51 protein-coding genes are annotated in these 56,820 nt (G+C 62.5%); 30 read left to right on the top strand and 21 right to left on the bottom strand.

Annotation, left to right across the window (positions count from 1 at the left end; all coding sequences use genetic code 11):
• Window positions 1–96 precede the first annotated feature (96 nt).
• The 5 genes from PWG15_RS30650 to PWG15_RS30630 are packed head-to-tail and all read left to right on the top strand — an operon-like array spanning window position 97 to window position 6,655.
• Complete coding sequence (locus PWG15_RS30650; protein WP_275025332.1) at window positions 97–2,208, top strand: TonB-dependent siderophore receptor; 2,112 nt, start codon at window positions 97–99, stop codon at window positions 2,206–2,208.
• 19 nt (window positions 2,209–2,227) lie between these two features.
• Entirely contained in the window at window positions 2,228–3,109 is an 882-nt protein-coding gene (locus PWG15_RS30645; protein WP_275025331.1) for an iron-siderophore ABC transporter substrate-binding protein, read from the top strand.
• Window positions 3,106–5,070 (top strand): Fe(3+)-hydroxamate ABC transporter permease FhuB, encoded by a 1,965-nt coding sequence (gene fhuB / locus PWG15_RS30640; protein WP_275025330.1) that lies wholly within the window; start codon window positions 3,106–3,108, stop codon window positions 5,068–5,070. Before PWG15_RS30645 ends, fhuB begins: the two co-directional genes overlap by 4 nt.
• Complete coding sequence (fhuF, locus tag PWG15_RS30635; RefSeq protein ID WP_275025329.1) at window positions 5,067–5,786, top strand: siderophore-iron reductase FhuF; 720 nt, start codon at window positions 5,067–5,069, stop codon at window positions 5,784–5,786. Before fhuB ends, fhuF begins: the two co-directional genes overlap by 4 nt.
• A 53-nt stretch (window positions 5,787–5,839) precedes the next feature.
• On the top strand, window positions 5,840–6,655 hold the full coding sequence (locus PWG15_RS30630; protein WP_275025328.1) for an ATP-binding cassette domain-containing protein: 816 nt from the start codon (window positions 5,840–5,842) through the stop codon (window positions 6,653–6,655).
• Between the two features lie 77 nt (window positions 6,656–6,732).
• Here PWG15_RS30630 and PWG15_RS30625 read toward each other — a convergent pair whose 3' ends face one another.
• On the bottom strand, window positions 6,733–8,316 hold the full coding sequence (locus PWG15_RS30625; protein WP_275025327.1) for a sulfatase-like hydrolase/transferase: 1,584 nt from the start codon (window positions 8,314–8,316) through the stop codon (window positions 6,733–6,735).
• A 407-nt stretch (window positions 8,317–8,723) separates the two neighbouring features.
• Between PWG15_RS30625 and PWG15_RS30620 the strand changes: the two genes are divergently transcribed.
• From PWG15_RS30620 to PWG15_RS30610, 3 genes are read left to right on the top strand one after another with little or no spacing between them, the layout of a single operon-like run.
• Window positions 8,724–9,794, top strand: a complete 1,071-nt coding sequence (locus tag PWG15_RS30620; RefSeq protein WP_275025326.1) for an HlyD family secretion protein — start codon at window positions 8,724–8,726, stop codon at window positions 9,792–9,794.
• Window positions 9,794–12,574, top strand: a complete 2,781-nt coding sequence (gene rbbA / locus PWG15_RS30615) for a ribosome-associated ATPase/putative transporter RbbA (protein ID WP_275025325.1) — start codon at window positions 9,794–9,796, stop codon at window positions 12,572–12,574. The genes PWG15_RS30620 and rbbA overlap by 1 nt, the downstream gene beginning before the upstream one ends.
• Before the next feature lie 2 nt (window positions 12,575–12,576).
• Window positions 12,577–13,689, top strand: coding sequence for an ABC transporter permease (locus PWG15_RS30610; protein WP_275025324.1), 1,113 nt, complete (start codon window positions 12,577–12,579; stop codon window positions 13,687–13,689).
• A gap of 183 nt (window positions 13,690–13,872) precedes the next feature.
• Here the strand turns inward: PWG15_RS30610 and PWG15_RS30605 are convergent, their stop codons facing one another.
• Together PWG15_RS30605 and PWG15_RS30600 are read right to left on the bottom strand one after the other, a co-directional pair.
• A complete protein-coding gene (locus PWG15_RS30605) occupies window positions 13,873–14,316 on the bottom strand; it encodes a hypothetical protein (protein ID WP_275025323.1) in 444 nt (147 codons plus the stop codon).
• A gap of 25 nt (window positions 14,317–14,341) precedes the next feature.
• On the bottom strand, window positions 14,342–14,731 hold the full coding sequence (locus tag PWG15_RS30600) for a hypothetical protein (protein ID WP_275025321.1): 390 nt from the start codon (window positions 14,729–14,731) through the stop codon (window positions 14,342–14,344).
• Window positions 14,732–14,840: 109 nt separating this feature from the next.
• Between PWG15_RS30600 and PWG15_RS30595 the strand changes: the two genes are divergently transcribed.
• The 3 genes from PWG15_RS30595 (at window position 14,841) to PWG15_RS30585 (ending at window position 17,517) form a co-directional block, all read left to right on the top strand.
• Window positions 14,841–15,635 carry a COG3904 family protein gene (locus PWG15_RS30595; RefSeq protein ID WP_275025319.1) on the top strand — a complete coding sequence of 265 codons (795 nt, stop codon included), beginning with the start codon at window positions 14,841–14,843 and terminating at the stop codon, window positions 15,633–15,635.
• 34 nt (window positions 15,636–15,669) lie between these two features.
• Entirely contained in the window at window positions 15,670–16,431 is a 762-nt protein-coding gene (locus PWG15_RS30590; RefSeq protein ID WP_275025317.1) for a hypothetical protein, read from the top strand.
• Between the two features lie 144 nt (window positions 16,432–16,575).
• Complete coding sequence (locus PWG15_RS30585; RefSeq protein ID WP_275025315.1) at window positions 16,576–17,517, top strand: MYG1 family protein; 942 nt, start codon at window positions 16,576–16,578, stop codon at window positions 17,515–17,517.
• Between the two features lie 106 nt (window positions 17,518–17,623).
• On the opposite strand, the gene PWG15_RS30580 is transcribed toward PWG15_RS30585, so the two are convergent.
• Window positions 17,624–18,532, bottom strand: a complete 909-nt coding sequence (locus PWG15_RS30580) for a LysR family transcriptional regulator (protein ID WP_275025313.1) — start codon at window positions 18,530–18,532, stop codon at window positions 17,624–17,626.
• A gap of 116 nt (window positions 18,533–18,648) precedes the next feature.
• Between PWG15_RS30580 and PWG15_RS30575 the strand changes: the two genes are divergently transcribed.
• Window positions 18,649–19,485 carry an oxidoreductase gene (locus PWG15_RS30575; protein WP_275025311.1) on the top strand — a complete coding sequence of 279 codons (837 nt, stop codon included), beginning with the start codon at window positions 18,649–18,651 and terminating at the stop codon, window positions 19,483–19,485.
• A gap of 98 nt (window positions 19,486–19,583) precedes the next feature.
• Here PWG15_RS30575 and PWG15_RS30570 read toward each other — a convergent pair whose 3' ends face one another.
• The gene (locus PWG15_RS30570; RefSeq protein ID WP_275025310.1) at window positions 19,584–20,852 is read right to left on the bottom strand and encodes an MFS transporter; all 1,269 of its coding nucleotides are present in this window, start codon (window positions 20,850–20,852) and stop codon (window positions 19,584–19,586) included.
• 107 nt (window positions 20,853–20,959) lie between these two features.
• Here PWG15_RS30570 and PWG15_RS30565 point away from each other — a divergent pair, with 107 nt between their 5' ends.
• Both PWG15_RS30565 and PWG15_RS30560 read left to right on the top strand, forming a co-directional pair.
• Window positions 20,960–21,409, top strand: a complete 450-nt coding sequence (locus PWG15_RS30565) for a winged helix-turn-helix transcriptional regulator (protein ID WP_275025309.1) — start codon at window positions 20,960–20,962, stop codon at window positions 21,407–21,409.
• A 110-nt stretch (window positions 21,410–21,519) separates the two neighbouring features.
• Window positions 21,520–22,704: a GGDEF domain-containing protein gene (locus PWG15_RS30560; RefSeq protein WP_275025307.1), complete on the top strand. Its 1,185-nt coding sequence runs from the start codon at window positions 21,520–21,522 to the stop codon at window positions 22,702–22,704.
• A gap of 17 nt (window positions 22,705–22,721) precedes the next feature.
• Here the strand turns inward: PWG15_RS30560 and PWG15_RS30555 are convergent, their stop codons facing one another.
• Window positions 22,722–24,137: an aldehyde dehydrogenase family protein gene (locus PWG15_RS30555; RefSeq protein ID WP_275025306.1), complete on the bottom strand. Its 1,416-nt coding sequence runs from the start codon at window positions 24,135–24,137 to the stop codon at window positions 22,722–22,724.
• Window positions 24,138–24,233: 96 nt separating this feature from the next.
• On the opposite strand from PWG15_RS30555, the gene PWG15_RS30550 reads away from it, so the two are divergent.
• The 10 genes from PWG15_RS30550 (at window position 24,234) to PWG15_RS30505 (ending at window position 37,020) form a co-directional block, all read left to right on the top strand.
• Entirely contained in the window at window positions 24,234–25,145 is a 912-nt protein-coding gene (locus PWG15_RS30550) for a LysR family transcriptional regulator (protein ID WP_275025305.1), read from the top strand.
• Window positions 25,146–25,541: 396 nt separating this feature from the next.
• Window positions 25,542–26,045, top strand: a complete 504-nt coding sequence (locus tag PWG15_RS30545; protein ID WP_275027270.1) for an RNA polymerase sigma factor — start codon at window positions 25,542–25,544, stop codon at window positions 26,043–26,045.
• Window positions 26,046–26,148: 103 nt separating this feature from the next.
• A complete protein-coding gene (locus tag PWG15_RS30540; protein WP_275025304.1) occupies window positions 26,149–27,150 on the top strand; it encodes a FecR family protein in 1,002 nt (333 codons plus the stop codon).
• A 120-nt stretch (window positions 27,151–27,270) separates the two neighbouring features.
• Window positions 27,271–29,580, top strand: coding sequence for a TonB-dependent receptor (locus PWG15_RS30535; protein WP_275025303.1), 2,310 nt, complete (start codon window positions 27,271–27,273; stop codon window positions 29,578–29,580).
• 113 nt (window positions 29,581–29,693) lie between these two features.
• Window positions 29,694–29,984, top strand: a complete 291-nt coding sequence (locus PWG15_RS30530) for a DUF2218 domain-containing protein (protein ID WP_275025302.1) — start codon at window positions 29,694–29,696, stop codon at window positions 29,982–29,984.
• Window positions 29,985–30,239: 255 nt separating this feature from the next.
• A complete protein-coding gene (locus PWG15_RS30525) occupies window positions 30,240–31,874 on the top strand; it encodes an IucA/IucC family protein (protein ID WP_275025300.1) in 1,635 nt (544 codons plus the stop codon).
• Window positions 31,858–33,594, top strand: a complete 1,737-nt coding sequence (locus tag PWG15_RS30520; protein ID WP_275025299.1) for an IucA/IucC family protein — start codon at window positions 31,858–31,860, stop codon at window positions 33,592–33,594. Before PWG15_RS30525 ends, PWG15_RS30520 begins: the two co-directional genes overlap by 17 nt.
• Window positions 33,591–34,871 carry an AMP-binding protein gene (locus PWG15_RS30515; protein WP_275025298.1) on the top strand — a complete coding sequence of 427 codons (1,281 nt, stop codon included), beginning with the start codon at window positions 33,591–33,593 and terminating at the stop codon, window positions 34,869–34,871. The genes PWG15_RS30520 and PWG15_RS30515 overlap by 4 nt, the downstream gene beginning before the upstream one ends.
• The gene (locus tag PWG15_RS30510) at window positions 34,868–36,178 is read left to right on the top strand and encodes a DUF6005 family protein (RefSeq protein WP_275025297.1); all 1,311 of its coding nucleotides are present in this window, start codon (window positions 34,868–34,870) and stop codon (window positions 36,176–36,178) included. The genes PWG15_RS30515 and PWG15_RS30510 overlap by 4 nt, the downstream gene beginning before the upstream one ends.
• Window positions 36,175–37,020, top strand: coding sequence for a sugar phosphate isomerase/epimerase family protein (locus PWG15_RS30505; RefSeq protein WP_275025296.1), 846 nt, complete (start codon window positions 36,175–36,177; stop codon window positions 37,018–37,020). The genes PWG15_RS30510 and PWG15_RS30505 overlap by 4 nt, the downstream gene beginning before the upstream one ends.
• A gap of 72 nt (window positions 37,021–37,092) precedes the next feature.
• Here PWG15_RS30505 and PWG15_RS30500 read toward each other — a convergent pair whose 3' ends face one another.
• From PWG15_RS30500 to PWG15_RS30490, 3 genes are all read right to left on the bottom strand, one after another.
• Window positions 37,093–37,848 carry an alpha/beta fold hydrolase gene (locus tag PWG15_RS30500; protein WP_275025295.1) on the bottom strand — a complete coding sequence of 252 codons (756 nt, stop codon included), beginning with the start codon at window positions 37,846–37,848 and terminating at the stop codon, window positions 37,093–37,095.
• A 235-nt stretch (window positions 37,849–38,083) separates the two neighbouring features.
• Window positions 38,084–38,254 carry a hypothetical protein gene (locus PWG15_RS30495; protein ID WP_275025294.1) on the bottom strand — a complete coding sequence of 57 codons (171 nt, stop codon included), beginning with the start codon at window positions 38,252–38,254 and terminating at the stop codon, window positions 38,084–38,086.
• A 50-nt stretch (window positions 38,255–38,304) separates the two neighbouring features.
• Window positions 38,305–39,324, bottom strand: coding sequence for a 1-aminocyclopropane-1-carboxylate deaminase (locus PWG15_RS30490; protein WP_275025293.1), 1,020 nt, complete (start codon window positions 39,322–39,324; stop codon window positions 38,305–38,307).
• A gap of 143 nt (window positions 39,325–39,467) precedes the next feature.
• Here PWG15_RS30490 and PWG15_RS30485 point away from each other — a divergent pair, with 143 nt between their 5' ends.
• Window positions 39,468–39,944 (top strand): Lrp/AsnC family transcriptional regulator, encoded by a 477-nt coding sequence (locus PWG15_RS30485; protein WP_275025292.1) that lies wholly within the window; start codon window positions 39,468–39,470, stop codon window positions 39,942–39,944.
• A gap of 93 nt (window positions 39,945–40,037) precedes the next feature.
• On the opposite strand, the gene PWG15_RS30480 is transcribed toward PWG15_RS30485, so the two are convergent.
• The gene (locus tag PWG15_RS30480) at window positions 40,038–41,873 is read right to left on the bottom strand and encodes an ABC transporter ATP-binding protein (protein ID WP_275025291.1); all 1,836 of its coding nucleotides are present in this window, start codon (window positions 41,871–41,873) and stop codon (window positions 40,038–40,040) included.
• A 48-nt stretch (window positions 41,874–41,921) separates the two neighbouring features.
• Window positions 41,922–43,121, bottom strand: a complete 1,200-nt coding sequence (locus PWG15_RS30475) for an aminotransferase class V-fold PLP-dependent enzyme (RefSeq protein ID WP_275025290.1) — start codon at window positions 43,119–43,121, stop codon at window positions 41,922–41,924.
• Window positions 43,122–43,407: 286 nt separating this feature from the next.
• Between PWG15_RS30475 and PWG15_RS30470 the strand changes: the two genes are divergently transcribed.
• Window positions 43,408–44,145, top strand: coding sequence for an IclR family transcriptional regulator (locus PWG15_RS30470; protein ID WP_275027269.1), 738 nt, complete (start codon window positions 43,408–43,410; stop codon window positions 44,143–44,145).
• A gap of 15 nt (window positions 44,146–44,160) precedes the next feature.
• Here PWG15_RS30470 and PWG15_RS30465 read toward each other — a convergent pair whose 3' ends face one another.
• The 5 genes from PWG15_RS30465 to PWG15_RS30445 form a co-directional block, all read right to left on the bottom strand.
• Window positions 44,161–44,676 (bottom strand): RidA family protein, encoded by a 516-nt coding sequence (locus tag PWG15_RS30465; RefSeq protein WP_425536788.1) that lies wholly within the window; start codon window positions 44,674–44,676, stop codon window positions 44,161–44,163.
• A 22-nt stretch (window positions 44,677–44,698) separates the two neighbouring features.
• Entirely contained in the window at window positions 44,699–45,910 is a 1,212-nt protein-coding gene (locus PWG15_RS30460) for an amidohydrolase/deacetylase family metallohydrolase (RefSeq protein ID WP_275025289.1), read from the bottom strand.
• Window positions 45,911–45,913: 3 nt separating this feature from the next.
• Window positions 45,914–46,783 (bottom strand): ABC transporter permease, encoded by an 870-nt coding sequence (locus tag PWG15_RS30455; RefSeq protein WP_275025287.1) that lies wholly within the window; start codon window positions 46,781–46,783, stop codon window positions 45,914–45,916.
• Window positions 46,783–47,724 carry an ABC transporter permease gene (locus PWG15_RS30450; RefSeq protein WP_275025286.1) on the bottom strand — a complete coding sequence of 314 codons (942 nt, stop codon included), beginning with the start codon at window positions 47,722–47,724 and terminating at the stop codon, window positions 46,783–46,785. The genes PWG15_RS30455 and PWG15_RS30450 overlap by 1 nt, the downstream gene beginning before the upstream one ends.
• Window positions 47,725–47,844: 120 nt before the next feature.
• Window positions 47,845–49,374, bottom strand: coding sequence for an ABC transporter substrate-binding protein (locus PWG15_RS30445; protein ID WP_275025285.1), 1,530 nt, complete (start codon window positions 49,372–49,374; stop codon window positions 47,845–47,847).
• A 269-nt stretch (window positions 49,375–49,643) separates the two neighbouring features.
• Between PWG15_RS30445 and PWG15_RS30440 the strand changes: the two genes are divergently transcribed.
• Window positions 49,644–50,342: an aspartate/glutamate racemase family protein gene (locus PWG15_RS30440; protein WP_275025284.1), complete on the top strand. Its 699-nt coding sequence runs from the start codon at window positions 49,644–49,646 to the stop codon at window positions 50,340–50,342.
• A 111-nt stretch (window positions 50,343–50,453) separates the two neighbouring features.
• Here the strand turns inward: PWG15_RS30440 and PWG15_RS30435 are convergent, their stop codons facing one another.
• Window positions 50,454–50,747, bottom strand: a complete 294-nt coding sequence (locus PWG15_RS30435; RefSeq protein WP_275025283.1) for a hypothetical protein — start codon at window positions 50,745–50,747, stop codon at window positions 50,454–50,456.
• 243 nt (window positions 50,748–50,990) lie between these two features.
• Entirely contained in the window at window positions 50,991–51,908 is a 918-nt protein-coding gene (locus PWG15_RS30430; protein WP_275025282.1) for a LysR substrate-binding domain-containing protein, read from the bottom strand.
• 146 nt (window positions 51,909–52,054) lie between these two features.
• Between PWG15_RS30430 and ycaC the strand changes: the two genes are divergently transcribed.
• Window positions 52,055–52,681, top strand: coding sequence for an isochorismate family cysteine hydrolase YcaC (gene ycaC / locus PWG15_RS30425; protein ID WP_275025281.1), 627 nt, complete (start codon window positions 52,055–52,057; stop codon window positions 52,679–52,681).
• 73 nt (window positions 52,682–52,754) lie between these two features.
• On the opposite strand, the gene PWG15_RS30420 is transcribed toward ycaC, so the two are convergent.
• Together PWG15_RS30420 and PWG15_RS30415 are read right to left on the bottom strand one after the other, a co-directional pair.
• Window positions 52,755–53,933 carry an MFS transporter gene (locus tag PWG15_RS30420; RefSeq protein ID WP_275025279.1) on the bottom strand — a complete coding sequence of 393 codons (1,179 nt, stop codon included), beginning with the start codon at window positions 53,931–53,933 and terminating at the stop codon, window positions 52,755–52,757.
• A 293-nt stretch (window positions 53,934–54,226) separates the two neighbouring features.
• A complete protein-coding gene (locus PWG15_RS30415) occupies window positions 54,227–54,652 on the bottom strand; it encodes a PTH2-like family protein (protein ID WP_275025278.1) in 426 nt (141 codons plus the stop codon).
• A gap of 122 nt (window positions 54,653–54,774) precedes the next feature.
• Here PWG15_RS30415 and PWG15_RS30410 point away from each other — a divergent pair, with 122 nt between their 5' ends.
• On the top strand, window positions 54,775–55,260 hold the full coding sequence (locus PWG15_RS30410; protein WP_275025277.1) for an Lrp/AsnC family transcriptional regulator: 486 nt from the start codon (window positions 54,775–54,777) through the stop codon (window positions 55,258–55,260).
• A 16-nt stretch (window positions 55,261–55,276) separates the two neighbouring features.
• Here the strand turns inward: PWG15_RS30410 and PWG15_RS30405 are convergent, their stop codons facing one another.
• A complete protein-coding gene (locus tag PWG15_RS30405) occupies window positions 55,277–56,182 on the bottom strand; it encodes a LysR family transcriptional regulator (protein WP_275025276.1) in 906 nt (301 codons plus the stop codon).
• Window positions 56,183–56,313: 131 nt separating this feature from the next.
• Here PWG15_RS30405 and PWG15_RS30400 point away from each other — a divergent pair, with 131 nt between their 5' ends.
• Window positions 56,314–56,793 (top strand): carboxymuconolactone decarboxylase family protein, encoded by a 480-nt coding sequence (locus PWG15_RS30400; protein ID WP_275025274.1) that lies wholly within the window; start codon window positions 56,314–56,316, stop codon window positions 56,791–56,793.
• Window positions 56,794–56,820 lie beyond the last annotated feature (27 nt).

Genomic DNA, 56,820 nt, shown 5'->3' with positions numbered 1-56,820 from the left:
TTATTGGAATGGCGGAAAATTTGGCTATAGAAAGATGACAAAATTACTCCAGATTGAGTGCGCAAACGCCGCGCGCACAGAGGCTTTCGTCATCCCATGTCACGCATTCATTGGCTGCTGTTAACGTCCGTCGCTTTCATCGGAGCCGCCGGTCAAAGTGCAGTGGCGCAGCAAACCGAGACCAAGCTCGAGGCGATCGTCGCGAAAGGTGACAGGGAGGCCGGCGGCCCGGTCGAGGGTTATGTGGCGAAATCGAGCCGCACCGCTTCGAAGTCGGGCGCGCCGCTGCTTGAGACGCAGCAGTCGGTGTCCGTCATCACCCATGACCAGATCGATGCGCAGGGCGCCCAGACCGTGGGGCAGGCGCTGAACTACACGCCCGGCGTTTTCGGACAGCCCTTCGGCGCCGATCCGCGTTTCGACACGCCGATCATCCGCGGTTTCGACGGTCGCCAGGTCCAGTTCCTGAACGGGCTCAGGATGATGCGCACCGCCGGCGCACCGGCCGTTGAAATCTACGGGCTGGAGAACATCGACGTTCTGCGCGGACCCGCTTCGGTGATGTATGGCCAGGGCAATCCGGGCGGCATCATCAACATGATCAGCAAGCGGCCGATCTTCGAGACTTTCGGCGAAGTCGGCGTCCAGGGCGGAAGCTTCGAGACCTTCGGCGGGTTCTTCGATTTTGGTGGTACTCTCGGTGAAGAAGCGGATCTTGCATACCGGCTGACCGGTCTTGGCAAGAACGCCGCTGCCCAGGTCGACGAACTGGACAACGATCGCTACTTCATCGCACCGGCGCTGACCTGGCAACCGGATGGCGATACGAAGCTGACGATCCTTGCGAGCGTCCAGCACGACAACCCCGGCACACCCTCCGGCCTGCCGCCGCAATATACGCTGAACGCCACCGACTTCCGCCTGCCGCGTGACTTCTATGTCGGCGACGAATCCTTCGATCGCTCCAGCCGTACGCTGACCAACCTCGGATATGAACTCGAACATCGCCTGAGCGAGAACTGGCTTTTCCGGCAGAACTTCCGCTACACCGACTTCGACTGGGACTACCAATCGCTTGGCATGTCGACGCTTGGTCTTGCCGCCGACGGGCGAACACTGCGCCGAAACGCGACCTTCCAGGACGAGGCGCTCAACACGGTCAACATCGACAACAATCTGCAGGGCGAGTTCTCGACCGGCGAAGTCGACCATACGCTGCTCTTTGGCCTCGATTATCGCTATTTCGACAACAACGTGCGGACCCGCTTCTTCCAGGCGACACCGCTCGACGTGCGTTCGCCAAGCCGTGGCGGACCGATCCGGCTGATTGCGCCGACGCTCGATACGACGGTCGACAGCGAACTTTCCCAGCTTGGTGTCTACGTGCAGGACGAACTGGCGCTCGGCGGCTGGCGGGCGACATTGGGCTTGAGGCAGGATTGGACCAGCAGTTCGGGCACCTCGCTCAATGGGCTGACACGCGTTTCTCGTCCGCTCGACCAGGACGATCACGAACTGACCGGCAGGGCCGGCCTCAGCTATATCTTCGACAATGGCATTGCGCCCTATGTCAGCTATTCGACGTCCTTCGAGCCGGTGATCGGCGCGGCTCCGGACGGCAGGCCTTTCGAGCCGACTTCGGGCGAGCAGGTCGAACTCGGCGTGAAATACGAACCGACGGACTGGAACGGCTTCTTCACGGCGGCCGTCTACGACCTCAAGCAGAAGAATGTGCTGCGCACGATCGCCGGCATTTCATCGCAGATCGGCGAGGTCAATGTCCGCGGCCTGGAACTCGAAGGCGTGGCGAGCATCACGCAAGGGCTCGATCTGCGGGCGGCCTATACCTATACCGATGCCCGCATCGCCGCGGGCGCCGACGACGGCAATCGCGTCGAAAACGTGCCGGAGCACATGGCAAGCCTCTGGGCGAATTACACCTTCCAGGAGGACACGGCGCTCGAAGGTCTCGGCGTCGGGGCGGGCGTGCGTTATGTCGGCCAGCGCTATGGCAACAGCGCCAACACCTTCGGCCTGGATTCGGTCGTACTCGCCGATTTCGCGCTTTCCTATAAGAAGAATGGTTACAAGGCCTCGCTCAACGTTCAAAATCTCTTCGACAAGGACTATGTCGCAAGCTGCAGCTCCTTCGGCTGCTACTACGGCGACGGCCGCACGTTCATGGGGAAGCTGACCTATAGCTGGTAGCGCATTGAGAGAGCGGGCATTGGGTCCTTTTGTCAGCCGCCGGGAACTGCTTCTCGGCGCGGTGCTTTTGCTCGCCGCGCCCGAGGTCAGGGCCAGCGTGCCCTTGCGCATTGCCGCGATCGACTGGGCGATGCTGGAGACGCTGGGCGCGCTCGGCCTTACCCCGGTCGCGGCGACGGAGCTCATCCAGTTTCGCAGCGATGCCGTCGAGCCCGACTTGCCCGCGGATGTCGTCGATCTCGGATTGCGCGGCTCGCCCAATTTCGAACTGCTTCACCTCCTGAGGCCCGATCTCATCCTGATTTCGCCCTTCTACGTGCGCCACGAGGCGGCGCTCGGCCGGATCGCGCCGCTTTTCTCCCTGCCGTTCTACGTGCGGGGAGAGCCGCCCTTCGAAAAGGCGCTCGCAGCGGTGAAGGCGCTCGGCGCGCGGCTCGGGCGCCCCGACAAGGCCGAAGCGCTGCTTAAGGAGATTGCGGGCGAGATCGAAGGTTTCAGGCAGACGATGGCTCCCTTCGCGAGCAGGTCCACCTATATCGTCAATATCGGCGACGCGCGGCATGTCCGCGTCTTTGGTTTCGACAGCATGTTCGGTGACATGCTCGCCCGGCTCGGCCTGCCGAATGCCTGGACGGATCGTTCGCGCTTCACCTTTGCGGCACCCGTCCCGATCGAAAACCTGGCGGCTGATCCCGATGCGCGCATCGTCATCGTTTCCGAGGTGCCGGTGGAGGCGCGCAGCGGCCTTCGAAACAGCATCATCTGGAATTCGCTGGAGCCGGTCCGCAAAGGGCGGGTCGTCCAGCTCGCCAACGTCAATCCCTATGGCGGTGTTACTGCGGGCCTGCGGTTTGCGCGCCTCCTTGCCGAGGCGATGCTTGCAGGGGATCAGCGCGGATGACGATGCGGGCATGGTCTTTCCTGTCGGCCAGCCTGTTCGCCGGCCTCATCTTCTTCGCGCTGGCCGCATCGAGCCAGGTCCCGTTTTCACAATGGGGAGACCTGTTGGCCCCTCCCGCAGAGCTCAGCCTCGACAAGATCATCCTGGTCTACAGCCTGTTCCCCAGGGCGGCGGTTGCGCTGGTGGCAGGCGCCGCGCTCGGTCTTTCCGGGGCGCTTCTCCAGCAATTGCTGCGCAATCCGCTTGCCGATCCATCGACCCTCGGGATTTCGGCGGGCGCCCAGCTCGCGATCGTCGCGGCGACACTCTATGTCCCTGAAATCGTCGATGGCCACCGAACCTTGGTCGCGCTCGCCGGCGCTGCCGGGGCAGCGGCGATCGTCTTTGCGCTCGGCTGGCGGCGGGCTTTCGAGCCGGTGACGATGGTGGTTTCCGGCCTGCTTGTGGGGGTGACAGCCGCAGCCTTGTCCGCAGCAATGACGCTTGCGCGCGGCGAATATCTGATGTCGCTGGTGACCTGGAACGGCGGCTCGCTCAGCCAGCAGGACTGGTCCGTGTTCCAGGGGCTTGGGCTGGCATTTGTCCTTCTTGGCGTGCTTTCCAGCCTGTTGATCCGCCCGCTGCTCGTTCTTGGCCTGGGCGACACAAGTGCGCGCAGCCTGGGGGTCAATCTCGGCGGCCTCCGCTTGGCGATTGCCGCGATCGCCACGGCGCTCGCCGGCTTCGTCGCCGCAGCGGTTGGCCTGGTGAGCTTCGTCGGCCTTGCTGCTCCGGCCTTCGTGCGCGCCTGTGGCGCTCGCCGACCGGGGGCGATCGTGGCGCTGTCGCCGCTTGCGGGGGCGCTATTCCTCTGGCTCTGCGACGGCATCGTGCAGACGCTTGCGCGCGCCTCGAGCGAGAATTTTCCGACCGGCGCGGTCACTGCACTCATTGGCGGTCCTTTGCTGCTCTGGCTTCTGCCCAGGGTGCGCAGCATGGAAGTGCCGCACGATGCGCGCGAAAGTGTTCATCGCGGCAACCTGAAAACAGCAGTCGCCGCCTTCTTGCTTCTCGTTCCGGTCCTTGTCGCGGTGGCGTTCGTCGTCGGTCCGACCGGACATGGCTGGAAGATCCTGAGCTGGACGGAAACGCTCGACCTCGCACCGCTCAGATGGCCTCGGCTCCTGGCATCTGCCGCCGCAGGCGGCCTGCTCGCGGTGACCGGCGCGATCCTCCAACGCATGACCGGCAACGCAATGGCCAGCCCCGAAGTCGTCGGCGTCAGTGGCGGCGCTGGACTCGGCTTTGCCGCAGTCCTCACCTTCGCGCCGGATGGCGGCACGGTCGTGGTCTTTACGGGCGCCGGGCTCGGTGCGCTCATCGCCATGCTGGCGGTGCTCCTCTTTGCCAGCCGCCGGCATCTGCCGCCGGAAAAGCTGCTGCTTGCGGGTGTAGCGGTCGGCTCGTTCAGTTCGGCCGTCCTGTCGGCACTGCTGGCAATCGGTGATCAGCGGTCGTGGCAAATTCTCTCCTGGCTCGGTGGTTCGGCATCCACGGCAACGCCGACGACCGCGATATTCCTCGGGGCCCTTTCTCTGCTCGTCCTTGCCGCCTCACTGCTGTTGAGCCGCTGGCTGACGATCCTGCCGTTCGGGCCGTCGATCGCGCTGTCGCTCGGCCTTTCGGTGCGGTTGAGCCGCATTACTCTGTTGCTTCTCTCAGGCGCTGCGACCGGTGCGGCGTCCCTGCTTGTCGGCCCGTTGAGCTTCGTCGGCCTCGTCGCGCCGCATATCGTTTTGCGCGCCGGTCTCGTCACGGCGCCGCAGCACCTGGCAGGCTCCTTCCTGCTCGGCTCCATCCTGATGGCCCTTGCCGATTTCGGCGCCCGCACGGCGACCTTCCCTTACGAGCTGCCGCTCGGCCTCTTCGCCGCACTCGTCGGCGCGCCCTACCTCATTTGGCTTCTGGGGCGGCAGAGATGATGGTGAACCAGCTTCCGGCGCTTCCCATGCCGTTCGCGGATGCGGCCCTGCGCCACACAGTGCCGGCCGAAGACGATGATCTCGTCAGCCTGGACAGCATTCTCGAACCAGAGCCGATAGCGAATGCGCTGGATGGCCTGTTGCGGCGGTGGGGGCCCGGTGATCGCCGGGCCGCGGCGTCGCTATGGACGCAGGGGTATTTCGGCCGGCTGCTCAGGCCCGTCATCGCCTACGGCCTCGTTCACGACATCTGGTTCTCGATGAAATTGCCGGACGTTCAGGTCGGCCTGTCCGATATGGCGACGCCCGTCCGGTTCGTGCTGAAACCTGCGGCTTCGGCTCCGCTCAGCGCGCGTTTGCGGGCGATTGTCGAAGACAATGTAAGACCTTTGATCGCGCGAATGGCGAAAGTGACGGCCACGTCCGAACGGGTGCACTGGAGCAATGCGTCCTTCGCGTTTTGCCGCGCTCGCCGTCATGTTCACGATCTCTGGCCGCAGGAGGCCATGCCGGCCGATGTCGCGGCGCGCTTGCGCGAGATGGAGACGCTGATGGCAGTGGACCATCCCCTTTTTCGGCCGACGCAGACGGTCCCGGATGCCGCGGGCGGTGCCTGTCTCCAGCGAAGGGTCTGCTGCATCCGCTATAAGCTCAGCGGCCTGAAGAAATGCGGCGCAGCCTGCCCGATCAATGTCTCGACCTTTTGCCGTCAATGATATCTATCGATGAGTCAAACAGCAGGTCCAGCGATCCTGTCCGGAATGAAGAGATGCAGAACCACGCGACTGAAACTCCACCGATCGCCCGCGACGAAGCCGTACTGTCGCTTCGTGATGTGAGCTTTGCGATCGATGGGCGCAACCTGCTGCACCCGCTGACGCTGGAGATCCCGGCCGGGCATTCCATCGCGCTGATCGGCCACAATGGTTCCGGCAAGTCGACGCTGCTCAAGCTGATCGGGCGACAGCTCGCGCCGACCACCGGGCGTATCGATTTCGAGGGAAAGCCGCTTGCGGGCTGGGGAACGCGGGCCTTCGCCCGGCGGCTCGGCTATCTGCCGCAGAATACGCCGCCAGCACCCGGCATGTTGGCGCGTGAGCTGGTCGCGCTCGGCCGCTATCCCTGGCACGGCGTGCTCGGTCGCTTCGGCGCGGCCGACAAGGCGAAAATGGAGGAGGCGATCGCGGTCACCGGTATCGAGCCGTTTGTCAACCGGGAGGTCGACAGTCTGTCAGGTGGGGAACGCCAGCGCGTCTGGCTTGCCATGCTCGTCGCCCAGGATGCCACCTGCCTGCTGCTTGACGAACCGATCTCCGCCCTCGACATCGGCCACCAGCTCGAGGTTCTGGCGCTGACCCGCGATCTCTGCCGGGACAAGGGCATCACCATCATCTCGGTGCTGCACGAGATCAATATGGCGGCCCGCTTCTGCGACCGCATCGTGGCGCTCCATTCCGGCCGCCTCATCGCCGAGGGCACGCCTTCGGACATCATGACGCCCGAAGAACTGGCGCGGATCTATGACGTGCAGATGGATGTGCTGGAACAACCCGGCAGCGGGCGACGCGTCGCGCTGGCGCGGTAGGTGTCACGCTCGCCGTCGGGGGAGAACAGCCGTGACCGCCCGCGTGGCTCCAGCCTTTTGGTCGCGGCGGATGTGGATCAGTTAGACGGTCTCAGGCCCCACAGACGATCGCGCAACGCGGTGTCAGCCAGAATTGAATGGTCGAAGGCGGCCAAGCCGAATTGCCCAACGATCGTGGGCTCTGACGAAAGTAACGAAGTTCCCAATCCGGCACGGTTGGTGGGAAGCCTGTAGTTCATGGCGTCCAGAATCGTTGGGAAGACATCGACCATGCTGGCGGCCGTGCGCGTTACTTCGCCCGAAAATCCTTTTCTAATGATGATCAGCGTGTTGCGCCGCTCCTGCCTTTCGAGTTCGGAGTAGAATTCATTGCGCATGGCAAGGTGATCACTTTGCACGACAAGAACAGCATTGTTCATCAGACCACGTTTATCCAGATGGTCGATGAATTCCGCAGTCAATGTGTTGGTACAGGCAAACGCCCTCATGGTTTCATTGGGGTAGCTCATGATGTCGGAGCGCGTTGTGCAGCTTTTTGAAACATAGCCTTTCGGGCTATGACCGCCCAAAGTTTGGATCGTTACATGATACGGTTTCGGTTCACGGCTCAGCTGCTCAATTCTTTGAAGCGCTATTTCAAAAACACGATCGTCGTCGTATCCCCAGTCATTGTCGGCTACGCGCTCTTCGCCTGCCAACTCGTCAAAGCCGAGTGCTTCCTTGTAGTTGTGGGATGCGAGGAACCGATCCGTTCCCGAAAAACTTAGCTGCGCGCCCTTGATGAACACCTGCCGGTAGCCGTCTCTTGCAAGCAGATCACTCAGGCATGTTGCATTCGGCATGAAGTCGGAAATTGTCGAAAACTCATTGCGATCGATAGCTCCAAGACCGAAGAGCGGCACACCGCAATCACTTGCCACCATTCCAGCGAGAGTCCATCCCGTAAGCTCCGCCTGCTCGATTCCGATCGCTGAAAATCCGCGTTGTTCCAGTTTCTTCAACGGGGCTGCAATGTCGCTGAACACCTCTTCGTGCCAAATCGTCCGCTCGGTGCTTTCCAGAATGATACGGATGAGATTTTTGGGCTTTCCCGCCGGTGCCACTGCCAGCCGAGGATCGGAGTAATATGTATCCAGAGCAATCGTGGACGCTGAATACGCGCGCGTGAAGTAGATTCCAGTTGCCAGCGTAAATGGGTTGAGAATGAAAAGAGGCAACACTATCGCGCTGCCGAGACGTTGGAGCCGGGTATTGCCCCGAGCAAACGCAATCCAGCAGGTGATGACCAGAGTGAAGGGGAGAACAGCGCTCACGATCTGCAGAACGATTTGCAAGGCGACATCGTTCGATCCGAGATCGTACTGCAGGTGAAACAGGATGGCAGGAATCGAAAAGGTGCCGAACACTTCAACGAAGATGTGCCATGTCATCCAGAGCGCGAGGGGAATGATGGGCAACCACCAGCCCGCAGCCGGGGTTGCGCTCGGGAGGCGGCGTCCGAGTCGCATCAAGATGAACGCGAGCCCTGTGGCCGGAAACGCATAAAGGATGGTGATAGGATCGGCATCGATCGTGTAAACGATAATGTGCGTCAATCCGTAGGCGAAAATGAGCGCCCATGCCGGCCACAACGGCCTCGCAGCACCAATCTGGTCAGTCATTAATCAACCTGTACTAGAAGTTATGACAACCAGAAGGCGGCATCAGTTGTTAAGGTCCAACTAACAACCTCGGCGAAATGCTCGTTATAAGAGAAAAAATGTGCAGTGCCATTCTGGATTTCGCACGGCCGCGGCCCTACGCACGTCGCCCCAAATCCTGGCGTCACGTTCCGAGCCGCTTCACGGCAGCCGCCGTTACCGCTAGCCTTGCCTTTGGCGCCGGGACGATCTGCGGGAACCGAGTTCACCGACCAGCCGTTCATTGCAATCAAGCTTTCAGCTCCAACGCGGCTGACCCGCAATTGACATGAGTCAATGCGGCAGCCTCGTCCGTCTGGCCTATTCCCGGTTGTGTTTAAGTGGTCGCGGGCTATTCTCGTGGTCTGTTTTGATGGTGGGACGCTGAAATGGAAAAAGCCCGGAAGAATTGGCTCCTGGTCGGTCTGGTCATCCTGGCGCTCGCAGGCGGCTACTATGCCTGGCAGAACATGGATCGCAACGCGCTGCCTGCCGGGATCGCCAGCGGCAACGGGCGCATCGAGGCCGTCGAGATCGACATCTCGACCAAGACGGCGGGCCGGATCAAGGAAATCCTGGTGGATGAGGGCGACTTCGTCACTGCCGGCCAGGTGCTCGCCCAGATGGATACCGTGCAGTTGGAGGCGCACAAGCGGCAGGCCGAAGCGCAGCGGCAGCGTGCGATCATCAGCGTCGAAGCGGCGAAGAACCTTGTAACGCAGCGCGAAGCGGAAAAGGCCGCGGCCGAAGCCGTGCTTGCGCAGCGGCGCGCGCAACTGGACGCTACCGAACGGCGGCTCGCCCGCTCCGAGCAACTCGTGAAGACGAGCACCGTTTCGCAACAGGTGCTCGACGACGACAGGGCCACGGCCGAGGGCGCGCGCGCTGCCGCCAGTGCCGCGGAGGCCTCGCTCGCTGCGTCTAATGCGGCGATCAATTCGGCGAAGTCCCAGGTCGTCGATGCCCAGGCCGCAGTCGAGGCGGCCAAGGCGTCGGTCGAAAGCATCATCGCCGACATCAACGACAGCACCCTGGTCTCGCCGCGCGACGGCCGTATCCAGTATCGCGTCGTTCAGCCCGGCGAAGTGCTTGCGGCCGGCGGCCGTGTGCTCAATCTCGTCGATCTCGGTGATGTCTACATGACGTTCTTCCTGCCGACGGATCAGGCCGGGCGTCTCTCGATTGGCAGCGATGTCCGGCTGGTGCTGGACGCCGCGCCGCAATACATCATTCCCGCCAAGGTCTCCTATGTCGCCGACGTCGCGCAGTTCACGCCGAAGACGGTCGAGACGGCCGAGGAACGGCAAAAGCTGACCTTCCGCATCAAGGCGCAAATTCCGAAGGATCTTCTGAAGAAGTACATCCGCATGGTGAAAACCGGCCTTCCGGGCGTGGCCTATGTGAAGGTCGATCCGAATGCAGAGTGGCCGGCGAGCCAGACCGGCACGCTGGTGCAGTGATGGCAGCCCCTGATCGGGCCGGCCTGCCGCCGGCAGAGCCCGTGGTTCGCTTAAGCGCCGTCACGCTTTCCTATGGCAAGACGAAGGCGCTCGCCGACGTGACGCTCGACATCCCGTCCGGCTGTATGGCCGGGCTGATCGGGCCGGACGGCGTTGGGAAATCGAGCCTGCTGTCTCTCGTTGCCGGTGCGCGTGCCGTGCAGGCGGGCCGTGTCGAGGTTCTTGGCGGCGACATCGCCGATGCCGGCCATCGGCGCCGGACCTGCCCGCGCATTGCCTATATGCCGCAGGGCCTCGGCAAGAACCTCTATCCGACGCTTTCCGTTTTCGAGAATGTCGACTTCTTCGGCCGGCTCTTCGGCCACGATCGCAAGGAGCGCGAGAGGCGGATTGCCAGCCTGCTCGAAAGCACCGGGCTTGCCCCCTTCGCCGAGCGTCCCGCGGGCAAGCTCTCCGGCGGCATGAAGCAGAAGCTCGGACTTTGCTGCGCGCTGATCCACGATCCCGATCTCCTGATCCTCGATGAACCGACCACGGGCGTGGACCCCTTGTCACGGCGGCAGTTCTGGGAGCTGATCGACGACATCCGTGCCGATCGGCCGGGCATGAGCGTCATCGTGGCGACCGCCTACATGGAGGAGGCCGCCCGCTTCGACTGGCTGGTTGCGATGGATGCGGGCCGGGTGCTGGCAACGGGCACGCCCGGTCAACTGCTTGAAAAGACCGGCGTCGGCACGCTCGACGCCGCCTTCATCGCGCTCCTTCCCGAGGAGATCAGGGGCGAGCATCACGACGTCGTCATTCCGCCGCGCCCAGAAGGCGCGAGCGACGACATCGCGATCGAGGCGAATAACCTCACCATGCGCTTTGGCGATTTCGTTGCTGTCAACAATGTCAGTTTCCGCATCGGCCGTGGCGAGATCTTCGGCTTCCTCGGTTCCAACGGCTGTGGCAAGACGACAACGATGAAGATGCTGACGGGCCTGCTGGCCGCCAGCGAGGGCACGGCAAAGCTCTTTGGGCGTGAGGTCGACCCGCGCGACATGGAGGTACGCCACCGCGTCGGTTACATGTCGCAGGCCTTCTCGCTCTATACCGAGCTCACGGTCCTGCAGAACCTGGAACTGCACGCCAAGCTGTTCGGCATGGACGGCATTCCCAAACGGATCGAGGAACTGGCGAAGCGCTTCGATCTCGCGGACGTGATGGACGCCTTGCCGGACGCCTTGCCGCTCGGTGTGCGCCAACGGCTCTCACTTGCCGTCGCGCTGATCCACTCACCCGATATCCTGATCCTCGATGAACCGACATCCGGCGTCGATCCCGTGGCGCGCGACAGTTTCTGGCAGATCCTCGTCGATCTCTCGCGCAACGATCAGGTGACGATCTTCATCTCCACCCATTTCATGAACGAAGCGATGCGCTGCGATCGCATGTCGCTGATGCATGCGGGCAAGGTGCTCGTCAGCGATACCCCGGCCGGCATCATGAAAAGCCGTTCCGCCTCGACACTGGAGGAAGCCTTCATCGCCTATCTGGAAGAGGCGATCGCCGGGGCAAAGCAGCCGGCGCCCGCAGTGGTCAGGGCAAAGGCTCCGCTGGAGCCGATTGCCGAACGGCATGCCGAGACGACGCGGTCATCTAGACAGGGATTCTTCGACCTCGGGCGGATGTTCAGCTATACCCGCCGCGAGGCGCTCGAACTGGTGCGCGATCCCATCCGCGCGACGCTTGCCACGATCGGCACGGTCATCCTGATGTTCGTCATCGGCTACGGCATCAACATGGATGTCGAGGACCTGACCTTCGCGGTGCTCGACCGCGACCAGACGACGACCAGCCGCGAATACATTCTCGAGATTGCCGGCTCGCGCTACTTCATCGAGAAGGATCCGATCACCGACTATGCCGATCTCGACCGGCGCATGCGTAATGGCGAACTGAGCCTGGCGATCGAGATCCCGCCGGGTTTTGCCCGGGACGCAGCACGAGGTAATACGGTGGAGATCGCTGCCTGGATCGATGGTGCGATGGCGAGCCGTGCCGAAACGGTCAAGGGTTACGTCCAGGGGCTGCACGCCCATTGGCTGACCGGCAAGATCCGCGAACGCTACGGGGCGGCCGCAACCGCCGGCACTTTCAAGATCGAGACGCGTTTCCGCTACAATCCTGACGTCAAGAGCATCGTCGCCATGGTGCCGGCGGTCATCCCGCTGCTGTTGATGCTGATCCCGGCCATGCTTTCGGCACTCAGCGTCGTGCGCGAGAAGGAGCTGGGCTCGATCGTCAATCTCTATGTCTCGCCAGTGACGCGGCTCGAATTCCTGATCGGCAAACAGATCCCCTATATCGCCCTGGCAATGCTCAATTTCGTGTTGCTGACGGCATTCGCGATCTTCGTCTTCCGGGTGCCGTTCACCGGCAGTCTGCTCGCCTGGACGGCAGCAGGCCTGATCTATGTCTCGGCAGCAACCGCGATGGGGCTCGTCATCTCGACCTTCATGTCGAGCCAGATCGCGGCGATCTTCGGCACGGCGATCCTGACGCTCATTCCGGCAATCCAGTATTCCGGCATGATCGATCCGGTCTCTTCGCTCGAAGGGGCAGGCGCGTTCATCGGTCAGATCTACCCGACCACCCATTTCATGACGATTGCCCGCGGGACCTTCTCCAAGGCACTCGGATTCGGCGATCTCGGCGGTGCCTTCGTGCCGATGCTGATCGCGGTGCCCGTGCTGCTCGCGATCGGCACGCTATCCCTCAAGAAGCAGGCGAGGTGACGATGCGCCTGTCCCATATCTACCATCTCGGCATCAAGGAACTCTGGGGGCTCTGGCGCGATCCGATCCTGTTGATCCTGATCGTCTATTCCTTTACGTTGTCGGTCTATACGGGCTCGACCGCGATGCCGGAAACATTGAACCGTGCGGCCATCGCCATCGTCGACGAGGACCGCTCGCCGGTTTCGACGCGAATATCGACGGCTTTCTATCCGCCCTATTTCGTGCCGCCGCAAATGATCACGCCTGCGGAAATGGACCGTCGCATGGATCAGGGGCTCGATACCTTCGCACTCGACATCCCGCCGAATTTCCAGACGGATCTCTTGGCCGGTCGCTCGCCGACGATCCAGCTCAATGTCGACGCGACGCGCATGAGCCAGGCCTTTTCCGGCAACGGCTACATCCAGCAGATCGTCACCGGCGAGGTCTCGGGCTTCCTCGATCGCCACCGCAGCGAGACACCGCTGCCCGTCGATCTCGTGCTACGCGCCCGCTTCAATGCCGAACTCAACAAGGGCTGGTTCGGCGCTGTCATGAACGTCATCACCAACATCACCATCCTGTCGATCGTGCTCACGGGGGCCGCCCTTATCCGCGAGCGCGAGCACGGGACGGTGGAGCACCTCCTGGTCATGCCCGTGACCCCGTTCGAAATCATGGTCAGCAAGGTCTGGTCGATGGGGCTGGTGGTGCTGCTCGCCTCGGCGATCTCTCTGATCTTCGTGGTCAAGGGCGCGCTTGCGGTTCCGGTGCAGGGCTCGTTCGCCCTGTTCCTGCTGGCAACGGCGCTGCAGCTCTTTGCAACGACCTCGATGGGCATCCTGCTTGCGACGATCGCCGGCTCCATGCCGCAGTTCGGCCTGCTGCTGATGCTTGTGCTCTTGCCGCTACAGGCGCTCTCGGGGGGCATGACGCCGCGCGAAAGCATGCCCGAGATCATCCAGAACATCATGCTGGCTACGCCGAACACCCACTTCGTCATTCTGGCGCAGGCGGTTCTGTTTCGCGATGCCGGGCTGGACGTGGTCTGGCCGCAGCTTCTTGCCCTGCTGCTGATCGGCGCCATCCTCTTCGCCTTTGCCATGCGGCGCTTCCGAGCCTTCCTGAAGTAGGCGCAGGTGTGGCTGATCGGGGAAGCGTGCTGCAGACGATCAGCGCTTGGTCGGAGAAGTTGCATGTCTCCTTCAATCGACCTCGATTAAAGGATAAAGACATGCAGCAAATCAAAGTGTTACAGCGACCTTTGCGCGTCTGATAAAACGCGTGGCGCTGTAATGTCTGCGCCGCGCAAGGCGTCAGGCAGGAATGAATTTTCCATCGTAGCGCACGCGAAAATTCCGGCGCTGGGCATCTTCCTGGAAGCAGACAAACACCAGTTCGAGATCGTGCGTGCTGCTGCGTCTGCCAAGCAGGCTCAACGTGATCACGATCACGCCGCCATAGGTGCGCGTCAGATTGATGGCAGCGCGGCGGATTTCATTGGTTCCGGCATCGTCCCGGTCTTCGCGCCGTTCGTACACCTGCCAGAAAGGCGCGCTCTCCCAGGCCGTTCGCAAGGCTTCGGTAATTTCCGCCTTGAACTCGTCAACCGATCGGCCCTTGCTCCATGAAACGGTCCGCTCGGTGTGGTCGCCAAAGATATCGAGATAGGCGTCATAGTCGTCCGGATCGGAAAAACACCGCTCGATCATTCCGAATGCCACGTCGTCGGAAAGTGCTGCCTTAAAGAAAATCGTCATCGAATCGCAATCCTGCCTTGAGCGCCTATGTTGTCAAAGCGTTGGCGACGTATCCAGCCCCTCGGCGTGTGATCGCTGCCGCGCGAACAACTATCGTCTCTCTGCAGTGTCTTGGGCGGGTCGATCGCATCGCTCCGGCGGCCGATTTCGTGTATATGATTGTTGCCTTAAATTCAGGCTCCATGCTATCGTTGGTTTCATTATTGGCTGACGCAACTTTCATTCTCCTTTCGCGGTCCAAGGGCACGATCTCGGCAATGGAGACAAAGAACTGTTTGTTTTGATAGTCATATTTACAGCATGAAAATTGCGGGGCGCCGCACACCGCGCTGATGTGGAAGGGATCGGGCGAGATCGCTCCATCCTGGCCGCCGGCGAAGGCCCAGTCGGGAGAGGTACAGTTTTTGATCGGCATGGCGTTTCCACGAGAAGTATTCTCGCGTTCAGTGGTCATTGTCTGTCTGTTGGTTGGGCTTTTGGCCCCCGCAGCGACGGTTCGAGCGGCGCCGACCGGTGGTGCCGACATGCAGTTCTTCGTGGTTCGCAGCGGTCAGCCAGGGTGCGAGCCAACCTGTCCGGAGTGGATATCGGCCGAAGGGACGATCGCTCGCGAAAGCCCGGCGCGCTTCAAGAAGCTGCTCAAATCCATTGGCAACCGCCGCCTGCCGGTCGTGGTGACGTCACCCGGCGGAGACGTCGGTGCCGCGCTGGCGCTGGGGCGGCTCATCAGGGCGCGAAAGCTTGAAGTGGCGGTCGGGAAGACCCGCTTCGTTGGTTGTCAGCCGCAGCAGAAGGATTGCCGCGACAACGACGGCAAGGGCGCCCGCTATATCGGTACCGCCTATTCGGGCGAAGCCTACTGCAATTCGGCCTGTCCGCTGATGTTGGCCGGTGGCACCCGGCGCGTGGTCGGCCAGTGGGCGTATCTGGGCGTTCACCAGATCACCACCGTCTTCATTCAGACCCAGACGCGGTATCGGGAGGAGTATCGTATCGTCAACGGCAAGAAGAAGATCACCAGCAAGAAGGTCGTCAGTCGCAAGAATCTCGGCAGCCGCAAGATCTACGAGATGAGCAAGGCGCAGGAGCGTGAACTGGTGGCCTATCTCGCGGAAATGGGCGTCAGCCGTGCCGTCATCGATCTGATGAAGATCACGCCCGCCTCCGATATGCGCAAGATCGAACCCGTCGCGATGACGCAGATGAAGTTGATCACGCAACTGGGTGGGGTCGAATTGCTGACCTCGGTCGAGACCTGCAGGACCGTGCCGGCGTCCGCCAATTGTCGGGTTTTCATCATGTCGGACCTGAAGCGCTAGGCTGGAGATAGGGATGTCAGTGGGGCGGTTCTCTTTGCGCAGGGTCTTGGCGAGCCTTTGGCGGGCGGCGCTGCTGATGTGTCTGACGACGCCAGGTCTGTCGATCGAGCAGCCGGCAATGGCGTCAGAACAGCAGATGCGGTTCGTTGTTGTGCGTTCGAACCAGTCCGCTTGCGAGCCGACATGTCCGGAATGGATTTCCGCCGAAGGCGTCATCGGTGCGAAAACGCCGGCGTTGCTGAAGGCGACCTTGAAGACGCTCGGAGGCCGGAATCTGCCGTTGGTCCTTGCCTCTCCCGGCGGCGATACGGCTGCTGCCATGGCAGTCGGGCGCCTCATCCGCAAGAACAAGCTGAGCGTGGCCGTGGGCACGACCATCTTCATCGGGTGCCAGAGGGACCAGGAGAACTGTACGGCAAACGACGGTAAAGGCGCTGATTTCATCGGCGCGGCGATCTCGCAGGGAGCATGCACCGAGGCATGCGCTCTGGTGCTCGCGTCCGGCGTTCGACGGCTTGCCGGAGGGGAAACGACCGTGGCAAACATTCCGACGGTGACTGGAAACGGGACCGGCAGCAAAAAGCTGGCGGCTTATTACGACGAAATGGGCGTGCGATACCAGAAGTTGGCCGAGGGCCAGCGCGATGTGGATGGCAACCCGGGTCCCTGGCAATTGTTCAAGGCGCTTCTGGTGACGAACACGCTCGCCGTGGATCAACTGGTCGATGCGCAGATTTGCAAGGGCACGCCCGCACCCGACAATTGCCGGGTCTTCACCACGATGGATCTGGAGTAGGTTCGCTCGGGGCCTCTCCCGCCGAGAGCACCAGCTGGCGCATGCGGGCCTCCAGGCAGGCATGGAGCGATGGTGGGTTGAGGTGGTGGCGCGCAATGGCTATGTGGTGCGCTCCGTATTCAACGAACCATAGGGCCAATCGGGATGATCCCAGAGTTTCTCGTTACCCATTCCGGTGGCTTTCACGCCGACGAGCTGTTGTCCACCGTCATTCTCACACGGCTCTTCCCGCAGGCGCGCCTGATCCGCAGTCGGGCTCCGGAGTGGATCAAGCCCGGTGCGGATCGCATCGTCTACGATGTGGGTGGCCTGTATGACGCTGCGGCCGGTATCTTCGATCATCACCAACGCGGCGCGCCGCTCAGAGAAGACGGTCAGCCCTACAGCTCGTTCGGGCTGATCTGGAAGCACTATGGCCGCGACTATCTCGTCGCTTCAGGCGTTCCTGAAGACCATATCGAGGCGGTGCATGCGGCCTTTGACGCACGTTTCGTGCTTCCGGTCGATCTGGTGGACAATGGTGCGCTCGACCCTTCCGCTGCCGGACCGCTTGCCGGGCTGACGCTGCCAGCATTGTTGGAAACCTTGAAGCCGGTGTTCGACGAGGGCGGCCCGGAGGCTGACGATCGCGGCTTTCAGTCGGCCCTGGCGATCGCCCGCACGCTCGTCGAGGCCGGCGTCGCGCAGCGCGCCGCCAAGCTCAGGGCCGAGGCACTCGTCCTCCAGCAAATCGCCCGTGCCGGGGATGGCCGAGTTCTCGAGCTGCCGATGGGCATGCCCTTCCGTCCGGCCGTGGTGAAGTCCGGCGCCGATCACCTGTTGTTCGTCGTTCACCCGCGCGACAAAGACTGGTGCCTGACGGGCATCCGCAAGGCCGATGAGGGCTTTGAGCTTCGCGCAGACCTGCCCGCAGCCTGGGCCGGCCTGACCAACGGCGAACTGGAAGCGGCTTGCGGGGTCAAGGGCGCAAGCTTCTGCCACAATGGCCGCTTCATCGCGGCGGCCGCGACGCGTGAAGCTGCCCTTGCCATGGCTGCGTTGGCCGTCGCAGAGGCAGCGTCGCTCGAAGCGGAAATCAGGGCGTAAGCCAGGACAGCCCTGCGTCGGGCACATTCGCCTGTTCCGGCGCTGACCGGAAGCGACGGCATCATGGTCCGGCCGCGGCGCGGTCGGTCCATGAATCAGCTTCGCGCTAGCCTTTGGCGGGCCCGCTACCCGCGGTCCTGATGAAATCGACGAAGGCGCGCAGTGCCGCGGGCATTTGCCGGCGGCTGGGATAGTATAGATAGAGGCCGCCGTAGTAGGGACACCAATCCTCGAGCACCCGAACAAGCCTCCCCCCGTCTATCAGTGACTGCACTTGATCTTCGAAGGTGAAGGTTACGCCGGCGCCCGCAAGGGCCGCGTCCACCATCAGGTCCTGGTCGTCGACGATCAGGGGGCCGCTCACTTCGACCTGAAGTTCCACGCCGCCGCGCTCGAATTCCCATGCGTAGAGGCGGCCGCTGCCGAAGCGCAGCCCGACACAGGGGAGTTCCCTCAGGTGATCGGGAGCGGTTGGTTTTGGATAGCGCTCGAAGAAGGAAGGCGTCGCCACAATCGCGGTGCGCTGGCGCGGCCCGATCGGGACGGCGATCATGTCCTGCGCGATGATTTCACCGAAACGAACGCCGGCGTCGAAACCCTCCGAGACCATGTCGACGAGGTCGTTGTCGGTGACGATCTCGATGCTGATTTTCGGGTAGGCTTCGAGAAAGCGCGCGACCAGTGGCAGAAGCACCATCTTTGCCGAGGCGCGCGCCGCATTGAGTTTCAAGCGCCCGACCGGTGTGCCGCGGAAGTTGTTGAGGTCATCGAGAGCGTCTTCAATGTCGCGAAAAGCGGGGGCGACGCGCGCGAGCAATAGTTCGCCCGCTTCCGTCAGCGCGACGCTGCGGGTCGTTCGGTTGAAGAGGCGGAGATCGAGCCGTTCTTCAAGCGCCTTCAGGGCATGGCTGAGCGCCGACGGCGTGCAGCCCAGTTCGTCGGCGGCGCGGCGGAAGCTTCGCTGCCGGGCCAAGGCAAGGAAGGAGGACAGGTCTGAAGGCGATACGGTTCTCATTGATGAATCCTACTCAGCAACTCAAGGAGAATCCAGTCGATTATCTCAGTAGATGTGACGCGGTAAAACCTTCTCAGCCGCCGACGATGGAGCGGCGACACAAACAGGAGGTTCACATGCATACTTGGTTCGTTACCGGCGCATCCCGCGGATTTGGTGCCCTCATTGTCGAAAAGGCGCTCGCCAAGGGCGATCAGGTTGTCGCGACGGCGCGCAATCCGAAGGCGATCGTCGAGCGTTTCGGCGAGCAGCCCAACCTTCTGGCCGTGGCGCTCGATGTTACCGACGAGCCCCAGGCGCATCAGGCCGCCGGGCAGGCGATTGCACGCTTCGGCCGGATCGATGTTCTGGTCAACAATGCCGGCTACGGTTTGCTCGGTGCGGTCGAAGAGGCAAGCGGTGCCGAGATCGAGGCCCTCTATCGCACCAACGTCTTCGGTCTGCTGGCCGTCACCCGTGCCGTGCTGCCGCATATGCGCCGCCAGCGTTCGGGACGCATCCTGAATTTCTCGTCGGTCGGCGGCTATCGCAGCGGCCCTGGCTTCGGGGTTTATTGCTCGACGAAATTTGCGGTCGAAGGCTTGACTGAAGCGCTCGCTGCAGAGCTTGCCCCGCTCGGGATCCATGCAACGGCGATCGAGCCCGGCTATTTCCGCACCGACTTCCTCGACTCGACCTCACTGAGCGTAAGCCCGATCGAAATCGACGACTATGCAGAAACGGCCGGCATCGTTCGCCACAAGGCGAAGGAAATCAGCCACAATCAGCCGGGCAATCCCGACAAGCTGGCGGATGTCCTGATCTCATTCGTCGACGCGGAAAATCCGCCGGTGCGGCTGCCGCTTGGCAGCGACACGGTGGCCGCGATCGAAGCCAAGCATGCATCGGACGCACAAATCCTTGCCCAATGGCGGGCCGTGTCCCTTTCGACCGACTTTGAGCCTGCCGCATAAACGACGAGCAGCGGTGGTCGCCCGTTCCCTCAGAAGCCCCGCCTTGGTGCGGGGCTTCTCGTTGGCTGGGCCAACTTTGCCGCTGTCGCAGCGGTCGCTCAACCGCTCAACGCTGCGCCTTCCTCCCGAGATCTCGAAGGCCTTGTCGCCAGCCAGAAGATCAGGGAACCGAGGCTGATCACCGCGCCCATCAGGCAGACGCCGTTCCAGCCCGCATGCGCATAGGCGACCGTGGAGAGCGAGGAGCCGGTCGCGCTGCCGAGCGAATAGAAGAGCATGTAGGCAGCCGTCAGCCGGTTCTGCGCCTCCGGACGAACGCGATAGATCAGGGCCTGGTTGGTCACGTGGACCGCCTGGAGCCCGAAGTCGAGCACGAGCACACCAGCGATCAGCCACAGGATGGATTGGTTCAGCAAGGCGATCGGCAGCCATGCGACAAGCATGAGCGCGAGCGCAATCCCGGTCGTCGTCTGGCCAAATCCGCGATCGGCCCAATGGCCCGCCCGCGAAGCGGCCAGCGCTCCGGCAATGCCTGCGAGGCCGAAGAGGCCGACCTGAGTATGCGACATGGAGAACGGTGGCGCACTCAGCGGCAAAACAAGCGGGGTGAGCAGCGTCGTCACGTTCGCGAAAATCAGCATGGCGATCACGCCGCGGGCACGAAGCACCGGCTCTTGCCAAATCAGCTTGAAGGTGGAGCCGACAAGGCGGGGGTAGCTGAGCTTGCTCGTTTCCCGTCTCTGCTGCGGCAGCAGCCTGTACAGCAGGCCCGCGATCAGGAGTGTTGCGACGCCGGATGCCATATAAACCGATCGCCAGCCGGAGAGATCCGTCAGAAGGCCCGCGACAGTGCGTGCGGACAGGATGCCGATCACGATGCCGCTGGTGACAAATCCGACCACCCGGCCGCGTTCCGATGGCTGAGCCAGGCTGGCCGCATAGGCGACCAGGGCCTGCGTCAGGACGGCAAGCATCCCTACCGTCGCGATCGCGGCCATCAGCATTTCGGCGTTGGCCGAAACGGCCACGAAGCCGAGCGCGACCACGGAAAGCAGGGATTGGATGATGATCACCTTGCGGCGATCGAAAAGGTCGCCAAGAGGAACAAGCAGGACCAGGCCGAGGGCGTAGCCGACCTGCGTCGCCCCGACGATCAAGCCGGCGCTGGTCTGCGAAAGGTCGAGGTCGGCGGCCATCACATCGAGCAGGGGGTGGGCAAAATAGGCGTTGGCGACCGCAAGGCCGGAGGCGAGGGCAAAGAGGGTCATCATCGGCCGCGTCAACGGTGATGCCGTGGCACCTCCGGCATTTGGGCGCGCAATGTCGTTTGCGGCATCGATCGACGCCGCAGCAGTTCTGCCATCCATTGGACTTCTTCCTTATTTCGGTTTAATAATGAAACCAAATTAATGGATACCAATTTGGTTTCATAATACAACCAAAATCTCGTGGCATATGAGAGAGGAAAGTTCGTATGGTGGCGCGCAGAAGCCTCAAGGGAGACTACTGTCCCAGCGCGCGATCGCTGGACGCGATCGGCGACTGGTGGTCGCTGCTGATCGTGCGCGATGCGTTCGACGGACTACGACGCTTCAGCGATTTTCAGAAAAGCCTCGGCATTGCCAAGAACATCCTGACGGAGCGCCTGCGGACGCTGGTGGACCGCGGCATCCTGGAGACGGTTCCCGTCGGTGAGGCGAAAGCGCGTGTCGAGTACCAATTGACGGCGATGGGTCGAGACCTCTTTCCGGTGATGGTCGCCTTGCGCCAGTTCGGCGAAAGGCACCTCTTTCAGCCGGGCGAGGAGCATTCCCTGCTGGTCGAAAAGGAAACCGGACTGCCTGTGAAGCTCGACATCCGCACCCAGGACGGCAGGCCGATCGAGGCCGCCGCGACGGTGCTGATCAAGGTGCCCGAAGACTGACCGTGCCTGCAATGCTCGGCACATCAGCGGCGAACCGAACTAACTTTAGACGAATATTCAGTTTTCTCTGCCAGTTTGCTGGTGACCTTCCGCAGCCGGGGAAATTGGTAATGAGCGTCGTCACGCTAGACCAGGTAGAGAACCAGATCGCGCGCGGCTTTCGTTATTTGCAATTCTCGCCGGAGATCGAGGCGCTGTTCCGCAAGGAATATGCGGCCGAGCGTGTGCGGCTCACGGTGATCTGGGGCGTGATCGGCGTTTTCATCTACGATCTGGTCTATTTCGGCGATCGTACGATGATGCCCGACGTTTTCAACGAGCTGCTCGTTGCCCGTTTCCTGGTGTTCACGCCTTTCGTCATCGGCTGTATCCTGGCCGTGCGCCGCTGGCCGAATGCGCTTCTCTACGACGTTCTGGCGGTGGCGATCGCGGTGCTGGGCGTCACCTTGCCGATGGCCGCGGCCACGCAGAGCACCAGCTCCTACCTGTTCGTCTATCAGAACGGCAATTCCGCCGCTTTCCTGTTCTTCGTCATCGCGCTGCGGCCACGCTTCTTTGCCGTCGTGATCGGGCTCGCGCTGATGTGCGCCTCCCATTTCACCACCACGCGTCTGACCGGTGCCTTCGACGATGTCACCTATTCCGGCATCATCACCTTCTACTTGACGCTGTCGATCTTCCTGGCGGTCAGCGCCTATTTCCTGGAGCAGAAGGACCGGCAGAATTTTCTCAACCAGTTGAGGGGCAGCCTTCTCTACCGCCAGCTTGAGCGCAATGCCGAGCGGGATGAACTGACGGGACTGTTGAACCGCCGTTCGCTGGCGCGGGTTGGCGAGATGCTGTGGAACGACGCGCCGCGCCTGGCGCCGGTTTCGGCAATCCTGCTGGATATCGACCACTTCAAGCGGTTCAACGACGTTCACGGCCATATCGAGGGTGATGCCTGCATCCGCGCCGTCTCGCAATGCATGCGCGACACGGTGGACGAGGCCTCCTTCGTCTTCCGCTTCGGCGGTGAGGAGATGCTGGTGCTCACGGCGGATCGGGAGCCGCTGCAGGCGCTGGCGATGGCCGAGCGTATCCGCACGGCGATCGAACGGCTCGCCATTGCACATCGCGGACTTGGCAATGGGTGTGTGACGGCAAGCCTGGGCGTCGCCTCGGCGCTTGCGGCCGAAACGACGCTTGAAAAGCTGCTGCAAAAAGCAGACGCGGCTCTCTACGAGGCGAAGCACATGGGCCGCAATACGGTCGCGTTGGCAAACGCGCCGAAGGCCGGCGCGCAGGTCGCCTGAACACGGGGGATCGCCCGTCAGCCAATGATCGCCTTCGGCTCGAGAAAAGCTTCGAGGCCGAAAGGCCCGAATTCGCGACCGATGCCGGATTGCTTGAAGCCGCCGAAGGGAGCCTGGGCATCCGCCGGCGCCTCGTTGAGCACCACGCGTCCGGCCTCGAGCTGGCCGGCGATGCGGCGCATACGTTCCACATCCGTGCCGAGAACGTAGGATTGCAGGCCATAGTCCGTGTCGTTGGCGATGGCGACCGCCTCATCTTCGTCGCGATAGGCAAGAATGCTGAGCACGGGCCCGAAGATTTCTTCCCGCGCAATCCGCATGTCGTTGGTGACAGCGGTGAAGACGGTGGGGCGAACGAACCAGCCACGATCGAGCCCTTGCGGGCGACCTTCGCCGCCGACCAGCAGCTTTGCTCCTTCCTCTTGGCCGAGGAGAATATAGGACTGCACGCGCTGCCATTGTCTGGCGCTCACCATCGGGCCGATATCCGAGGCCGGGTCACTCGAAGGGCCGACCTTCAATGCGGAGACGGCGGTGGCAAGACGCGAAGTCACGTCCGCTAGCCTCCGCTCCGGCACCAGAAGCCGGGTACCAGCAATGCAGGCCTGGCCGCTGTTGCGGAAGGCGGAAGCAAGCACGTGCGGAATGGCGTGATCGAGATCGGCATCATCGAGCAGGATCTGCGGACCCTTGCCGCCGAGCTCCAAGGTCACGCGCTTGAAGTTTTCCGCAGCGGTTCGAAGGATCGTGCGTCCGGTGATGGTCGAGCCTGTGAAGGTGATCTTGGCGATGCCGGGGTTGTGGCTGAGCTCGGCGCCGACGACATGCCCATAACCATTGACGACGTTGAGCACGCCACGCGGCAGGCCGGCTTCGTGCAGCGCTTCCAGCAGTGTCTGGGTCTGGATGGCGCTCATCTCGGATGGCTTGATCACGATCGTCGTGCCCGCCGCGATGGCGGTGGCGAGCTTGGTGCAAATGAAGCCGATGTTGCTGTTCCAGGGGGTGATTGCGGCGGCAACCCCAACCGGTTCCATGACGACTGTGGCGTTGCCGATCTGCCGGGTAAAGGCATAGTCGGCCACCGTCTTCGCGGCGACGTCGAAAACACGCGCGGCATGTGGCACCGAGAAGGCGAGGAAGGACTGCGGTGCGCCGTATTCGGTCGCCATGGCCTCATGCAAGGCATCGGCGCGCGCCGCGACGGCGTCGCGCAGCGCCTGCAACATGGCGATACGTTCGGCGGGTGTCGTGCGCCGCATGGCCGGAAAGGCGCGCCTGGCGGCTGCGACAGCGGCGCGGGCGTCTTGCTGATCGCCGAGGCGGACCTCGCCGATCTTCTCTTCGGTGGCGGGATTGAAAAGTTCGAAACGCTCGCTGCCCTCGGGGGTAACGAAAGCGCCATCGACATAGATCTGCTCGATCATCTTCATCGTTCGGTTTCCTGTTGCGATGAAGGGGATATGCGCCGGAACGGTCGCCAGGATAAGATCATCAATCATAGACAGGTTGATGAGGAAAATAGTGCAATGAGACCCAGTCTGTCCGAACTAGAGGCGGTGACGACGATCGCGCGGCTCGGCGGCTTCCGGGCCGCTGCCCGGGAACTCGGCGTGTCGTCCTCCGCGCTCAGCCATGCCGTATCGACACTGGAAGAGCGGCTCGACGTCCGCCTGTTCAACCGGACGACACGATCGGTGGCGTTGACCGCGGCGGGCGAAGCCTTCGTGGCGGAGGTGCTGCCGGCGCTTGCCGCGATCGACGGCGCCGTCGAGAGGGTGACGGAAGCTCGGGCGCGGCCGACCGGGACGCTTCGGCTCAACACTTCACCCGGTGCGGCGCGCATGGTCTTGCAGCCGCTGCTCATGGAATATCTCCGGCGCTTTCCGGAAATGGCGGTGGAGGTGGCGACCGACAACGCGCTTGTCGACATCGTCGCCCTCGGCTTCGATGCCGGCTTCCGGCTGGTTGAGGCGGTGCCGCCGGACATGATCGCCGTGCCGATCACGCGCCAGTCGCGGATGATCGTCGTCGGGTCGCCGGACTATTTCCGGGAGAGAATGGCGCCGCAGCGACCGGCCGACCTCTTGAACCATGCCTGCATTCGGGCGCGCATGGCGAGCGGCAAGATTTATCACTGGGAGTTCTCGCGTCATGGCGAAAGTGTGGAGATCGACGTGCCCGGACGGCTCATTCTGGACGAGAGCGGGCTGATGCTCGAGGCGGCGCTGTGTGGCGCGGGGCTGGCCTATCTCTCCGACCACGCGGTCCAGGAGCACGTCGCCGCCGGGCGACTGGTGCAGGTTCTCAGTGATTGGACGCCACCCTATGACGGCCTGTGCCTCTATTTCTCCGGCCGACGACACGTGCCGGCAAAGCTGCGGGCGTTGATCGAGCTCGTCAGGGAGTTGCGTGTCGAGGGTGGCGGTATTGCGCCTTGAATCTCGGTGAGAAAGTGAGACGAACCGGACAGGTTGGGCGCTCGACTGCCGTTTCGTTGGCCGTGGCGAGAAACCGGAAAAACCGCCATGTTCGCCATCCCTGCCGCGTCCGGTTGACACGGTTCGTGCTCAGAAGGGCAATGGCCATCGCGGCGAAAAGTTCCGCTCCTGCAACGGGATACGGTTCCCGGCCAGTGGCACTCAGGCTCGGCGGTAACGTGTCGCCTGCTGCCTCGAAAAATAACATGACTATTACAGACAAGTTTATTTCCGCGTGCTAAGAGACGTCGCGTTCGTTTGGCCATCCGGTCCATCGATCGCGTCGCGGCAGGCAGTGCGAACAACGCTGGACGCCACATCGAAGTTGTTTTGTTCGGATCAGACGCCTTGGTCGATATGGAAACGCGCCATCAGGTCTATTTCGCCAATCGTATTGCTTTGGTCGCCTATGCCACGCGCATCGTCGGGTCGCGTGAGACTGCCGAAGATATCGTGCAGGAGGCGTTCATTCGCTTCGCGCCGGCCAATACCAACAATGGTTCCCAGGGCCTCTCGCCTGCCTATCTCTACAGGATCGTCCGCAATCTGTGCCTCGATCTTCTCAAGCGTCGGAAGCTAGAGGCGCGGGAGGAACAGGACGAGCCGCCGTTCTGGTCGATGCCGATCGAGATGCCGACGCCCGAAGACATCGCTGTGGTGAGCGACGAGATCCGGCGCATTTCCGGCGTCCTTGACGACCTTCCCACGGACGTCCGCGTGGCCCTTGAGATGCACCGTTTCGGTGGATACACCCTGGAGGAAATCGCCGCTCACCTGAACATCTCGGTCGCAACCGCACATCGCCATGTTCGCACCGCCATGACGCGGGTGGCGACAATTCTGGCGGGGGATGCCTCCTAGAATTTTGGGACCGGCATGAAAAAAAATCCGAAGTAATTCGTCTTTGTGACAGACCAAGTGATTCCGCTAGTGTCTCGTCAGATAGTAACCGGCAGGCAGAGCTTTGACCAAGGACAACCACATACCGGAGGCGTTGCTCGAAGAGGCCATGGACTGGTTTCTCGAACTGAAGGCGCGTCCGAACTGTCGGGAGACCGAAGTCGGGTTCCGGACCTGGCTGGGCCGATCGGAACTGCATGCCCGGTCCTGGGAGACGGCGTTGAAAACCTGGCAGCTGCTCGGAGAAATGCCGCCGGTTCATGAACACCTTTGGCGTGGCGCAGCGCCATTGGTTTCGCCTGCAGCAACCATCCACCAGCCGAAGCGCTGGGCAGCCAGAACCTTGGTCGCCGGCACGGCGGTCATGACGCTCGCCGCCTGCCTGTTGCTGTTCGTCTCACTCCCCTCGTTGCTCATCTGGTGGCAGGCCGATCATGTGACCGAGACCGCGCAGAGCAGAACGATCACGCTGGAGGACGGCACGACCATCCAGATGGGAGGCGGCAGTGCCATCGCCACCGAGATCGGCGCCAGCGCCCGGCACGTCCGGCTTCTCAAGGGCGAAGCCTATTTCGATGTTGCACGCGATCCGTCTCGTCCCTTCGTCGTCGATGCCGGCGGGGTGCAGGTTTCGGTTCTCGGCACGTCCTTCGATGTGCAACTCGCGAGTACGGAAACGACGGTCGAGCTTGCGCATGGCACGGTAGCCGTCTCGTACAGCGGGAAAGACCACAAGCAGAACTTCGAGCTCGCGCCGGGAGAAATGGCGACGGTGGCGCATGCGACGGGTGCGGTCACCCGAAGTGCGATCGCGGCCGAAGAGATCGGCGCCTGGCGCAGCGGCAAGATGTTCGTCAACAACGTCACCGTTGCCGCTGCCGCCGAGCGGCTGCAACGCTACCATTCCGCCTGGATCTCCATCCCGCAATCCGAACTTGCGTCGCGACGGGTGACGGGCGTCTATGATCTCAAAGATCCAGACCACGCTCTTCAGGCATTGGTGCAGCCGTTTGGTGGCAAGGTTCGCGAGGTTACGTCCTATGGTCGCGTTCTGACGCAATTTTAATTTGGACTCAAAAATTCAAGAAAAAATCGCGGACCGGTGAAAAAAAATCCGGAGCCCGTCGTCTTTGGTCCGAAGCGCCTGCCCGAGAGGCAGCGCGCGGATCATCGAGACGGGGGTAAAATGAGTTCGCCGAAATGCCGCAAGGGACATCCTTCTTTCAATGCAGGACATAGCTATGCAGGTCTGCGCCTGCTGACAACGACGGCGATTGTCGGGCTTTCCTCCCTTGCCTTCTTGCCCGTTTCCGTCGCCTCCGCCCAACAGACCACTTCGCGCGTCAGCACGGCTCGCACCTTCAACATTCCGTCGCAGCCGCTTGCGAGCGCATTGAATGCCTTCGGGCGCCAATCCGGTCTGCAGGTGACCTTGGCTGCGGCGACGTCGCAGGGCATTCGCTCGACCGCCGTCAGCGGCACCCTGGAGCCGCAGCAGGCTTTGGCGCAGCTGCTGGCGGGCACCGGCATCTCCTACAGGGTATCGGGTGGAACGGCCCTGATCGGTTCGACGACGGCGGCCGGCGGCAGCGAGGGCGTTGATGCCTCCGGCGCCACGGTCCTCGATCCGATTTCCGCCTTTGGCAGCGGACCACTCGGCGCCGGCGAGATCGTCATCTCGTCGGAGGACCTGAAGCTGAAGAACCCTGCCAACATTGCCGACGTCTTCTCAGGCGAGCCGGGCATCGCCGTCGGTAGTTCCTTGCCGATGTCGCAGAAGGTCTACGTTCACGGCATCGAGGAAACGAGCCTTGCCGTGACCATGGACGGCGGCCGCCAGAACAACAAGGTCTTCCACCACAATGGCACGAACCTCATCGACCCGGGCCTCCTTCAGGCCGTCAGCGTCGATGCCGGCGTTGCGCCGGCCGATGCCGGCCCGGGGGCGCTCGCCGGTGCGATCGCCTACGAAACGATCGATCCGCGCGATCTGTTGGATGTCGACGGCTTCGGTGGTTTCGTTACATCCAGCTACAACTTCAACAGCGATACGGTGACCACGGGGCTCTCCGCCTATGGCATGCAGGAGGGGCTCGAGTTCCTGGGCTACTTCAGCTTCGGCAAGGGCAACGATTTCACCGCCGGCAATGGCAAGGAGGTCGACGGCACCAGCACCAATCTGCTGAGCGGCCTTGGCAAGCTCGCCTACGAGTTCGACAGCGGCGACCGTTTCGAAATCAGTTACGACCGTATCAATGACGATGCGCCCCGGCCGTTCCGCGCCAATGTAGGTTCGATCTCGAACCCGAAGCCGTGGGAGCCGCGCATCCGCGATTACACGCTCGATCGGCAGAACACCGTCTTCACCTATACCGACAGCACGCCGGACGGATGGTGGGACCCGAAACTCCTGCTTGCCTACAGCAAGACGGAGGTCGATCTGCCGATCTTCCCGAAGCCGGGACCGGGCGTTCCGACGACCTATGACGCTATCGGCACGTCGGATAGTTTCAACGGCAAGTTCGAGAACAAGTTCTCCTTCGACATCGGCAATGTGATCGCCGGCATCGACTTCTACAGCGACAAGGCGGAGCTTGAGGATCTCTACGATCCCGGTACCGAGAAGGCGCGCAATGTCGGCCTCTACGCGCAGGCGAGGCTGGAGCCCTGGGAGAGAACGCGCCTTTCCTTTGGCGCGAGAGGGGACAACCAGCACTTTACCGGAACGACGGGCCAGGATTGGACCAACTCGGGCTTCAGTGGCAATGTCTCGGGCGAGTATGATCTCATCGAGGATCTTCTGACGGCCAAGGCCGGTTACTCACATGTCTGGGCCGGTATCCCGCTTGCCGAGAACTTCATCATCAATCCCAACTGGAACTATGGCAACGGTCCGAAGCCGGTAACCGCTGACAACTACGTCCTGGGACTGGAGGCCAACTACAACGGCTTCATGGTCGAAGGCAGTGTCTTCCAGACCGATCTCGACGATGCGCGCGCACCGCGCTTCCGGGCAGATCTCGGCATCGCCGCCCATGACGTTCGCTCGCGCGGATTCGAAATCGGCGGCGGCTACAATTGGGGCGATGGCTACTTCAAGGTGAAATACGCCAACATCGACGTCGAAATCGACGGCAAGCCCGCCGACTCCGATGTCGGCACCTATCTGGCAGCACCCGCTGGCCAGATCATCACCCTGCAGGCGGTCCACACCCTGGCGGACTGGGGTGTGACCTTCGGCGCGGATGCGGAAATCACACTCGACTACGACGACGTCGCCGCCGGCAGCAAGCCCTTCGAGGGCTACGAGGTCTTCAACGCGTTTGTCGAATATGTGCCGCCGCAGCGGCCGAACCTGACGCTGCGCGCCGAACTCAAGAACATCTTCGACGAAACCTATTCGGACCGGGCGACCTACGGCCAGGAGTTCGGGAACGTGACGCCGCTCTACGAACCCGGCCGCTCCTTCATCCTGACCGCAAGAGCGACGTTCTAGGGCGACGGTCCGTGATCGCGGCTGCCGTGTCCTCCCCACGGCGGTCGCCCAAGACGCTCAGGCGGTCATCCCGGGCCGCCTCGGCAGTAAAAGCCTGATGACAGGAGTTCCAGATGCAAGAAGCGACCACTCACTTTGCAACGGACGACGGCCAGAAATACCTGACGCAGCTCTGCAAGCATTTCGCCCACAAGATCGACGTCGAGCAGGCGGGCGATCGCGCCGAACTCCGGTTTTCCTGCGGGACCGGCTATCTCCAGGCCACACCGGATGGCCTGAGTATCCGCGCCCGGTCGCCCGATGCGGCCGATCTCGCGGATACGAAATCGGTCATCGAAAGCCATCTTCTGCGCTTCGCATTCCGCGAGGAGCCGGGATCGCTCCACTGGCAGGCCGCCGGCTGAGCGCCGCGGGTCAAGAGTACTTTCAATAAGAAAATTCAATGTGTTGGTCGACAACGCCCAACGCCATTGCGCGGCTATGCGTGTCGCGTGCCGAGGATCGACAGAATGCAATCGTCTAGGCAAATCGCAGAAATCGCCACTTTCCAAAGCTTCGCCAACTGCTATCTGCGCGAAGTGAACCCGGGCATCCGGGTCATGCACCGAACCGCCGGCGGCGCTTTCGACTGTGTGGAATGGTCGCTCCCGAGGCAACACATGATCCTGCGTGTCAAGGTGACGTCGCCGTCCCTTTGCGGGCCGCATCACTTCGGCAAGGTCTGGGGCCGGGGCGTTTCCGACGGTACGTGGCGCCAGATCGAACTGATATCGGCGCTGCATATTCTCGTCCATGAGTGCTACCGCCAGGGCGACGAAAACCAGGCGGATGCCTTGCGCGGCTTCGAGCTCGAACTGCTGATGCGGGTGCTCGAAAGCTACCAGCAGACCGCACTCTATATCGACAAGGCGGAGCCCGAGCCGGCAGAGGGCGGCCATTTCATCGAGGCGGAGCAGTCGCTCGTCTTCGGTCACTGGCAGCATCCGACGCCGAAGAGCCGGCAGGGCATGACCTACTGGCAGCAGGAATCCTACGCACCGGAACTGCGCGGCGCGTTCAAACTGCACTATTTCGCCGCCAAGGCGGATTGCGTGCGGCACGCGTCCGCCCGTTCGACGGCGGCCCATGAGATTGTCCGTTCGCTGGTGGGGCCGGAGGCGGATGGTGTCACGCTCGCTAGCGATGAATACCTGCTGCCGATGCATCCGCTCCAGGCGGAAGCGCTGCTGCTCGATACCGACATCCGGTCAATGCTCGGGAAGGGGCAGTTGCGCCACTTGGGGGCCGCCGGCCCTGCCTTTACGGCGACCTCATCGGTGCGCACGGTCTATGACGCCGATGCCGACTGGATGCTCAAGTTCTCCCTGCCTGTCCGCATCACCAATTCCGTGCGGTTGAATCGGCGCCAGGAACTCGAGGCGGGCGTCGCCATGGCGAAGCTCCTCGATCGTATCGGGTTTGCTGCGCGGTCCCCAAATTTCCGGATCATCCAGGACCCCGCCTATATCACGTTCGACTTGCCCGGCCGGGGCGAAAGCGGCTTCGAAGTCATACTGCGGGAAAACCCGTTTTCGGGCGCGAAGGGCAGGGGCGTCGTGACGGTTGCCGCCCTGACGGCCGATCCGCTTCCAGGCCAGGGTTCGCGCCTGGAGCGCCTTGTCCGGGCCCTGGCGGCGCGCACGGGCGAAAGCCTGCCGGACGCGGCCCTCCTGTGGTTCCGCCACTATCTCGATTGCGCGGTCGAGCCTTTGATCCGCCTTTATGATGACTATGGCATCGCGCTTGAGGCGCACCAGCAGAACAGCCTGCTGGATGTCAGCAATGGCTATCCATCCGTCAGCTACTACCGGGACAACCAGGGCTTCTACCTCTCCGAACGTTATCGCAGCCTGATCGTCGGCCATGTTCCCGAGACGCAGACGATCGCGTCGCTCTATTTTGCCGACAGCGAAATCCGCGACCGCTTCGCCTACTACCTGCTCGTCAACCAGGTCTTCTCGGTCATCAGTCGCATGGGTCATGACAGCCTCTGCGAGGAGAGCCTGCTGCTGCGGGAACTGCGCCTGTATCTCGAAGTCTATGCCGCCCGCATGACCGGAGCCGGCCGCGAATTCGCACGCCATGTCCTCGACCTGCCGACGATCGCCTGCAAGGCCAATCTGACGACCCGCCTCTATGACGTGGACGAGCTGCAATCCAATCACGCGCCGGTGCTCTACCGCCCCGTGCCAAACCCATTGCGGGCGCCGGCCGTTCTGACGGTGCCGAGGACCGACCATGCCATTGCCTCTTGAGCTCAAGGGACGGCCGGACGAACGCGTGCTTCGTCAGCTCGTCGCCGCCCTCCTCTACGAAAACATCGTCAACGCCAGCGAACACGTCCACGGGGATGACGTCGACTTTCAATGGTCGCTCGGTGGCCGGGAGTATCGCTGCCGCGGCGCGATTGGCCCCTTCGGACGGCTTCGCCTGGCGCCGAACTCGATTGAGATGCGCGAGGGTGCGGACCGCTGGATCGCGCCGCCGCTGGCGCAACTGGTCGGCGCCCTGCCGGGTAGCGGCCCCACGCGTGGAAAGCTGCTCGACGAGCTTTCGCAGACGATCGCCTTTTGCGCGTGGAATGAGCGCCATCTGCTCCAACGGCCGCGCCGCGCGATGTCGTTCGCCGAACTCGAAGGCGCGCTTGACGAGGGGCACCCTTACCATCCCTGCTACAAGGCGCGCACCGGCTTTTCCTTCGCCGATCATACGGCCTACGGGCCGGAAGCCGGGCGGGCGTTCCAGCTCGTCTGGCTGCTCGTTGCGCGCAAACATCTTCACCAGGCACTGCCCGCCGACGAAGACGCGTTCTGGGGCACCGAACTCGGACATGGGGCATGGTCCGAGCTGCGCGCGAAGCAACAGCGACTGGGCGTCTCGCCGGAAGAATTCGGCTTTCTCCCGCTCCACCCCTGGCAGTGGCGCGAACTGCGTGAAACGGAGCTTGCCGGTTGGATTGCAGCGGGGGACGTCCTTTGCCTTGGGCCGACCGGCGACCACTATACGGCGACGCAGTCGGTGCGCTCGCTGCTGAACCGGGATCAGCCTCATGCCGCGAGCCTCAAGCTGCCGCTCAACATCGTCAACACGTCCTCGCGCCGGACGCTTGAGCCGCATTCGGTCTGCACGGCGCCGGTTATCTCGCGCTGGATCGCCGGGATCGTCGGGAACGATCCGGCCTTCGGCGAACGTTACCCGCTGACGATCCTGCAGGAATATGCCGGGATTATCGCCGGGCGCGACGGCCCCTTGGCGGGCCAGGTAGCGGCGATCTGGCGAGAGAGCGCCGAAGCGACGCTTGCCGCTGGCGAGGCGGCCGTTCCCTTCAATGCCCTGATGATGGTGGAGGCGGACGGACGGCCATTCGCCGACGACTGGATCCAGCGCCACGGCCTGATGCCGTGGATCAACCGGCTGATCGAGGTCGCCGTCCTGCCGGTCTGGCATCTGCTCGTCCATCATGGGGTGGCCGTGGAGGCGCACGGACAGAACATGTTGCTCGTTCATCGCGACGGCTGGCCGGTCAGGCTCATCCTGCGCGACTTCCACGAGAGCATCGAGTTTTCACCGGACTTTCTACGCGAACCGGACAAGGCGCCGGATTTCCTGTCGCTGAACCCGGCCTACCGTGATGCCGAGCCGGACCAATTCTACTGGACGGACAATCTGGATTCGCTGCGCGAATTGGTGATGGACACGCTGTTCGTCTACAATCTCAGCGAAATCTCCCATCTGCTCGACCACTGCTACGACCTGCCGGAAGCGCTCTTCTGGCAACGGGTCGAGAGCGCGCTTGCGGCTTATGTGAGCGAGCATGGGGCGACCGAGCGGCTGAGCCAGCTCGGCTGCGGTCAGCCTCGCATTCTCACCGAATCCCTGATGACGAGGAAGCTCCTCGCGGCGAAGCCGGAATACCACCACACGGTGCCGAATTCCTTGGCCGCAAGAGAGCTTCAACGAAGGAGAAAGTCATGATCCGCATCGATGACAGGCTCTACGACGAGAGCTATTTTAACGAAAGATCGGCGCGCATGGCCGCCGAGATTGGCCTTCGCGAACGCGACACCGGCCGCTGTGCCGTTTGCTTTGCCGAGACGGTCGACTGGCTGGCGCTGTTCTTCGCGCTCCGCCAAGCGGGTGCGAGCGTGCTGCCGATCCATCCCGGCACGCCCTATCCGGCCGCCCGCAAGCTCGCGATCGGCGCCGGCTGCGATCGGTTGTTCTACAACAGCCTGACGGCCGAAGTTCTCGACGTGCCCGCCGTGGAGTCGAAGCCGGGAACGCTGCTGCAGATGAGCTCCGGCACGACAGGCGCGCCGACGTGCATTGCGCGCAGTTGGCAGGAGATCGACGCCGAAATCGAAAGCTACGTCGACACTTTCCGCGAACCGGAGGACATGACGCCCGTCATCGCCTGCCCGACCACCCATTCCTATGGGCTGATCTGCGGCATCCTGGTGGCGCTGAAGCGCGGCCAGACGCCTGTCATCGTCAACACGGCCAACCCGAAGTACCTGCTGAAGGTCTTGCGCGAAACGGAGCGGCCGCTGCTCTATTCGTCGCCGGCGATCCTGCACACGCTGGCGCGGCTGATGCCCCAGGGCGAACAGATCCACGCGACGATGACCTCGGGCACGCTGCTTCCCGACCCCTGGTTTGCCGATATCCGCGCCAAGAGCCGGTTCATGTTCCAGCAATATGGCTGCTCGGAATCCGGCTGCATCGCCATCAATCCGGATGTGGCTGCTGCCGGCGACATGGGCTTCGTGTTGCCGCATCTTTCCGCCGCAACCGGCAACAGTGCCGAGCACGCGGGCGAAATCGTCGTCAGGAATGCTGCCGGCGCCGCGATCCACACACGCGATCTCGGCTATCGCCGCGCCGACGGCATGCTGGTCTTCGTCTCGCGCCTGGACGACATGATCAATGTCTCCGGCCTCAACGTCTACCCGAAGGACGTGGAGGATGCCGTCATGGCCATGCCCGCCGTCAGCGATGCCGTTGCCTTCCGCAAGGCTGACCGTTTCGCCGGCGAGCGCGTCGCGCTGCTCTTCAGCGCCGAAGTGCCGGTGGCGCCGCAGGCCGTGCGTGAATGGTGCAGTCGCCACCTCGCTGGCCACCAGTTGCCCATGGAGATTTTGCAGGTCGATGCGGTTCCCCGCCAGGCGAACGGCAAGATCAGCCGCCGCGACGTAGCGGCGCGCCATCTGGCAGGCGAATTCAACAAGCCGATCGCAGGAGCCGCATCATGACTGAGCCCGAAATCCTTTCAGCGATCGAGACCGTTCTCACCGACAAGATGGCGCATGGACATATGGAGGGCTTCGGCCCGGATGCCCGGCTGAATGAAGATCTCTATCTCGACTCGGTGCTGATCCTCGAAATCTTCCTCAATCTCGAGCTCGAATATGGCCTGTCCGTACCGGAAGAGGCGATCGCGAAGCAGGAGATCGAGACGGTCGGCGATCTCGCCTCGCTTTATTTGCCGAAAACGTCGGGTATCGTCGTACCGGCCTTTCCGCTGACCGGCGGAACGACGGACGAGGGTGTGCATGGCGAGGCCTATTACGACATCAAGGTCCATTGCTTCGTGAGTTGCGTTTCCGATGGCCTGAAGCGAAACGGGCTTGACCAGCGGCCGTTCTATTTCGCTGTCTGGGATGCGAAGTTCGCGGTCAGCGACCGTTTCGAGCTTCTCTATCATGCACCCGATATCACCCAGGAATTCTTCCGCAGCTGGTTCGAGCGGCTCTACGGCGTCTCAGTCGTCGAGTGGTATGATCCGGACCGCACCAAGCTCGACAATCTCGCAGTGCTCATCGGCCTTCTGAAACAGCGCAGCGAAACCGGCGCGGTCATGGTCATGCTCGACATGTTCCACCTGCCGGAGCGCGAGAACAAGTTCAACCAGAACCCGTTTCCGCACTACCTCATGCTGCAGGAAACCGCCGACCCCGAAACCTGGTTCGTGCACGACCCCGACTATCGCTGGGAAGGCGAAATCGCCAAGGAGAAGGTCATTCACGCGATCATTCAGCCGACGGTTGGCGGCGGCTATGTCTTCGACAATGCCGAAGCGCGCGCGCCGTACGCGGAAGACCTGAAAGCCTATTTCGAAGCCTGCTTCGTTCGTGATCGCAACCCGCTTGCCGATGCCATCCGGGCGATCGTCACCGCACATCTTGAGGAACGGGACGGGCTTGCGCTTTCGAACCTTGGCGCGGCGGTGCGTGAACTGCCCGTCATCACCATCCGGAAATACGCCTACGAACACGGCTTTGCCTTCTACTGGCGGGCGCTGAAGCTTCCTGCGGCCGAATTCGAGGCATGGTGCGGGGAAATCGAGGCGCTGGTTCAAGCGCTGAAGACCCTGCACTACGCCGTGATGAAGCTTGCTCAGACGGGCGATCGCCTTCTGGCGGAGTCGGTGTTCGAACGGCTTGATGAGGCGGATCGTCTCGAGACGAAGCTTAAAGCCAAGCTCGCCGAGGTCTTCGCTCTCTGGAGCGACCTCGTCCTTCCCGAAGACGTTCCCGCAATGAAGAGGGTTGTGCGATGAGAGTTTCGCTCTGCACCATCACTTTCCGGCATCATCTCATTTCTCTCGACGAAATTGCTGCCTGGGCCGAGGCCAACGATTTCCAGGGCATCGAGCTCTGGGGTGCCCATGCCCGCAACCTGGCACCACGGGTGGACCGGAACGCCGAGTGGCTCGACGGCTACGGCCTGTCGGTGCCGATGATCAGTGACTACCTCCCGCTTGATGGCGATACCGAAGCGTTGAGGCACAAGACAGTGGAGCTTTGCAGGCTTGCCCGCCGTTGGCGCACCCGCAAGATCCGCACCTTCGCCGGAAGCCGCGGGAGTCTCGCCGTCGGGACGGATGAGCGCGGGCAGATCGTCGGGCGATTGAAGGAAATCTGCGAGATCACCGCCAGCTACGGCATTCACCTGCTTGCCGAGACACACCCGAAGACGCTGGCCGACACCGCGGCCTCGACCATGCAACTGATTGACGAGGTCGACCATTCCCACTTCGCGATCAATTTCGACACGCTGCATGTCTGGGAGGGCGGCGATGATCCGGTCACGGTACACCGGGCAATGAGGCCGCATATCCGCCACTACCACCTGAAGAACATCATCGATCGGGCGGACCTGTCCGTCTTCGAACCAGCCAATGTCTATGCCGCGGCCGGTAGCCGGCGGGGCATGACGCCGCTGTTCCAAGGCGTTGTCGACTACGATCGGTTCCTCCAGGAGATGTCAGACGATCCGCTCGCCGATGCATCGCTGGAGTGGTTCGGCAACGATTGCCTGGACACCCTGAGGCGCGACCGCAGGCGAGTGCGCCAGGCAATCGAGGGGGGCGAGCGTCTGCTTAGGACCGCGAACGTCTAGTCAGGATCGACGGAAAATAGACTCCGCGGCGGACCTTGCGATCCGCCTCGGAGGCGAGGGGATCATCGTGCGTCAGTCGGAAAGCGTTGCTGCCGCCTTCTCGATCAGCGCGGCGACGGCCGCCGGTTGCGACATGAAGACCGCATGGCTGGCCTTGACCTCGACCGGCTCGCTGCCGGCGCGCTTCGCCATCTCCCGCATCAGGTCCGGATGGATAGCGCGGTCGTCGGTGGCGATCAGTGCCCAGCTCTTCTTGTTCTTCCAGGCCGGTGTCGTGATCCTGGTTTCAAAGGCGGCTTTCGCCGGGAAGACTTGGGAATGTGCCATGAAACGCGCCTCGTCTGCAGGGATATCAGCGGCAAAATCCTCCTCGAAGGCCTTTGGATCGAGATAGAGATAGCCGTCTTCCGTCGCCGCGATGCTCTTGGTCGCCGCCGGCGTCCGGGCCGCAAGGTCGAGCAGGGTCTCGCCCGCGTCCGGCTGGAAGGCTGCGACATAGACGAGGCCCGCGACATTTTCGGCGTTACCCGCCTCGGTAACGATCATGCCGCCATAGCTGTGGCCGACCAGAACCGACCGGCCGTCCTGCAGATCGAGGACGCGCTTGGTCGCCGCGACGTCGTCTTTAAGCGCGGTCATCGGTGGCTGCACGACCGTGACGTGGAAACCCTTGGCGCTCAGAAGATCGAAGACCTTGCGCCAGCCGGAGCCGTCGGCGAGTGCGCCATGCACGATGACGACGTTCTTGATGGGCTCGGCCATGGCGTGCCCGAGCGGGGCCGCCAGCAAGCCCAAGAGTGTGGCGGCCAGAATTGTCAGATTTCGCATTTCGATAGGTCCTTATCCTTGTGGGTGTGGTTTTCCCCGGATGTGGCGTCTTCTCCTGCGGGTGACGCTTCTCCTTGGTGGACGACGCAGATGTCCGCCTGCTGCCAAGCCGGCAGCGGGAGACTCGTCCTCATTGGTGTTGGCGGTGGCGTGTTGCTACGGAAAGAGCAGCGCTTCTTGCTCGGCGGTCGTCTTGCGCCCCGCCGTCAGCGATATGACCGACGCTGCGAGGGCGCTACGGTCGAGCCGGAAATGCCGATAGAGATCGCCGATTGTTCCGGCCGAAGTGCCCGCCGGTCTTGATGCCGTCGATCTTCGGCCGGACACGGTTGGCATGATGGATCATCCAGTGGGAGGACCAGAGCAGGCGCTTTTCAATCGTCTTCAGGTGGTCTGTGTCGGTCATCGCCGGGTTCCGATGAAGAGGACGAAAGGTTACAGGTTACGGCCGGCGCTTCAGCCGTCCTTGTAGTAGTAGCTGTAGCCGTTGAGCGCCGGCGCGCCGCCGAGATGGGCGTAGAGAACGCGGGATCCCTCCGGGAAAAAGCCCTTGCGTGTAAGGTCGATCAGGCCTTGCATGGATTTGCCCTCATAGACCGGGTCGGTGATCATCGCCTCGGTGCGAGCCGCAAGCCGGATCGCCTCGTTGGTCTCTTCCGATGGTACGCCATAGGCCGGGTAGGCGTAATCGGGATTGATCACGATTTCGTCTTCGCGGATTGGCCTGCCGAGACGGACCAGTTCGGCGGTGGCATCGACGATGTTGCGGACTTGAGCACGGGTCTGCTGGAGCGTGCCGGACGCATCGATGCCGATCACCCGATCGGCGCGGTCCTGCGCAGCAAAACCGACGATCATGCCGCCCTGAGTCGAGCCGGTGACGACGCAGACGACGATATAGTCGAAGGTGAAGCCGAGTTCCTTTTCCTGTGCCGCCACCTCTTCGGCAAAACCGACGTAACCGAGCGCGCCGTATTTGTGCACCGAGGCGCCGGCCGGGATCGGATAGGGCTTGCCGCCGGCGTCTTTCACGGACTGGATCGCATCCTCCCAGCTCTTTCGGATGCCGATATCGAAGCCGTCATCGACCAGCCGGCTGTCCGCCCCCATCAGCCGTGTCATCAGGATGTTGCCGACGCGGTCGTAGACCGCATCGTAGTGCGGCACCCATTTTTCCTGAATGACCACGCATTTCATGCCGATCTTCGCAGCGGTCGCGGCGACCATGCGCGTGTGGTTCGACTGCACGCCGCCGATCGACACCAGCGTATCGGCACCCGATGCGATTGCGTCCGGCACGATGTATTCGAGTTTCCGGAGCTTGTTGCCGCCCATGGCGAGGCCGGAATTGCAGTCATCGCGCTTGGCATAAATCTCGACCTTGCCGCCGAGCGCCGCCGTCAGCCGCGGCAGATGCTCGATCGGCGTCGGGCCGAAGGTGAGCGGGTAGCGTTCAAACTTCTCAAGCAGTGACATCGATCCAGGCCTCCATGTGAAAATTGTAGGCGAAGGATAGGCGAAGTCGCGTGTAAGGTGCTCTCTAAGTTGCTGTCAAAAATTCGCCAGATCGAATAGCATTCCCATGTGATTTCGTCTTTCTTCAATTTGCTGGATAGAAAATGAAAGATTCTTCCGAGGAAGATTTTGACCGGATCGATCTCAAGATCCTGCGTGCCCTGCAATCCGAGGGACGGCTGACGAACGCAGACCTCGCCGAGCGGGTCAATGTCAGTCCGGCCACCTGTCATCGGCGAACGCAGAGGCTGTTCGAAGAGGGCTACATCACCGGTGTGAGGGCCGAGATCGCGCCGTCGGCCGTTGGCCTCGGAGCGCTGGTGATGGTCGGCGTGGTGCTCGACCGCTCGACGCCTGAGAGCTTCGCGGCCTTTGAGGGCGCGGTGCTGGAGATGAAGGAGGTGCTCGACTGCAATCTTGTTGCCGGCGACTTCGACTATCTCCTGAAGATCCGGGTCCGGGACATGGCGGACTTCAACAAGCTGCATGGCCAGAAGCTGATCGCGCTACCGGGTGTGCGCCAGACGCGCACCTTCTTTGTGATGAAAGAAGTCAAGGAGAACGCCCGGCTACCGTTCTGACGGCCGTCGAAAAGTTTACCTTTCGCACGGAAGGGCGCGCGAGACCCGGCACGTCTTCAGCGTGCCGGATGCGGTCCAATAGGTGCAACCTGGTCAGACCTGGACGAAATGATCGTCGGCGACCTGATGGTAGCGGCGTTCGACTGGCACATAGTCTGGCGCGCGCAAGGGGCTCTTGAGTTCGTCGCTGGCAGCGCCGCGGCGGGCGTGCCGACGGGTCGGGTCGGCCACCGGCACGGCGGCGATCAGTTTCTTGGTGTAGGGATGCTGCGGGTTTTCGAAGACCTGGGCGCGCGAGCCGATCTCGACGATTTCTCCGAGATGCATGACCGCAACGCGGTGGCTGACGCGCTCGACCACGGCCATGTCATGCGAGATGAACAGGTAGGCAAGGCCGAGGCTTGCCTGCAGGTCGAGCAGAAGATTGATCACCTGCGCCTTGATCGAGACGTCGAGTGCTGAGACCGACTCGTCGGCGACGATGACCTTGGGGTCGAGCGCCAGCGCCCGGGCGATGCAGACGCGCTGGCGCTGGCCGCCGGAGAATTCGTGCGGATAACGCGCCGCCATGTCGGCCTGCAGGCCGACCCGTTCGAGCAGATCCGCAACCCTCTCGCGTGCCTGCCGCGGCGTGCCGAGCTTGTGTTCGAGATAGGGTTCGGCGATCGCAGCTCCCACCGTCATGCGCGGATTGAGGCTTGCAAAGGGATCCTGGAAGATCATCTGCATGGTGCGGCGCATGTCGCGCAGGCGTTTGCGGTCCATCGAAAGCACATCCTGGCCATCGAGCGTGACCGAGCCGCTCTCCGGCTCGATCAGTCGCATGATGGCGCGACCGGTCGTCGACTTGCCGCAACCGGATTCGCCGACGAGCGAGAGTGTTTCCCCCGGCTGCAGGCTGAACGAGACGTTTTCGATCGCGTGCACGCGCCCCTTGAGTTTGCCGAGCAGACCGGCGTGGATGTCGAACCGCTTGACGAGGTTCTTGACTTCGAGGATCGGCTTGCGGCCGGATTGAACCGTGTCGGTGGCTTCGGCCGTGGCGCTCGGAAGACCTGTTGTCGCATCGATGACCGGAAAACGCATCGGCTGAGGCTCGCCCTTCATCGAGCCGAGCATGGGCACGGCGGAAAGGAGTGCGCGGGTATAGGGGTGTTTCGCCCTGAGGAAGATGTCTTCCGTGGAGCCGGTCTCGACCGCGTCGCCGCGGAACATCACCACGGTGCGGTCGGCGATTTCGGCAACGACGCCCATGTCGTGGGTGATGAACAGCACCGAGGTGCCTTCCTCCTCCTGCAGCACCTTGATCAGGTCGAGGATCTGGCCCTGGATCGTCACGTCGAGAGCGGTCGTCGGCTCGTCGGCGATCAGCAGCTTCGGGCGGCTTGCAAGCGCCATGGCGATCATCACGCGCTGGCGCATGCCGCCGGAGAAGCGATGCGGATACTCGTCGAAGCGCGAGGCAGCCGAGGGAATGCGCACCTTTTCGAGCAGGCGAATGGTTTCCGACCGCGCGTCGGCCTTCGACATCGGACTGTGGCAGAGCAGCGCTTCCGAAATCTGGTCGCCGATGGTGAACAGCGGATTGAGGCTGGTCATCGGCTCCTGGAAAATCATCGCAACGTCGTTGCCACGCACGCGACGCATCTCGCTTTCGGGCAGGTCGAGGATGTTGCGGCCGCCCATCATCACCCGGCCCTCGACACGGCTCGTTTCCTTCTGAAGGAGCCGCATGATCGACAGGGATGTCACGCTCTTGCCCGAGCCGGATTCGCCAACGATCGCGACGGTCTCTCCGGGTGCAACCGAAAACGAGATGTCGCGTACGACCGGTTTCCAGGTGCCATCGACCAGAAACGAGGTCGTCAGGTTCTCGACGGAGAGAACAGGCGTGGCCGTTTGGCCCTGAGCGATTGCGGTGTCAGTCATGTCGGCTCCTCCGCCTGTTGGTATCGTCATGTCGCTTCCGCTACTCGATCAATCCGGCCAGCGCAGCAGGCCGGCGAAGCGCCGGGCGTTGCGTTCGCTGAGCGACGTCGCGATGATCTCGTTCGAGGCGCGCGCCTTGTCGAGCTCCTCGGCAAGGCGGCGTGCGACCACCTTCTCCTGGCCCGGATGCAGGTTGCAGGGGTCGAGGTAGAAGTAATTGTGCTCGGCTTCGTGGTCGCGAACGATGATCGGCGGCGTGCCACGAGCGAGTGCGTCGGCGAGATCCCAGGCGGTGATATGGGCTTCCTGAGGGTCGATGTTGATGCGCAGGCGGTCGAGCGGGTTGTTGGTCGGATCGGCCTCGATCACCGGCCGGATGCCGGGGCGACCATCAAGCGTTTCGTGCCAGAGGTTCAGGTAGCTGGTTTCGCGCTCACGGATGCCGGCGTGGTCGCGCTTCTCCCAGGCTTCGAGGGCCGCCATAACCCCGAGCATGCTTTCCTTGCCGACCTTCATGCCGCGGCCGATGCCGAGGTTCTGCAGGAAGGTGTTCCGGACCATCGCCTTCTTTCCGGCGACGATGCCCGAGGTCGGGCCACCCAGGAACTTGTGGCCGGAATAGAGCACGATGTCAGCGCCGTGTTCGAGGAAGATGCGCAGGTCATATTCGGACGCGGCATCGACGATGACAGGCACGCCCTTAGAATGGCAGACCTCGGCGAATTCCTTGAGGTCGAGAAGCCCGTATTGCACAACATGATGCGAGACGACGTAGACGGCGCAGGCGGTACGCTCGTTGATCGCGCCTTCCAGATGATAGCGGTAGGCCGACGTCGCCTGACCGATCAGCACCGGCTTTGCGCCGGCGATGCGGATCGCCTGGTCGACCGGTGCGCCGTAGCTGATCACATGGCCCATCTGCAGAATGACCTCATTCTTAAGGCCGCTCGTGTCTGGAAGCCGCTCAATGGCGGCAAGGTCGCTGCCGGTCATGCAACCGGCGACGGCAAGGCTGATGCCGGCGGAGCAGGAGGCCGTGACGAAACCGGCCTCCGCACCGGTCAGCCGCGCAATCACCGGGCTCACCTTGCGCTGCAGGTCGTTGATCTCGACGAATTGCGGCAGTATGCCAGTCATGGCGGCAATTGCTTCCGGGACCACGATCGATGCGCCGAGGCCCGTCATCGTGCCGGAGACGTTGATAACGGGACGAAGTCCGAGAGCTTCGCGAATGTCACGGTCAGGCATAGTGGTCTCCATGTGATTGTCTGGCAGGCGATTTTCTGGCAGTCGAAACGGATAGACTATTCCGTTTTCGCGGAATATCTACCATAGTAATGAAGTATGCGTGAGGCCTTCCGCCATCTGTCGCAGCCGCCATCGAGGGCGCGGCAGCAGCGGGACCCGACACTTTCCCGGCAGTGCGCAATTCGAGCCGCGCAGGAGTTGACGAGTGGACAAGACGACGACCGGCGTCGAGCCGAATGACGACATCGAAGCGACCGGCAAGCCGCGCCGTTCGCGCGTGAGCGGTATGGACCGGGCGCTGCAGGTGCTCGATTTCCTTTACGAGACGGGTTCTCCGAGCGGCGTCTACGCGATTGCCAAGGCGGTCGGCGCACCGCTGTCGACGGCCTATGTCATCGTTGACGACATGGTCGAGAAGAACCTGCTCAGCCGTGATGCCGACGGTCTCGTCTGGCTTGGTGATCGGCTGTATCACTATGGTCTGGCCTATGCCCGCTCGCTCGACTTCCTCGGCGTTGCCACCCGCGAGATGCACGACCTCGGGCGCGAAGTCGCCGAGACGATCCAGCTCTGCGGCCGCGACGGCGACTACATGCAGGTGCTCGCCATGGCCGATGGTCCCGGCCATTTCCAGGTGACATCGCGCGTCGGTACCCGCGTGCCGCTCAACTGGACGGCCTCGGGCCGCCTGCTGGTCGGCCATCTGCCGGCCGACGAAAGGCTCGAGCTTTTCCGCCGCTGCGCCCGCACCTCGCCGACCGGCCGCGCCGATATCGATCCGGCGGCCCTTTCCGACCAGGCCGAGAGCGCGCTTGCAGCAAGGCTGTCGATCCAGGCCGGCGAATCCGACTACGCGGTCGCCTGTGTCGCCGCGCCCATTCTCGACGACAAGGGTAATTGCGCCGCCACGATCTCCATCGTGCTGCCGGAGCAGAAAATCCTCGACGACCGGGCGTTCTACGCCGATCACGTCAGGGTTTCCGCCGAGCGGATCGAGAAGATGATGGGCTGGCGCAGCCATTGACACGACCTCCTGGCGTCACTCGTAGAGAGCGACGATTGCCTCGATCTCGACGGTGATGTTTCCGGGCAGTGACCCGAAACCCACCGCTGAGCGGGCATGCTGACCGGCTTCGCCGAAAACATCGACCATCAGATCCGAGCAGCCGTTGATGACGCGCGGATGCTCCTCGAATTCCGGCACGGCGTTGACCATGCCGAGCAGCTTGACGATGCGCTTGACGCGGCCGAGATCGCCCAGCGCATCCTGCATGACCGCAAGCAGGTTGATCCCCGTCAGTCGCGCATGCTCATAGGCGCTTTCGATATCGACATCGGCGCCGACCTTGCCGGCATGCAGATGGCCGTCGACTTCACGCGGGCCCTGTCCGGAGAGGTAGAGAATGTTGCCCTCCTGCACATGCGTGACGAAGTTGGCGATCGGCGGCGGAGCCGGCGGCAGATCGATGCCGAGGGCCTGCAGTCGTTCATAGGGGGAGACGGCAGCAGAGGTGTTCTTCTTCTGATCCAGACTGTTCACGCGATATCCTGTCATTTCTGTATTCTGTCGCCCTGAATCAGCGGTAGCCGAAGCCATGGCTGTGGTCTGGGCATTCGACATGCTGCGGCTGATAGCGGTTCGCTGCGACCACCTCGGTCCCCATCACCGCGTAGCGCGGCTCGAACAGGCGATTGAGATGGGCTTCGGCTCCGAGGGAATCGAAGACCCGGAGTTCGCTATCGACGAGATCGAAGAGGGTGAATTCGGCGCGGGCGCCGACACTCAAGAGGTTGTCCATGTCCAGGCGGATCACCGAGGCGGGCGCCTTGGTCACGGCCTCGACCACCTTTTCGAAGGGCATGCCGACACTTAGGAGTTTCGACATGGTGGTGCCGAGGTCCCATACCGACTGGTTCATGCTGCGCAGGTGCACGTCGGTGGAGATCGAGAACGGCAGGAGCCCGCGGGCGATCGCCACTTCGGCGACACGGAAGGAGAAGGAGGCGCCGCCGTGGCCGATGTCGAGGCGGATGCCTTCGCTGGCGCAACGTTCGGCAAGCTCGAACAGGTCCTCGTCCTCGATGATGCTCGAACCGGCCTTGCCGTTGAAACAATGGGTGACGATGTCGCCGGGGCCGAGGATTTCAAGGACCTCGTCATAGAGTGCCGGCGGTTCGCCGACATGCACCATCATCGGGATCTTCAGGATCTTGGCGATCTTCTTGCCGAGCTTCACCGGTGTGACGCCCCAGGAGCCGGTGATCACATGGCTGGCGCGCACTTTGAGGCCGACGATGTGCTCGCGGTTCTCCTGGTAGCAGGCGATGATGCGGTCGATGTCGATCGAGCGGATGTCGGAGAGTTCGCTGACGCGGTTGCAGGCCACAAGACCGATCGAACCGAGATTGAGGAACGCCTTGATGCGCTCGCGTGACGGCTCGATGATGTATTCGCGAAAGCCGTGGAAATTGGCTTCGCCGGCCGAACCCGCGTCGACGATGGTGGTGACGCCGCGCTCCATGCCGCAAAGCTGCGGGCGCACGGAAATGTCGGTGCCGCCATGCCAGACATGGGCGTGCAGGTCGATCCAGCCGGGCGAGATCCAGGCGCCGTTGCCCTCAACGCGGCGCACGTCTCCGGATGCCTCGAGGTTCGGGCCGAGGGCTGCGATGCGGCCGTCACCGTCGACGAGGATGTCGATCGTGTCCGCCTGTGCGGCCATGCCGAAGGCGACGGGCTTCACCTGCCGGATCAACACCGGACCAGCGCTCAATGTTGCGTTCGTCATGACTTACAGGTCCTTTCTGAGGCGGGGGTCGAGCATGTCCCGCAGGCCGTCACCGACCATCTGCAGCGACAGCACCGAGAGAACGATGGCGATGCCGGGGAAGAGCGTCACCCAGTCGGCCTGGCCGATGTACTGGCGTCCCGAGGCGATCATCGTGCCCCAGGTGGGGATTTCCGGGCTGACGCCGACGCCGAGGAAGGAGAGCCCGGCTTCGGCGAGCATCGCATGCGCGAAGAGGAAGGTGCCCTGCACGAGTACCGGCGACAGCAGGTTGCGCAGCACGTGCCGGGTCATGATGTGCGGCGTCGAGATGCCGAGCGCGCGGGCCGCCTCGACGTAAGGAAGCTCGCGGATGACCAGCGTTGAGGCGCGCACCACGCGGGCAAGCCTCGGCGCATAGACGATGCTGAGCGCGATGATGACGGTTGTCAGCGACGGGCCGAGGGCTGCGACCAGCGCGATCGCAAGCAGGATGTCGGGGAAAGCCATCATCGCGTCGATGACGCGGGCGATCGGCGTGTCGAGCTTCGGAAAGAAGCCGGCAAGAAGCCCGAGCACGACGCCGATCACGGTTGCGAGCGAGACGACGGCGGCGCCCACAAGCAGCGACAGTCGGCCGGCATAGATGGTGCGCGAGAAGACGTCGCGGCCGAATTCGTCGGTGCCGAAGAACCATTGCAGGCTCGGCGGCTGCAGCCGGTTGACGATCGACAGCTTGCCGGGCGCGTAAGGCGCAATCAGCGGTGCGAAGACGGCGAGCAGCACGAAGGCGGTCAGCACGATCAGGCCGAAGGCGACGGTCTTGCGCTTTAAGAGCCGGCGGATGAACTTGCGGCCTTCGCTCTCGGCGGGGGCAGATACGGAAATAGCCATCAGTAGCGCACCCTTGGATCAACGAGGAGATAGAGCATGTCGATCGCGAAATTGATCAGTACGTAGAGGGCTGCAATGACGAGCAGCGCACCCTGGATCACCGGATAGTCGCGGCGAAGCACGGCCGAGACGACGAGGTTGCCGACGCCCGGAAGACCAAAGACCGTCTCGGTGACGACGGCGCCGGAGATGAGCACAGCGGCGGTGAGACCAATGATCGTCAGGATAGGGATCAACGCGTTCTTCAGCGCGTGTTTCATCACCACCTTGCGTTCGCCGAGGCCCTTGGCCCGTGCGGTGCGGATGAAATCGTCGCCGAGCACGTCGAGCATCGAGGCGCGGGTGAACCGGAGGATCAGCGCGGAGGAGACGACGCCGAGCGCGATCGCCGGCAGGGTCAGATGGTACATGCGCTCCAAGAAGGAGGAGCCGGGGCCGCCATAGCCGGAGACCGGGAACCAGCCAAACCGCACAGCAAGCACCTGGATCAGGATCAGGCCGAGCCAGAAGCTCGGAATGCTTGCGGCGAGCATCGCTAGCGTGGTTGCCGCCTGGTCGACGAAGGATCCGCGCCGGTAGGCGGCGTAGATGCCGATAGGCAGCGCGATCGCACAGGCAATCAGGATGGAAAACAGCGTCAGGAAGAAGGTCGGTTCGGCACGCTCTGCCAGTGCCGAAGTGACCGGCTGGTTGAGGAAGATCGATTGGCCGAGATCGCCCTGCAGCAGCTGCCCGATATAGTAGACATATTGCAGGCCGAGCGACTGGTCGAGGCCGAGCCGCGTGCGCAGTTCCGCGATGTCTTCCTGGGTCGCCTCCGGACCGAGCATCACGGCGGCCGGATCCCCCGGCGTCACGCGGACGATGACGAAGACGATCGTGACGACGATCGCCATGACGACGATCATGCCCATCAGCCGCTGAAAAATGTAGCGTAACATGGTGGCCTCGAACCTTTCCTGTGCGCTCCGCCGCGAAGGGTGGAGGCAGGGCGACGCGCCCCTTCAGGCGGACGCCGGGCCATGGGCCGAGCATCCGCCGAAGTCCCTTGGGAGGGGAGCTTACTTCTTGATCGAAGCGTTCCAGAAGTACGGCCACGGGGCCGGCGAAACGCCGTCGAGCGACTTCGACTTGGCCGAAAGGGCGTTGAAGTCACCGATCTTGATGAAGGGCACTTCTTCGAAGATGACCTTCTGCACATCGGTCCAGAGGGCCACGCGCTTGGCCGGATCGGATTCGGCATTGAAGGCATCGACTGCCTTGGCACGCGCAGGTGTGTCCCAGTTGCCGGGAGCCTTGGTCGACATCATGCCAATCAGCGCCGGTTCCGGCAGGAAGGGGCTGTGGGTGATGTAGATGTCCCAGAGCGTCGGGTCGGCGCGGCGCTGGGTGAGCGTTGCCCAGTCCACCACCTGCAGATCGACCGTGAAGCCGGCAAGCTTCAGATACTCGGCCGCGACCTGCGCCATCTTGTAGTGGAACTCGTACTGGCGGCTGGTGAGGATGCGCAGCGGCTCGCCCTTGTAGCCGGCGGCCTTCAAGAGTTCGCCGGCCTTTTCCGGGTCCGCGATGTTGTAGGCGCCTTCGGTGCCGGCATCGGTCCGCCAAGCAAATTGCGACGGATAGAGAGCGGCGTCGAGCGCATAGAAGTCGGTGGTGCCGAAGGCGGCGGCCATCATGTCTTCCATGCTGAGCGAAGCGCGGATCGCCTTACGCAGGTCAAGGTTCTTGGTCATGCCGTTGCCGGAGTTCAGCACGAAGACGGGCCAACCGAAGGGCTGGAGCATGACGGGATCGGAAGCACTCGAACCTTTGACGCGATCGAAGGATTCGACCGGGAGCGAGTCGACATAGTCATACTGGCCGGAAACAGCCGCCTCGACACGGGTATTCGGGTCCGGAACCGGCACGAAGCGGATCTCATCGGCATACTGATGGCGCGCGCCGCCGTAGCCGTTGGCCTCGCCTTCCGGCGACTTGTAGGCGTCGTAGCGGGTGAGCTGGATATACTGGTCCGCCTTGCGCTCCTTCAGCTGATAGGGGCCGGTGCCGACGAAATCGGTCATCGGCTCGGCCTGCTTTTCAGACGGCAGCACGATGGCGGCCGAGTTGTTGAAGGCGAGCAGCGAGAGCAGTGGCGCATAAGGGGTGTTGAGCGAGATCTTCACCGTCAGCGGGTCGACCGCCTCGATGCCGGAAATCGTCGTTGCCGTCTGCTTGCCGCGCGAAGCGACCTTGGTCCAGCGCTCGAGTGAGGCGACGACATCCTTCGAGTCAAGGTCGGTGCCGTCATGGAACTTGACGCCCGAGCGCAGCTTGATCGTGTAGGTCTTGCCGTCGGCGCTGATCTCGGGAAGGGCTGCCGCCAGAAGCGGCGTCGGCTTCCAGTCCTTGTCGAAGGTGTAGAGCGTCTCGAAGATGTGCTGCGAGACGATGCCGACGAGATCGGCGGTCGATGCCATCGGATCGAGCGTCGGCGGCTCTCCGACCGTTGCGACGTTGATGACGCCACCCTTTTCCTGGGCGAAGGCGAGCGATGCCGATGCCACGAGGGCCGTTCCGATAAGCAATGCAAATTTAGCTGATTTCATTTTGCTCCTCCTCATATTCCATAATTATGCTATGTCGTTCTTTATTTTGGAATATAAAAGTCCACCAAACCGGAAATGTCAACCGGCTGTCGTCGTCCCGTCGTGGAACCGTGGCGAAAGGCGGCTTCCGTGCAGATGAGGAAGACCGGCGAATGAGGCGAGTGCGCGCTCGGAATGACCGCATTCGCAGTGGCTACGCAGCCGTAGGAGCTATCGCGGCGGCGCGCGATTTGTTAGCTCAGAGTTCGGTTGAAAACGGAGGGTGCAAGGTGAAAGTCATCGGCCTGATTGGCGGCATGAGTTGGGAGAGCTCGGCGCAATATTACCGGATCATCAACGAGACGGTGCGTGATCGCCTGGGCGGCGTGCATTCGGCGAAATCGCTGATGTGGTCGATGGATTTCGGTGAGATCGAACGCCTTCAGCATCACGGCGACTGGCCGGCGCTGACGGAAGAGATGATCGCGGCGGCGCGCCGGCTGGAAGCCGGCGGTGCCGATTTTCTGATGATTTGCACCAACACGATGCACAAGATGGCCGCCGACGTTTCCGCGGCCGTCTCCATTCCGCTGCTGCATATCGCCGACCCGACGGCAGAGAAGATCAAGGCGGCGGGGCTCAGAAAGGTCGGCCTGCTTGGAACCGGCTTCACGATGGAGCAGGATTTTTACAAGGGCCGGTTGAAGGACGCATTCGGCCTCGAGGTGCTGGTGCCGGAGGGGGAAGACCGCGCCAAGGTGCACGAGATCATCTATCGGGAACTCGTTGCGGGCATCGTCAAGGACAGCTCCCGCGACGCCTACCGCGCGATTATCACGCGGCTGGTCGATGCGGGCGCGGAAGCCATCATCATGGGCTGCACGGAGATCATGCTTTTGATATCGCAGGCCGACAGCCCGGTGCCGGTGTTCGATACGACCGAGATCCACGCATTGGCTGCCGTGGACCTCGCGCTTGAAGTCGCCTGAAGGGCCGAGATGTCATCAGCTGCTGCGCGGTCGTGTGGCGGCCAATGGCGGAGGTTGCCGATAGCGCGACGCGTTAACGGCCGGCAGAACTGCCGGCCGTGGTCACAAGCTTTAGTGCAAGGTGAACTCGCGGGGCTCGCCTGGAAACAGGCTGAGTAAGGCGATGCCCTGCTGCAGCAGAAGCTCGGCTGCCGGCAGGTTGCCAACAACCAGATCGTCCGCACAGCTGGTGATGATATTGGCGAGGCTGATCGAATTCTCTGCGAACCGGTCGTCGCCGATCTCATAGGCCTTCTCGGCCGTTGCCTCGAGTGCGTCCGCAACGAGCGCCATCATGTCCGAGCGCTCGTGGAGCGTCATCTTGTCCAGTGTCTTGGCGTCGGGCGTCTTGGCAGAAGTCTGCATGATTACCTTCCCTATTGTTCAAGCCGGAATTGGCCGCGCCGGCCTGGGGCCGGGGGAAAAGTCTACGACTGTGATGAAGTGCTGAAGGGAGCCGGCGTCGAACGCGGCTTCCTTATTAAGATCGTGAATAGCGGTGCGGGATGCAAGGAATGGCTACTATGCGCCCTGCGCATGGGTCGGCGGCCTGAGGTGAAGAGGGGCCCGCAAGGCGCGTTAGCTACCCATATGGGTGCTGTTCGTAGGCTATGCCAGGCTCTCGTCGACCGTCAGGCGATCGGCAGCGCATTCCCTGGCGAGAAAGTCGATGAAGGTGCGAACCGACGGCAGAAGCCCGCGCCTTGAGGGAAAGACAGCATGCACGATGCCGGATGCAGGCCGCCATTGCGGTAGCACCGGCACCAGGGTTCCAGCCGCCAAGTCCTTCCAGATCATCATCGTCGGCAATTGCACGATGCCGGCGCCGTCGAGCACCGCTTCGCGCAGTGCCGCCATATCGTCTGTCAGGAAGCGCGGCTCGTGCCGGACGACCGCCTGTTCCCCCGCGGTGCTTTCGAGCCGCCATTCGTAAACGTGGGTCGCCGAGGTCCAGGCAAGGCTTGCAAGCCCTGTCAGTTGCTCGGGCGTCTGGATCTGCTGCCCCAGGAAGCCCGGCTTGGCGACGAGATACTGCGAGCTGTCATCTAGTTTGCGCATGACGAGTTCGCTTCTCTCCAGCGGCGGGAACCGGACCCGGATCGAGACGTCGAAGCCTTCGGCGATCACGTCCACCCGGCGGTTGGTGCTTTCGAGTTGCAGACTGATTTTCGGATGCGCGGTCATGAATCGTGCGAAAAGCCTGCCGAACTGGAACGAGATCAGCGCCGTCGGGCAGCTCACCCGGATGGTTCCCTGAGGTTCTCCCTGGTGCTGCGCGATGAAGGCATCGGCCGCTTCGGCCTCGATCAGCACGGCGACGCAGCGCTGGTAGTATTCGCGGCCGACATCGGTGACGAAGAACCGGCGCGGCGAACGCTGGATCAGCCGCACGCCGATCCGGTCCTCCAGCATCGCGATGCGCCGGCTCAAGCGGGACTTTTGCGTTCCCGTCGCCCGTGCCGCTGCCGCAAAGCCACCATGCTCCACGACTTGTACGAAATAATAGAGGTCGTTCAGGTCCTGCATCGTTCTATTGATAGGACTCTGCGTCGAATTCCACAATCTTTTTGCGTTGGTGGTCCTGTCGTAGCCTACGCTCAATCACGGCGGATCAGGCGGCAATAAAGGCGCTGCCGGCGGTGATGGAACCCAACCGAAGGAAAGGACTTCCGATGACCAAGCCCTACGTACGTCTCAACAAGGATGATGTTGCCGTCCTGCTCGTCGACCATCAGACCGGCCTGCTGTCGTTGGTACGCGATTTCGATCCGGACAAATTCAAGAACAACGTGCTCGCACTCGGCGACCTCGCCAAGTACTTCAAGCTGCCGACGATCCTGACGACGAGCTTTGAAGATGGTCCGAACGGCCCGCTGGTGCCGGAGTTGAAGGACCTGTTTCCCAATGCGCCCTTCATTCCCCGTCCGGGGCAGATCAATGCCTGGGACAACGAGGACTTCGTCAAGGCGGTGAAGGCCACCGGCAAGAAGCAACTGTTGATCGCCGGCGTGGTGACCGAAGTCTGCGTGGCTTTTCCGGCGCTCTCGGCGATCGAAGAAGGGTTTGAAGTCTTCGTGGTTACCGATGCCTCCGGCACCTTCAACGAGGTGACCCGCGATTCGGCCTTGTCGCGCATGACCGCCGCCGGCGTTCAGCTCATGACCTGGTTCGGCGTTGCCTGCGAATTGCACCGGGATTGGCGCAACGACATCGAGGGGCTCGGCACGCTGTTCTCGAACCATATTCCCGACTACCGCAACCTCATCACCAGCTACAACACCATGGCGGCGCGCAAGTAAGTCACGTCTGTCGATGAACGACAAAGCCCCGGCCAAAATCGGCCGGGGCTTTGTATTGCACATCGCATGGCTGTTACGCGCGGCTCGCTGCTTGCTGGGCGTCTTGCGCGCTCGCGCGGGTGGCCGGCTTCAAACGGCCGGTCAAAAGCAGGCTGACGGCGAGGAAGGGTACGAGCACGGCGAGGCCGAAGCGCATGTCGCTGTGTTCGGCGATCAGGCCGATCAGCGGCGGACCGAGCAGGAAGCCGAGGAGCGCGATGAAGGAGAGAATGGCGACGCTGGCTGCGGCCGGCCTGTCCTTCTGGTCGGCGGCCGCAGTGACGGCGAGCGGGAAGCCGACAGACACCCCGAAGCCCATGGCGGCAAAGCCGAGCAGTGCGGCCCAGGCCGCGGGGCTGACGACCACCAGAAGCAAGCCGGCAATGCTGGCGATGCCGCAGGCGCGCGCAACCGTGACCGGCCCGTAGCTTGCCTTCAAGCGGTCGCCGGCGAAGCGGCCGGCTGCCACCATGAAGGCGAAAATCGAGTAGCCGAATCCAGCGCTGGCGCTGGAGAGACCGAAGACGTCGCGCAGGAAAACGGCCGACCAGTCGGCCACGGCACCCTCGGTCATGGTGATGCCGAAGACGAAGAAGCAGACGCCGAGCAGCGCAAGGCTCGGGAGCTTGCCCCTGGACGGGGCGGCGTCCCCGCCCTTTGCCTCAGCGGATTGCAGCAGCGGCAGCTTCCTGGCGAAGAAGACGCTGATCGGCAGCATGACTGCGGCAGCCATCGGTATCGCCCATTCCGGCGCCACATGGAGAGCGGCGAAACCGACGCCGATCAGGCTGCCGGCCATGATCCCGAGGCTCCAGAAACCGTGACAGGTGCTCATGATCAACTGTCCGGAATGCTTCTCGATCGCGTCGGCCTCGACATTGAGGCCGAGCTCAAGTGTCGTCAGGGCCGCGCCGACGATGGCAAGCGTCACGAAGAGCGCCTCGATGCTCGAGGCCCATGTCGGCAGCCAGACGAGTGCCAGAAACACGACGAAACCGTAGAGGATGGTGGCACGGCCGCCGATCCGGGCAACAAGGCGTCCGGCAAAGGGCAGCATCAGCAAAATGCCGACGGGCATGCCGAGCAATGCGATCGCCAACTCCGCCGGGCCGAGGCCGAGCCTTTGCTGCACATCGGGAATGCGCGGCAGCCATGCTCCGAAAGCGATCGGCTGAAGAAAGAAGATCAGCATGATGAGCCGTTGACGGGTCATGCGCATTGTCCCTCGATCGGTATCGTGTTGCGCGCACCGGCTGCGGCAGCGGCGGTGCCGTCGAGCCGATGCGGTCCATGAAGCAATTCTGATATTCTGAAAATCGTTTTCAAAGCTTGGCGCGTGCGACAAGTGCCGTCAAGCTTGGAAAGCGCGCCGGACTGGCAAATGCAGCAATTTCAGATCGAAAGGTGGGAGGTGTTGCGAATGTGCCGCCACCTTTCCGTGTGTGTCTGGAGTGATGTGAAAAAAATATACATAATGGTTCAGCGTCGCGCTGTCTCACCTTTGCGTCACCGCAACAGTCTCAGAGATCCCGTCAGCGACTTCACCCATTTGGCGGCGCCGGCAAGTCCGACACCGTCGATCGTTTCGTCTGACAGATCACGCTCCGGGAACTGTGCTTCGTAGTCCGCATAGCTGTGCAGCGAGCGCGCGAAAGCCGGAAAGGGCACGACGATGCGGTCTTCCTCTTTCGGCAGAGCCTTTAGAAGCAGTGCGCCGATCGTTCGGCTGTCTGCCTGGAGGATCGGGACTGGCCGGTTGGAACTGATGTCGATCGTATTCTGCCTGCTGTCCGTCAGTCTGCAGTTGCCAAGGTCGGGCATCGCCGAGCCTATGCCGATGGAAATCGCGGCGATGGTGTTGGCGAGATGGCCCGGTGGCAGGTCCGGATTGACGATGATGGCGAGGCGGATGTCCTGAAGCACGATGGTCATTTCCTTCTGAGTTTCTCAATGAAGAGAATAGCCCGAGCGCCAGGGTAGGTTCTTTCGGATATTGCGGTGAACTCTGCTCTTGGGGTAGATTCTACCCAGCATGGCCAAATATGGGGTAGAATGTGCCCGTGATCTTGACGCCCGCCGATGTGAAGATTTTGAACGCGCTGCAGAATGACGGGCGCCTGAGCAATCAGGCGCTTTCGGAGGAGGTCGGCATGTCGACCTCGCCCTGCTGGCGGCGCGTGCGCCAGCTTGAGGACGACGGTGTCATCCAGGGCTACATGGCCGTCCTGAACCGGCGGGAGATCGGTTTGGGAGTGCTCGCCTTTATCCGGGTGAAGATCGACAGCCACACGGAGGCGGAAGCCGATGCTTTCGCCGACGAAGTGATGAAGCTCGACAGCGTCGTCGCCTGCTACAGCATAGCCGGTGACGCGGACTTCCTGCTCCAGGTCGTCTCGGCCGACCTCGACTCGTATTCGGATTTCGCGATGAAGGTCGTCAGGCGGCTGCCTTGTATCAAGGAGATGCAGACGACCTTTGTACTGAAGGAGATCAAAGCCTTCAGTGGCCTGCCGCTGCGCGCCTCGGCCGATCAACGATAAATGCCGCGTGCGATGGTCAGGCGACGGACGCCATCAACGGATCTTCCTTCACGGCTTCGACAAGGAAATCGAGAACGGTACGGACGCGCATCGGCATGTTTCGGCGCGAGGGATAGACGACGCTGATCGGCAGCCGTGCCGGGGGAAAATCCGGCATCACATCCACCAGCTTCCCCGCCTCGATATCGGGGCAGGCAAGGATGTGCGACAGGATCGCCAAACCGCTTCCCGCAAGCACCGCGCGGTGCACCGCCACAGCGTTGTTGGCGACAAGACGCGGCGCAATGCGCACGAAGATGTCGTCGGAACCATCGGAAAAGGTCCAGGAGCGTCCGTCACCAGCGCGACTGTAACAGATACATTCGTGGCCGCTGATATCGTCGGGTGTCCTGGGCGCGCCCCGGTGTTCAAGGTAGCTCGGTGCGGCAACGAGAAAGGCGGTCGTCCAGCCGATGCGCCGGCACATCAGGCTGCTGTCCGACACCGGGCCGAGGCGCACTTCGAGATCGATACCTTCGCCGACGATGTCCGACGGATCTTCGCGGAAGATCAACTCGACCGACAGGCCGGGATGACGCCTGAGAAAGGCGGCGAGCCGATCGATCAAATAGAGACCGAGAGGTGCGGGCAGAGTGAGCCGCACGCGGCCCGTCGCCAAGGCGGTCTCACCGCCGGAAGCCTCGTTAAGTGCATCGACCGCTTCGACCACCTTGAGCGCCATCGGGATCATGTGCTCGCCCTCGGCGGTCAGCGCCAGCGCATTTGTCGTTCGATGGAGAAGGCGCGTGTTCAGGTGCTCCTCCAACGCTGACACCTGTCGGGAGACTGCCGGCTGCGTCAGGCCGAGATCGACGGCTGCAGCGGAGAACGAGCCCGTCTCTGCCACGCGCAGGAAGGTTCTGAGCGCAGAGACGATGTCCATCCGACTTCCCCCAAACGTTTCGACATAAGCCTTATGCGCAGAGTTTATGCCTGTCGGGCTTTACTGTCCAGCAATTAAGGATATCTTGTATCCATAAGGATATCAATTGTCCTTAATAAAGGAGCAAGACCATGACACAGCGTCTCAACTACGCCCAGCAGTCACCCGAATTCGTGAAGAAGCTCTCCGACCTCAGCTTCAGCCTGAAGGACGGCGTCATCGAGCAGAAGATCCGGGATCTCGTGAACATTCGGGCCTCGCAGATCAACGGCTGCGCCTTCTGCCTCGACATGCATGTGAAAGAAGCGAAGATCCACGGCGAGAGCGAATTGCGCCTCTACCACGTCGCGATCTGGCGTGAATCGAACCTCTTCATCCCGCGGGAACGCGCGGCACTCGCCTGGACCGAGGCGGTTACGAAGCTGCCCGAAGGCGGCATCCCGGACGAACTCTACGAGCGCGTGCGCGGCCAGCTTTCGGAGAAGGAAATCTCCGACCTGACCTTCGCCATCTCCGTCATCAACGCCTGGAACCGTATCAGCGTCGCCTTCAAGAACGTGCCCGGTTCGGCCGACAAACTCTATGGTTTGGACAAGGCCGGACTGAACTAACTCCGGTTCCAGAGTGATCGAGCAACG

The organism is Ensifer adhaerens, from assembly GCF_028993555.1.
Taxonomy (GTDB): Bacteria; Pseudomonadota; Alphaproteobacteria; order Rhizobiales; family Rhizobiaceae; genus Ensifer; species Ensifer adhaerens_I.
Note: the sequence above shows the minus strand (reverse complement) of the source record. Positions and strands in the feature narration are given on the sequence as shown.

Bases quoted from the DNA above. Each gene is read 5' to 3' on its own strand.
- PWG15_RS30550 (WP_275025305.1), top strand. From the start codon at position 24,234: ATGAGACCCAGTCTGTCCGAACTAGAGGCGGTGACGACGATCGCGCGG.
- PWG15_RS30630 (WP_275025328.1), top strand. From the start codon at position 5,840: ATGCAGAACCACGCGACTGAAACTCCACCGATCGCCCGCGACGAAGCC.
- PWG15_RS30485 (WP_275025292.1), top strand. From the start codon at position 39,468: ATGAAAGATTCTTCCGAGGAAGATTTTGACCGGATCGATCTCAAGATC.
- PWG15_RS30650 (WP_275025332.1), top strand. From the start codon at position 97: ATGTCACGCATTCATTGGCTGCTGTTAACGTCCGTCGCTTTCATCGGA.
- PWG15_RS30605 (WP_275025323.1), bottom strand. From the start codon at position 14,316: ATGACGATTTTCTTTAAGGCAGCACTTTCCGACGACGTGGCATTCGGA.
- PWG15_RS30595 (WP_275025319.1), top strand. From the start codon at position 14,841: ATGCAGTTCTTCGTGGTTCGCAGCGGTCAGCCAGGGTGCGAGCCAACC.
- PWG15_RS30585 (WP_275025315.1), top strand. From the start codon at position 16,576: ATGATCCCAGAGTTTCTCGTTACCCATTCCGGTGGCTTTCACGCCGAC.
- PWG15_RS30575 (WP_275025311.1), top strand. From the start codon at position 18,649: ATGCATACTTGGTTCGTTACCGGCGCATCCCGCGGATTTGGTGCCCTC.
- PWG15_RS30565 (WP_275025309.1), top strand. From the start codon at position 20,960: ATGGTGGCGCGCAGAAGCCTCAAGGGAGACTACTGTCCCAGCGCGCGA.
- PWG15_RS30465 (WP_425536788.1), bottom strand. From the start codon at position 44,676: ATGACAGGATATCGCGTGAACAGTCTGGATCAGAAGAAGAACACCTCT.
- PWG15_RS30400 (WP_275025274.1), top strand. From the start codon at position 56,314: ATGACACAGCGTCTCAACTACGCCCAGCAGTCACCCGAATTCGTGAAG.
- PWG15_RS30450 (WP_275025286.1), bottom strand. From the start codon at position 47,724: ATGTTACGCTACATTTTTCAGCGGCTGATGGGCATGATCGTCGTCATG.
- PWG15_RS30475 (WP_275025290.1), bottom strand. From the start codon at position 43,121: ATGCCTGACCGTGACATTCGCGAAGCTCTCGGACTTCGTCCCGTTATC.
- PWG15_RS30405 (WP_275025276.1), bottom strand. From the start codon at position 56,182: ATGGACATCGTCTCTGCGCTCAGAACCTTCCTGCGCGTGGCAGAGACG.
- PWG15_RS30430 (WP_275025282.1), bottom strand. From the start codon at position 51,908: ATGCAGGACCTGAACGACCTCTATTATTTCGTACAAGTCGTGGAGCAT.
- PWG15_RS30470 (WP_275027269.1), top strand. From the start codon at position 43,408: ATGGACCGGGCGCTGCAGGTGCTCGATTTCCTTTACGAGACGGGTTCT.
- ycaC (WP_275025281.1), top strand. From the start codon at position 52,055: ATGACCAAGCCCTACGTACGTCTCAACAAGGATGATGTTGCCGTCCTG.
- PWG15_RS30460 (WP_275025289.1), bottom strand. From the start codon at position 45,910: ATGACGAACGCAACATTGAGCGCTGGTCCGGTGTTGATCCGGCAGGTG.
- PWG15_RS30480 (WP_275025291.1), bottom strand. From the start codon at position 41,873: ATGACTGACACCGCAATCGCTCAGGGCCAAACGGCCACGCCTGTTCTC.
- PWG15_RS30570 (WP_275025310.1), bottom strand. From the start codon at position 20,852: ATGGATGGCAGAACTGCTGCGGCGTCGATCGATGCCGCAAACGACATT.
- PWG15_RS30510 (WP_275025297.1), top strand. From the start codon at position 34,868: ATGACTGAGCCCGAAATCCTTTCAGCGATCGAGACCGTTCTCACCGAC.
- PWG15_RS30420 (WP_275025279.1), bottom strand. From the start codon at position 53,933: ATGACCCGTCAACGGCTCATCATGCTGATCTTCTTTCTTCAGCCGATC.
- PWG15_RS30625 (WP_275025327.1), bottom strand. From the start codon at position 8,316: ATGACTGACCAGATTGGTGCTGCGAGGCCGTTGTGGCCGGCATGGGCG.
- PWG15_RS30500 (WP_275025295.1), bottom strand. From the start codon at position 37,848: ATGCGAAATCTGACAATTCTGGCCGCCACACTCTTGGGCTTGCTGGCG.
- PWG15_RS30555 (WP_275025306.1), bottom strand. From the start codon at position 24,137: ATGAAGATGATCGAGCAGATCTATGTCGATGGCGCTTTCGTTACCCCC.
- PWG15_RS30580 (WP_275025313.1), bottom strand. From the start codon at position 18,532: ATGAGAACCGTATCGCCTTCAGACCTGTCCTCCTTCCTTGCCTTGGCC.
- PWG15_RS30620 (WP_275025326.1), top strand. From the start codon at position 8,724: ATGGAAAAAGCCCGGAAGAATTGGCTCCTGGTCGGTCTGGTCATCCTG.
- PWG15_RS30490 (WP_275025293.1), bottom strand. From the start codon at position 39,324: ATGTCACTGCTTGAGAAGTTTGAACGCTACCCGCTCACCTTCGGCCCG.
- PWG15_RS30415 (WP_275025278.1), bottom strand. From the start codon at position 54,652: ATGACCATCGTGCTTCAGGACATCCGCCTCGCCATCATCGTCAATCCG.
- PWG15_RS30610 (WP_275025324.1), top strand. From the start codon at position 12,577: ATGCGCCTGTCCCATATCTACCATCTCGGCATCAAGGAACTCTGGGGG.
- PWG15_RS30505 (WP_275025296.1), top strand. From the start codon at position 36,175: ATGAGAGTTTCGCTCTGCACCATCACTTTCCGGCATCATCTCATTTCT.
- PWG15_RS30545 (WP_275027270.1), top strand. From the start codon at position 25,542: ATGGAAACGCGCCATCAGGTCTATTTCGCCAATCGTATTGCTTTGGTC.
- PWG15_RS30435 (WP_275025283.1), bottom strand. From the start codon at position 50,747: ATGCAGACTTCTGCCAAGACGCCCGACGCCAAGACACTGGACAAGATG.
- PWG15_RS30560 (WP_275025307.1), top strand. From the start codon at position 21,520: ATGAGCGTCGTCACGCTAGACCAGGTAGAGAACCAGATCGCGCGCGGC.
- PWG15_RS30455 (WP_275025287.1), bottom strand. From the start codon at position 46,783: ATGGCTATTTCCGTATCTGCCCCCGCCGAGAGCGAAGGCCGCAAGTTC.
- PWG15_RS30600 (WP_275025321.1), bottom strand. From the start codon at position 14,731: ATGCCGATCAAAAACTGTACCTCTCCCGACTGGGCCTTCGCCGGCGGC.
- PWG15_RS30520 (WP_275025299.1), top strand. From the start codon at position 31,858: ATGCCATTGCCTCTTGAGCTCAAGGGACGGCCGGACGAACGCGTGCTT.
- PWG15_RS30525 (WP_275025300.1), top strand. From the start codon at position 30,240: ATGATCCTGCGTGTCAAGGTGACGTCGCCGTCCCTTTGCGGGCCGCAT.
- PWG15_RS30530 (WP_275025302.1), top strand. From the start codon at position 29,694: ATGCAAGAAGCGACCACTCACTTTGCAACGGACGACGGCCAGAAATAC.
- PWG15_RS30445 (WP_275025285.1), bottom strand. From the start codon at position 49,374: ATGAAATCAGCTAAATTTGCATTGCTTATCGGAACGGCCCTCGTGGCA.
- rbbA (WP_275025325.1), top strand. From the start codon at position 9,794: ATGGCAGCCCCTGATCGGGCCGGCCTGCCGCCGGCAGAGCCCGTGGTT.
- PWG15_RS30495 (WP_275025294.1), bottom strand. From the start codon at position 38,254: ATGACCGACACAGACCACCTGAAGACGATTGAAAAGCGCCTGCTCTGG.
- fhuB (WP_275025330.1), top strand. From the start codon at position 3,106: ATGACGATGCGGGCATGGTCTTTCCTGTCGGCCAGCCTGTTCGCCGGC.
- fhuF (WP_275025329.1), top strand. From the start codon at position 5,067: ATGATGGTGAACCAGCTTCCGGCGCTTCCCATGCCGTTCGCGGATGCG.
- PWG15_RS30515 (WP_275025298.1), top strand. From the start codon at position 33,591: ATGATCCGCATCGATGACAGGCTCTACGACGAGAGCTATTTTAACGAA.
- PWG15_RS30535 (WP_275025303.1), top strand. From the start codon at position 27,271: ATGAGTTCGCCGAAATGCCGCAAGGGACATCCTTCTTTCAATGCAGGA.